Raw genomic sequence first — 55,775 nt, 5'->3', positions numbered from 1 at the left:
GAGGGCGGATCCTTCGAGACCGACGGCCAGGGCACCCTGCTGGTGACCGAGAGCTCGGTGGTCAACGACCGCCGCAACCCCGGCAGGTCCAGGGACGAGATCGAGGCCGAGCTCAAGCGGGCCCTGGGCGTGACGAAGGTGATCTGGTTCGCCGGCGTCCGGGACCAGGACATCACCGACGCCCACGTCGACTGCCTGGTGCGGTTCGCCGCGCCGGGCGTCGTGCTGCTGGACCAGCCGTTCCCCGGTGCGCCCGAGGACGTCTGGTCGCGCTCGGCGGCCCAGGCGAAGGAGGTGCTGCGGGACGCCACCGACGCGAACGGCAAGCCCCTGCAGGTGATCGAGCTGCCTCAGCCCGACCCGGACCGGATCACCGGCCGCGGCGACGCCTTCGTCTCCTCGTACATCAACTTCTACGTCGCCAACAAGTCGCTGTTCCTGCCGCGCTTCGGGGACGGACCGGCCGACGACCGCGCCCGGCAGATCCTGCGCGAGCACTTCCCGGGGCGGGACATCGTCCCGCTCAAGATCGACAACATCGCCTCCGGCGGCGGTGGGATCCACTGCTCCACCCACGACCAGCCCGGCACCCCGGCGGCCGGCTGATCCCGGGGTGGAGGGGGCACTGCAGGCATGCGGACAAAGAGCTGTACCGGCGTACCGATGAGCCGATGAGCCGATGAACGGGCATGCGGACGGGGCAGGCACCTCGGTGCCTGCCCCGGTCTGCCCGGTCCGCCCGGTCGGCCGGCCCGGCGTGGGGCCGACCGCCGGGCTCAGGCGGTGCCGCTGTGCCCGGGCAGCGACCGGTGGCCCTGGGACCGGTCGGCCTGCGGCCCGGCGGCCTGCGGCCCGGGGGACGTTCGCTCGGGCGCGGCCACCGCCGGGCACGGCGCCTCGGCCGCGGTACCGCCCTCGGCCGCGGTGCCGCTCTCGGCCGCGGTGCCGCTCTCGGGCGTGGGGTCGTCCTCGCGCAGGGCGGCCGTCTCGGCCTTCAGGATCCGCAGGGATCTGCCCAGGCCGCGCGCCATGTCGGGCAGCTTCTTCGAGCCGAACAGCAGGATGACCACGGCCACCACGAGCAGGATGTGCCAGGGGTCGAGTCCGTTGCGGAGCATGGGGGTGCTTTCGTGCGGTCGGCAGGTCGGCGGGGTTCGCCCGGCGCTGCCGTGGGGTGTCGGCGCCCGCCGGATCGGCCGGGCGCGGGGTGTTCCGTCGCCGTCAGGCCGCCGCGACCGTCGCCCACACGGCCTTTCCGCCGGCGCCGAAGGGGGAGACCCCCCAGGCGTCGGCCAGGGCCTCCACCAGGGCGAGGCCACGTCCGCTCGTCCGCTCGGAGCATTCGGGCAGTCGTTCCACGCGTGCGGGGGAGTGGTCGGCGACGGCGATCAGGAGGCGTCCGGCCCGCAATTCCATGATCACGGAGGCGGTGTCGCCGTGGACCAGGGCGTTGGTCAGCAGTTCCGAGAGCAGCAGGCAGGGTGTGTCCGGGTCGAGGTGGACGGCGACGAGCGCGTCGCGCAGCAGCCGTCGCACCGTCCCGACCCCGTCCGGTGTCGCGGTCGGGCGGATGTCGAACCGGAACCCGGGCGGAGCGCCGACGGGCGGGGTCAGCAAGTGCGGAAGCATCGGAGGGGTTCTCCCGGTGTCCTGGAGTTCGGCGCCCTGCGGGAGGGCATCGGCCCGTGGCTCGCACCGAGGTGGTCACGGGGGTGCCCATGGACCCGGAGCGACCTGGCTCGACCCGGCCCGTTGCGATGCGCCGGGTCGACCCGGCCGGCTGTGCAGTACCGGGCAGTGGGCCTGTCTTGATGCAGCCACACTGTCGCATTGACTGAAAATTCAGTCAAGAGTTGCGACCGGCAACGGCCCGAACTCCGCCCGAGGGTGAGGGTGAGGGTGAGGGTGAGGGGGCCCGGGGGCGGTGGAGGCCCCTGCCGCACGGCAGGGGCCTCCACCGCCGTGCGGTGAACCGGCGCCGCGTCCGGCGCGGGCGACCCTCAGGCCGGTCGCAGCTCGGCTGCGATCGCGTCCCGCAGCAGCCGGCGGGCGTGGTCCAAGGGGAGCGACCCGCTGAGCCAGCGGACGCTGAGGCCCTCCAGCAGGGCGGTCAGTCGCTCCGCCGAGGCCGCGTGCGCCGGTGCGGTGCCCGCCGGGTGTGCCCGCCCCAGCAGCTCGGCGATCTCGTGGACCCAGGTGTGGGTGGCCCTGGCCAGCTCCTCGCGCAGCTCCGGGTCGAAGACCGCGCTGGCCCTCAACTCGCCCCAGGCGGTGCTGTTCTCCCGTACCTCGGCGGTGTCCTGGAGCTCCAGCAGCAGGACTTGCTCCAGCTCGACCCGGGGGCTCTCGGGGAGTGTGCCGGGGTCGCGTTCCGCGGTGTAGCGGTCGGCCCGGTCGCTGATGAACTCCAGCGTCTGGCGCAGGATGCCCGCCCGGTCGGTGAAGTGGTAGTAGATCAGCGAGGTCGACACCCCCGCCTCGGCTGCCAGTTCGCCCACGCGCAGGCCGCGCACGCCACGGCGGGTGATGACCCGGGTGGCGGCTCTGAGTATTTCGGTTCGACGGTCGGACACGAGCGGTCACTCTACCCGGCGCTCGGCCGCTTCGGGGCATTTCCTGATCAGATCATCAGGATTGCCCTGGTGCTGTCCGTTCGGCGACTCTCCCTGCTCAGTACGGCCGGGCCGGGGCGCCCCGGGCTTCGGCTGCGGGTCCAGAGCGGTGCCGGTGGTCCCGCTCGGGCCGAAGCGTGGGCTCTCGGGACTCGCGGGTATTGACTGAATTTTCAGTTGGGGGCAGGATGCGGGGCATACCCCACCTCCCAGCACCCTCCAGGGAGTCTTCTTGAACACGTCAGCACTTCCGTCCCGGCGCCGGCTGCTCCAGTTCGGCGCGGCGGCGCTGCCCCTGGCGGCCCTCGGCGCGACCCTTCCCGTCACCGCCCGCGCCGCCGTCAGCCCGTCGGGCGCCGCCCTGCGGATGCCCGCCGAGGAGGAGCGGCACCAGCGCACCTTCATGGCCTGGCCGGCACTCTCGTCCGTCTGGCAGGACCAACTCCCGGCGGTCCGCAGGGACATCGCCAGGCTCGCCTACGAGATCTCGCGCTACGAGCCGGTCGTCCTGCTCGCCCGGCCCTCCCAGGCCGCCGACGCCCGGTACGCCTGCGGCCGGGGCGGCTACTACGGCATCGAGGTCCTGGAGATCCCGAACGACGACCTGTGGATCCGGGACTTCGGCCCGACCTTCGTGGTCGCCCCCGGCGCCGTCGCCGGGGTGGACACCAACTTCAACGGCTGGGGCAAGAGCGGTACGCCGTACTACCAGCCCTACGCCAACGACGCCGCCGCGGCAGCGACGCTGCTGGAGCAGTACGGCGTCGAGCGGATCCGGGCCCCGTTCACGGGCGAGGGCGGCTCGCTGGAGACCGACGGCCAGGGCACCCTGCTCGCCACCGAGAGTTCGCTGGTGAACGCCAACCGCAACCCGGGCATGAGCCGGGACCAGGTCGAGCAGGCGCTCAAGTCGGCCCTTGGGATCGACAAGGTCGTCTGGATCCCCGGGCTGGCCGGTGCGGACATCACCGACGCGCACGTCGACTACCTGGCCCGGTTCACCGCGCCCGGCAAGGTGCTCCTGGACCGCCCCGCAGCCGGTGCCGACCCGAAGTGGGTGGCGGTCCACGAGCAGGCCAAGGAGATCCTGCGGACCGCGACCGACGCCCGGGGCCGCCGGCTGGCGGTCACCGAACTGCCCTGTCCCGACCCCAAGGCGATCCGGGGCAAGGGCAAGGAGTTCCTGGCCGGCTACACCAACTTCTACGTGGCCAACGGCGCCGTCTTCGTGCCGCAGTTCGGCGACGCCCACGCGGACGGGGTCGCCTACGCGATCCTGCAGGCGACGTACCCCGGACGCGACGTCGTCCAGCTCGACATCGACGGCATCGCGAGCGGCGGCGGCGGGATCCACTGCGCCACGCAGTCGCAGCCGGCCGTGCCGCCCGCCTACTGACCGGGAGCCCCGCTCCCCGGGTCGGCCGCCCTCGTGCGGACGGCGGCCGACCGTCCCGGGCGTCCCGGTCCGAGAAACGACCGGAGCCCCGGGCCGGCCTCACCCCTCCACCCTGACTGAAAATTCACCTAGGAGAGCACCATGACGTTTCGCATGCCGGCCGAGTGGACCGAGCACGACGGCTGCCTGATGGCCTGGCCCACCAGGGTCGAGCTGTGGGGCGACACCTTCGAGGAGGTCAAGCGCGAGTACGCGCAGGTCGCCCGGGCGATCGCCGAGTTCGAGCCGGTGACCATGGTCGCCCGCCCGGGGCAGGGCGAGGAGGCCCGCGCCCTGTGCGGCGACGAGGTCGAGGTCGTCGAACTGCCCCTGGACGACTCCTGGTTCCGCGACTCCGGCCCGATCTTCGTCCTCGGCCTGGAGGGCGAGCGCGCCGGCGTCGACTTCCGCTTCAACGCCTGGGGCGAGAAGCACCACCCCTACGACACCGACGACAGGATCGCCGCCGCCCTGCTGGAGCGCCTCGGCGTCGAGCGGATCGACTCCCGGATGATCCTCGAAGGCGGCGCGATCACCGTCGACGGCGAGGGCACCCTGATCACCACCGAGCAGTGCCTGCTCAACCCGAACCGCAACCCCGGCATGAGCAAGGCCGAGATCGAGGCCGAACTGGTCGCCAAGCTCGGCGTCAGCACCGTGATCTGGCTGCCGTACGGCGGTCTGCTGGACACCGAGACGGACGGCCACGTGGACGGTGTCTGCGCCTTCGTCGCGCCGGGCAAGGTCGTCGTCCAGCTGCCCGCCGACCCCGCGCACCCCGACTTCGAGCGGATGCGTGCCAACCGGGCCGTACTGGAGGCCGCCGTCGACGCCCGGGGCCGCAAGCTGGAGGTCATCGACCTGCCGCAGAGCGCATTCGTCCAGGTCAACGGCAAGGAGACCGAGGTGGGCTACCTCAACTTCTACATCGCCAACGGTGGAGTGGTCGTCCCGGTGGCGGACGTCCCCGAGGACGAGGGCGCGCTGGCCGTGCTCGCCGCCGCCCTGCCCGGCCGCAAGGTCGTGGGTGTCCGCTCCCGCGTGATCGCCTACGGCGGCGGCGGCGTCCACTGCATCACCCAGCAGGTGCCGGCGGCCCGGCGCACCGTGTGACCGGTGTGCCCGTAGCCGCCCCCGGGACACCGCGGCGGCGCCCCCACAGCTCCGCAGCCCGCTGACAGATCTCCTCGCCACCCCCGTGAGCACGGAAGAGAGAACACCGATGGCAGACCCCCAGCACGGGTCCAGATCCCGTTCGTCCCACCGCCGGCCGGCCCTGCCCGTCGCGGCCCTCGCGGCCCTCGCCCTGGTCGCGGCCTGCGCCGGGCCGCCGAAGAGCGGTGACACCGGCGGCGGCTCGTCCTATCAGCTCTCCCAGGACACGCCCGCCGCCAAGGGTGACGTCGACTCCTTCACCTGGGCGCTGTACGCCGAGCCCCCCACGCTCGACTACATCGCCGCGTTCGACTACCCGCAGAACACCATCCTCTCCAACGTCTGCGAGAGCCTGATGCGGTGGACCCCGCAGCTCACGCTGGCCCCGGGCCTCGCGGAGAAGGCGTCCAACCCCGACCCCACCACCTGGGTCTACGACCTGCGCCCGGGCGTGCACTTCCACGACGGCAGCGTGCTGACCGCCGACGACGTGGTCTACAGCCTCGGCCGGCAGCTCAACCCCGACAACGCCGCCGCCTGGGCCCAGCAGTTCCAGAACGTCAGCACGGTCACCAGGACCGGCCCGCTCCAGGTCACCGTGAAGCTCGTCCAGCCGGACTCGCAGTTCAACCAGTACATGGCGACCGCCGCCGGCGTGGTGGCCGCCAAGGCCGGCATCGAGGCCGCGGGCAAGGACTACGGCACCACCGGCAGCCTGGACTGCACCGGCCCGTTCGAGCTCGGCGCCTGGAACAAGGGCCAGTCCCTGGAACTGCGCCGCTTCGACAGCTACTGGGGTACCAAGGCGAAGGCGGCCAAGGCCGAGTTCCGCTTCCTCACCGACCCCTCGGCCCGGGTCAACGCCATGATCACCGGCGAGGCCGACGGCGGCTACCTGATCCCCACCGAGAGCTACGAGCGGCTGCGGAGCAGCGGCGCCGGCACCCTCTGGTTCGGCGAGGGCCTGAGCACCGTCAACGTCAACGTCACCAACATGAGCGGCGTGCTCGGCGACGTCCGGGTCCGCCAGGCGCTCTCCCTCGCGCTGGACCGCTCCGGTTTCGTCAAGGCCGGCCTCGGCGGCGCGGGCACCGTCACCGGCTCCCTCACCACCCGCGCCGCCTGGGCGGCCGCCCCCGCGGAGAGCCGGAAGGAGGCCTTCGAGGGCCTCACCCCCACCACCCCCGACCTCGCCCGGGCCAAGGCCCTGATCAAGGAGGCGGGCGCGGCCGGCAAGACCGTCACGGTCGCCACCAGCCCGATCGGCCAGGACGTCTCGCTGCTGGCCACCGCCGTGCAGGCGGCCGGCACCGGCATCGGCCTGGACGTCCGGCTGAAGACCATCGCGCCGAACGCCTTCACCTCGCTCTTCACCTCGGCCGAGGCACGCGAGGGCATCGACATGTTCCCCGAGACGTACTACGACTCGATCACCGACCCGCTGGACCTGCTGGCCAACTTCAAGACCGGGGCCTTCCAGAACTACGCGGGATTCAGCGACCCCGCCTACGACGACCTGGTCAAGAAGGCCACCACCACCGCCGACCCCGCCCAGCGGTTCGCGATCGAGGCGCAGCTCCAGAAGATCGCCTCCGACCAGCTGCTGTGGATACCGGTCGCGGAGTGGCCGACCGCCGTGTTCCTGAACAAGAGGATCACCGGCGCGCCCACCACCATCTCGTACATGTACTACCCGTGGGCGGCCGACGTGGGAGCGGCCCGGTGAGCTTCCTGAGATTCGCCGCACGCCGGCTGGCCGAGATGGCCGCCACGCTGTTCGGCGCCTCGTTCGTGATCTTCGGCGCGATGTACCTGGCGCCGGGCAACCCGGCCAGCTTCCTGCTCTCCGGCCGCTCGGCCTCACCGGAGGCGCTGAAGGCGATCAACGCCCAGTACCACCTGGACGACCCGTTCGTGCTCCAGTACCTGCGGTGGACCGGCCAGATCCTGCACGGCGACTTCGGCCGCTCGATCACCTACCGCACCGACGTGTCCCGGCTGCTCGCGGACCGCCTGCCCAGCACCCTGCTGCTGGTCGGGATGGCCCTCGTGCTGGTCGTCGCGCTCGGCCTGCTGCTGGGCTGGATCGGCGCGGTGCGCGGCGGCGCCGCCGACTCCACCATCCTGGTCAGCACCACCTTCGCGCTCGGCACGCCGTCCTTCGTCGCGGCCGTCCTGCTGCAGGGCCTGTTCGCGGTGAAGCTCGGCTGGTTCCCCACCGGCGGCACCGGCGACGGCCTCGGCCAGATGATCTGGCACCTGACCCTGCCCGCCGTCGCCCTGGCGCTCTACCTGATCGGCATGCTCGCCCGGGTCACCCGCGCCGCGATGCTGGAGGTCCTCGGCCAGGAGCACGTCACCGTGGCCCGCAGCCGCGGGGTTTCCGACCACAAGGTGATCCGCCGGCACGTGTTCCGCAACGCGCTCGGCACCGTCCTCACCACCGGCGGGCTGATCGTCTCCACCCTGCTGGTCTGCACCGTTCTGGTGGAGTCCGCGTTCAGCGTCGGCGGCATCGGGCAGCTCCTCGAACTGTCCACCACCACCAAGGACTTCCCCACCGTGCAGGCCATCTCCCTGATCATGGTCGGCCTGTTCATGACGGTGAACCTGGTCGTCGACCTGCTGCACCCGCTGGTCGACCCCAGGGTCACCCTCGGGCCGAGGAGGTCCGCCGCATGACCGCGACCCTGCTGCGCCGGCCCGGCCTGGCCCGGATCCGCACCAGCCGCGCACCGCTGCACCGGCTCTGCCTGGGCTTCGTCGCCCTGGTGGTCCTCGCCGCGCTGCTCGCCCCCTGGCTGGCACCGTACGACCCCAACGCCGTCGACCTGGGCAACGCCCTCGCCGGGCCGTCGGCGGACCACCTGCTCGGTGTCGACGCCTCCGGCCGCGACACCCTGTCCCGCCTGCTGCTCGGAGCCCGCACCTCGCTGCTCGGACCGCTCGGCGTGGTCGCCTTCTCCACCCTGGCCGGCGTCGCCGTCGGGGTGGCGGCCGCCTGGCGCGGCGGCTGGCTGGACTCCGTCCTGTCCCGCAGCACCGAGCTGGTCTTCGCGTTCCCCGGCATGCTGCTGGCGATCCTGATCGTCTCGGTCCACGGCGAGGGCCTGCTCGCCCCGGTGATCGCCCTCGCCATCGCCTACCTGCCCTACGTCAGCCGCCTCACCCGCTCCCTGGTGCTCGCCGAGCGCCGCCGTCCGTACGTGGAGGCGTACCAGGTGCAGGGCCATTCCGGCCTGCAGATCTGCCTGCGGCACGTCGTCCCGGGCATCGCCCCCGTCGTCCTCGCCCAGTCCACCGTCAACTTCGGCTACGCCCTCATCGACCTGGCCGGCCTCTCCTTCCTCGGGCTCGGCGTACCCGCGCTGACGCCCGACTGGGGCCGGATGGTCTTCGACGGCCAGTCCGCCGTCCAGCACGGCTACCCCCTGTCGGCGATCCTGCCCTGCGCCGCCATCGTGCTGACCGTGGTCGCCTTCAACGTCGTCGGCGAGCGCTGGGCCGACCAGGTCGCCAGGAGGGACCGATGACCACCCTCGACATCCAGGCCTACCGCCTGAGCCTGCCGAACACCGCCAGACCCGTGCTCGCCGGCGTCGACCTCACCGTCGAGGCCCGCGAGACGGTCGCCCTGGTCGGCGAGTCCGGCTCCGGCAAGAGCCTCACCTCGCGCAGCGTCCTCGGGCTGCTCCCGGCCGGCGCCCGCACCGAGGGCACCGTCCGGGTCAACGGCGAGGACGTCCTGACCATGGCCCCCGAGCAGCTCCGCCGCCTGCGGACCAGCAGCGCGGCCATGATCTTCCAGGACCCGCGGGCCGCCATCAACCCGCTCCGCCGGATCGGGGACTTCCTCACCGAGAGCGTGCGGCTGAACGCCGGCGCCGCCCCGGCCGCGGCCACCGCCCGGGCCGCGGAGATGCTGGAGGCCGTCGGCCTCACCGCCGCCGCCCTGCGGCAGTACCCGGGCGAACTGTCCGGCGGCATGCTGCAACGCGTCATGATCGCCGCCGCCCTGATGGGAGACCCGGCGCTGATCCTGGCCGACGAGCCCACCACGGCCCTGGACGTCACCACCCAGGCCGAGGTCGTCGCCCTGCTCGGGGACCTCCGGACCCGCTTCGGCACCGGCCTGCTCTTCGTCACCCACGACCTCGGGCTCGCCGCCGCCATCAGCGACCGGGTCTACGTGATGTACGCCGGACGGATCGCCGAGACCGGCCCGGCCGAGGCCCTGTTCGACCGCCCGCGCCACCCCTACACGGCCGCGCTGCTCGACTCGACGCCACGGCTGGAGGCTCCCGCGGGCCGGCTCGCGGCCATCGAGGGCCGGCCGCCGAGCCTCCAGGAGGAGCTGGTGGGCTGCCCGTTCGCTCCCCGCTGCCCGCTGGCGACCTTCCTCTGCAGCCAGCAGGCACCGGCGCTGCTGCCGGTGGCCGGCGAGCCGGCCCGCCGGGTGGCCTGCCACCACAGCGACCGGACGGGGGAGGGGAGCGTCCATGCGTGAGGCACCTATGGAAGCCGGCCCCGGGCCGGGGACGGGCACCGCGACCAGCCCGAAGGGGGAGCCGTCGATGAGGAAGACCGTTCTGGAGGTGCTCGGCCTGCACCGGGCCTACGGGAGCGTCCAGGCGGTGGACGACGTCTCGTTCACCCTCGCCGAGGGCGGATCGCTGGGCATCGTCGGGGAGTCCGGCTCGGGCAAGACCACCACCGCGCGGATCGTCGTGGGCCTGGAGAGCGCCGACTCGGGCCGGGTCCTGGTGCACCGCAGGGACCGCACCGAGCACCGGCGAGGCCGGGTGCACCGGCTGGCCCGGGCCCGCGAGGTGCAGATGGTCTTCCAGGACCCGTACCTCTCGCTGGACCCGCGCACCCCCGTCGGCGCCGTGCTGCGGGAGACGCTGCGGCTGCACTTCCCGGACGGCGATCACGACCGGCGGATCGCCGAGCTGCTGGAGCAGGTGGGCCTCGGCACCAGGGAGGCCGCCGCGCTGCCCCGGCAGCTCTCCGGCGGGCAGCGCCAGCGGGTCGCGATCGCCCGGGCGCTGGCGGTCGAGCCGGCCGTGCTGGTCCTGGACGAGGCGGTGGCGGCGCTGGACGTGTCCGTCCAGGCGCAGATCCTCAACCTGCTGGCGGACATCCGGGCCGAGACCGGCATCGGCTACCTGTTCATCACCCACGACCTCGGGGTGGTGCGGTGCGTCACCGACGAGGTGATCGTGATGCGCCGGGGGAAGATCGTCGAGTCCGGCCCGACCGCCGAGGTGCTGGCCCGCCCCCGGCACCCCTACACCCGGCTCCTGCTGGACTCCGTTCCCAGGCCCGGCTGGGATCCGCGGGGCATCGCCGAGGCCCGCCGCGCGCTGTAGCGCGGGCCACCGAACCGGGTCCGGGCCGTCGGCGCCCCCACGGCGGCGTCCCGGACCCGATCCGTCCCGGACATCCGGCCCGGCGGACGGGCTCCGGGCCGGTCGCCCGTACGGTGGCGCACGGCCCCCAGGCCGGTGACCGGCGTCGTTATCATCGGTTACCACCCGGTTTCGGGTGATGTTCCCGGCGTCAGGGGATCCGCATGACAAGCCGCGCCCTGTCCCGCCGGACGCTGCTGCGCTCCGGTGCGGTGCTGGCCGCCGTGGCCCTGCTGGACGGCTGCGGTTCCGATCCCTCGGCCGGCCCGCCGGCCGGGGCGACGCCCAGCACGGGCGGCGGCGCGAGCGCCGAACCCGGCGCCGCCCCGCTCGCGATGCCGGCCGAGTGGCAGCCGCACACCCGGACCTTCATGGCCTGGCCCGCCCTGGAGGAGGTCTGGGGCGACCAGCTGGCCGCCGTCCGGCGCGACATCGCGGGCGTGGCCCGGGCCGTGGCCGGGTTCGAGCCGGTCGTCCTGATGGCCCGCCCGGACCAGAGCGCGGAGGCCAGGCGGCTCTGCGGCGACAGCGTCGAGGTCCTCGACCTCCAGGTGGACGACCTCTGGGCCCGGGACACCGGCCCCACGTTCGTCACCGGTCCGCCCGGCCTGGCCGGCGTGGACTTCAACTTCAACGGCTGGGGCGGCAAGCAGACCCACGACAACGACGGCCGGGTCGCCGCCGCCCTGCTCGACCACTACGGGATCCGCCGGATCCAGGCACCGGTCACCGCGGAGGGCGGCGCCGTCGAGGTCGACGGCGAGGGCACCCTGTTGGCCACCGAGAGCTCGCTGGTCAACCCGAACCGCAACCCGGGCCGGACCCGGGACCAGATCCAGGCGGCGCTCCAGGAGTTGCTCGGGGTGCAGCGGGTGATCTGGTTCCAGGGCGTGGCCGGGAAGGACATCACCGACTGCCACATCGACGCGCTGGCGCGGTTCGCCGAGCCGGGAGTGGTGGTGCTCCACCGGCCCGGCCCGGACGCGCCGCCGGACATCTGGTCGACCGCCTCCGACCAGGCCCTGCAAGTACTGAGGACCGCCACCGACGCCAAGGGCCGGAGCCTGCGGATCGTCGAGCTGACCGAACCGGACCTCACGAAGATCGACGGCGGCGGGGACGACTTCCTCGCCACCTACCTCAACTACTACGTCGTCAACGGCGGGGTGATCATGCCCCGGTTCGGCGACCGCGACGCCGACGCCCGGGCCGCCGCCGTCCTGGCGGAGCTGCATCCGGACCGCCAGGTCGTCCAGGTCGACATCAACGCCGTCGCCGCGGGCGGCGGCGGTATCCACTGCTCCACCCAGCAGCAGCCGCAGGCCGCCGCTCCGCCGGCCGGGGCGTCCTGACGGCGGTTGCCGGCCGGGGCCGTCCCGGCGGGCAGGGCGCGGCGCCGCGGGGTCAGCGCCCGGCGCCCGTCGAGGCCAGCCCGAGCACGACCGCGCGCACCACGGCCTGCGCGTCGACCTCCTCGTCCAGCGACTGGATCGCGGCCAGTCCGTCCACCGCGGCGGCGGCCGCCTCGCCCAGGTTGCGCGCGTCCAGTCCGTCCCCCCGTTCGTCCGCCAGTATCTGGTAGAGGGTGACGAAGCAGGCGCGCCAGCGGCGGTACTCGCCCGCCAGGCCGGCCCGGACCCGGTCGTCGTTGAGCGCGAACCAGTGCAGCGCCGAGTGCAGGCGGGACAGGTCGGCGCCCTCGGGCTCGGTCAGCAGGCCGATCACCCGCTCGGCCCGCTCGGCGAACGTGCCGGGGGAGCCGACCGCCTCCTCCAGGGGGGTGATCCACTCCGGCCGGATGTCCTCGACCACGGCCAGGATCAGATCCGTCCGGTCCTGGAAGTGGTAGTGGCACATGCCGTGGGTGACCCCGCCGGCGGCGGCGACGTTGCGGGTGGTGAACGGGATGCTGCCGTCGCCCGCGAGCAGGGTCCGGGCCGCCGCGATCAGGCGGGCCCGGGTCTGCTCGCCTTTCGCGGACGCGCGGGTCCGGCCGGTGGGCCGCTCTGCCGGGACGGGCCGGGACGGGGTGTCGCTGGATCGTGTAGCCACCCGCGAACTGTAACGAGTCGGCCGTCCGCAGCGGATCCCGCGCGGTCGATCCGGCCGTGCATCGGGGCCGCCGGCCCGGTCGTCGCGCCCCTGTCCGGGGCGGCGGGTGCGGCGGTGGTGTACGGACGGGCCTTCGCGGGCGCCCGGCCCGCCGGGTGGCCGGTGGTCCTGCGGGTCGCCCGCCCCGGCCTGAGCTGGGCCGATGCCCCGTCGGGGTCGGCCGGGCGCGGTCCGGGGAAAGACGTCGGAGAAGTATTGACCGAGCGCTTGGTCAGTTATAGCTTTCCCATCCATCGGCGGACGACCCGCCGGTGGCAGACATGGAGGCCGAGAGATGAACGAGCAGATCCCCACGGAGGACCGGCCCGGCAGACCGCAGACGCCGGTGCTGGGCAGGCGGCGGGTGCTGGCGGCGGCTGGGCTCACCGCGGTCGGTGTCGTGTGGGCGGCCAACAGCGGCACCTCCCAGGTGGCGCAGGCGGCCGACACCCCCGGCTGCGGCACCCCCTCTCCCAGCCCGACCCCCACCGCCACGGGCGGTACCGGTACCTTCCGGGTCCCGATCGACACCGTTCGGCACACCCGGACCTGGATGGCCTGGCCCGACAGCACGGCGATCTGGAACGGCAGCCGCCGCGGCGGCACCTCGCTGGCCGGCATCCAGGCCAACATCGCACTGATCGCCAACACGATCGCCAAGTACGAGCCGGTGATCATGTGCGCCAATCCGGTCGGCGCCGCGGCCGCGAAGAAGGCCTGCACCGCCGCCAACGTGACGGTCATCAGCACGATCCCGGTCGACGACTGCTGGATGCGGGACTCGGGCCCGGTGTTCCGCACCAACGGGACCGGCGGCCTGGACGCCGTCGGCCTGAACTTCGACGGCTGGGGCAACAAGCAGACCCACGCCAAGGACGCCCAGGTCGCCGCGCTCGTCGCGGCCTACGCCGGGGTCCCCTTCACCGCCGTCCCGGGGTTCGTGGCCGAGGGCGGGGCGATCGAGGCGGACGGCGCCGGGACCCTGATGGCCACCCGCAGCAGCATCCTGGACCCGGCCCGCAACGGCGCCATGACGCAGGCCCAGGCCGAGGCCGCGATGCTCGCCGCGTACGGCGCGACCAAGGTGATCTGGTTCGACGGTTACATCGACTCCGGCGACATCACCCGTGACCACGTCGACGCGACCAGCCGCTTCGTCGAGGTCGGCAAGGGCCTGGTCCAGCAGCCGAACGTCAAGGACGCGCACGACGGCTGGTACAACGACGAGATCAACCAGTACAACGTGCTGTCCACCGCCTCGGACGCGAGCGGGGGCGCGGTGCGGGTCACGAAGATCGGCGGTCCGGACTACAACGTGATCCGGTCGACCAATGCGAACTTCGTCGGCTCCTACGCCAACTACTACGTCTGCAACGGCGCGGTGATCTCCGCCCAGTTCGGTGACAGCAAGGCCGACGCGGCGGCCAAGGCCACTCTGCAGAGCCTCTTCCCGGGGCGGGTGATCGAGCAGCTGAACATCGACTCGGTCGGCGCCGGCGGGGGCGGGATCCACTGCGTCACCCAGCCGCAGCCTGTCCCGTAGGGCCGCCGGGGCCGGGCCGGCGTTCCGGGCGGCACGGCCCGCAACGGTCGTGCTGTGCGGTGCCGGAGGATCCTGACCGTCCGGCCGGGCAGTTCCGTCCGTATTATTGACCGAGCGCTCGGTCAATAATACGGTCCTCCCCAGTCGGTCGGACAGGTCCGCCCGACGGGTGACGGGAGGCCAGACATGAACGAGCACGACCCCCAGCACGGCTCATCCGGCAGCACACCCACGCACGCGCTCGGCAGGAGGAACTTCCTCGCCGCGGCCGGGCTCACGCTGGCCGGCGCCGCCGGCGCCACCGCGCTCGGCGGCGCCACCGCGCACGCGGCCGGCGGTGCCCCGCGACCGGCGGGCGCCGCGGCGGCGGCCTACGCCGTCCCGCTCGACACCGTCCGGCACACCCGGACCTGGATGGCCTGGCCCGACAGCTCCGCCATCTGGGGCCGCCAACTCGCGGGCGTCCAGGCGAACATCGCCCTGATCGCCAGGACGATCGCCAAGTACGAGCCGGTCGTCATGTGCGCGAACTCCGCCAGCGTCTCCAAGGCGCGGTCCGCCTGCGGATCCGCCGTCACCGTCATCGGCACCATCCCGGTCGACGACTGCTGGATGCGGGACTCCGGACCGGTGTTCCGCACCAACGGCGCCGGCGGGCTGGACGCCGTCGGCCTCAACTTCAACGGCTGGGGCAACCGGCAGACCCACGCCAAGGACGCCCTGGTCGCCGCGAGGGTCGCGGCCTACGCCGGAGTGCCGTTCACCGCCGCCGGGTTCGTCGGTGAGGGCGGCGCCGTCGAGACGGACGGCGACGGCCTGCTGATGGCCACCCGGAGCAGCCTCGTCGACTCCCGGCGCAACGGCAGCAGGACCCAGGCCCAGATCGAGGCGGCGATGTGCGCCGCCTACGGCGCCACCAAGGTGGTCTGGTTCCCGGGGGTCAGCGGCCAGGACATCACCGGCGACCACGTCGACGCGACGTCCAGGTTCCTCGCCGACGCCACCGCGCTGGTCCAGGCGCCCCTCGCGTCCGACACCGACGTCTGGTCCAACGACCAGCGCCAGCAGTACCAGGCCCTCTCCACCGCCACCGACCCCCAGGGCAACCCGATGTCGCTGTCCCGGATCCAGGGGCCCGACTACAACCTCATCCGCTCGGCCGACCCGAACTTCGTCGGCTCCTACGCCAACTACTACCTCTGCAACGGCGCGGTCGTCTCCGCCCAGTTCGGTGACAACCGGGCCGACGCGGCGGCCCGCGCGACGCTCGCCAGGGTCTTCCCCGGCCGGGTCGTCGAGCAGCTCGACATCGACAGCCTCGGCGCCGGGGGCGGCGGGATCCACTGCGTGACCCAGCAGCAGCCCGTGCCGTAGGCCCCGCGGTGACCGGCGGGCCCGCCCGGTGCGACGGGCCCGCCGGTCACCCGCCGCCGGCCGTCCCGCCGGCCGTCCGGCGGGGCGGCTGCGGCGGCAGTGGCGGTGCCTTCGCGGGAACGCGCTGATCAGGAGGGTCCCCGTACTCGTCGAAAGTGGCCGAAAGGTACCATGTGAACGTTGCCTAACCCGAAAGATGAACTTGTGACTGTCAATGAAGACGTGTTCACGGACTGGAAGAACCGCGAGGAGATCGCGGAGGCGATGATTCCGATCATCGGCCGGCTGCACCGGGAGCGGGACGTCACCGTCCTCCTGCACAGCCGTTCTCTGGTGAACAGGTCGGTGGTGAGCATCCTCAAGACCCACCGCTTCGCCCGCCAGATAGCCGGTGAGGAACTCTCGGTCACCGAGACCATGCCCTTCCTGCAGGCGCTCACCGCCCTCGACCTCGGCCCCTCCCAGATCGACGTCGGCATGCTCGCCGCCATGTACAAGACCGACGACCGGGGCCTCTCGGTGGCGGAGTTCACCGCCGGCGCCGTCATCGGCGCCACGGGCGCGAACAAGCTGGAGCGCCGCGAGTCCCGCGACGTCGTGCTGTACGGCTTCGGCCGGATCGGCCGCCTGCTCGCCCGCCTGCTGATCGAGAAGGCCGGCTCCGGCAACGGCCTGCGGCTGCGCGCCATCGTGGTGCGCAACAGCGGTGGCGAGGACCTCGTCAAGCGCGCCTCGCTGCTGCGCCGGGACTCCATCCACGGCCAGTTCCACGGCACCATCACCGTCGACGAGGCGAATGACAAGATCATCGCCAACGGTCACGAGATCAAGGTGATCTACTCCAACGACCCGACGTCGGTGGACTACACGGCGTACGGCATCAACGACGCCATCCTGATCGACAACACCGGCCGGTGGCGTGACCGCGAGGGCCTGTCGAACCACCTCCGCCCCGGCATCGCCAAGGTCGTGCTGACCGCGCCGGGCAAGGGCGACGTCCCGAACATCGTCCACGGCGTCAATCACGACACCATCAAGCCGGACGAGCGGATCCTGTCCTGCGCGTCCTGCACCACCAACGCGATCGTCCCGCCGCTGAAGGCGATGGCGGACGAGTACGGCGTGCTGCGCGGCCACGTGGAGACCGTCCACTCGTACACCAACGACCAGAACCTGCTGGACAACTACCACGGGTCGGACCGTCGCGGCCGCTCGGCGGCGCTCAACATGGTCATCACCGAGACGGGTGCCGCCTCCGCCGTCGCGAAGGCGCTGCCCGACCTCGAGGCGACCATCACCGGCAGCTCGATCCGCGTGCCGGTGCCGGACGTCTCGATCGCGATCCTCAACCTGCAGCTCGCCCGCGAGACCAACCGCGCGGAGGTGCTCGACTACCTCCGCAACGTGTCGCTGACCTCGCCGCTCAAGCGCCAGATCGACTTCATCAGCGCGCCCGACGCGGTCTCCAGCGACTTCATCGGCTCGCGCCACGCCTCCATCGTCGATGCCGGCGCCACCAAGGTCGAGGGCGACAACGCGATCCTCTACCTGTGGTACGACAACGAGTTCGGCTACTCGTGCCAGGTCATCCGGGTCGTCCAGTACGTCTCCGGCGTGGAGTACCCGACCTACCCGGCGCCGGCGGTCTGATCCGTCGCGCCTCCCCGCCCGCCGGTGCGTCCGGCGGGCGGGGGAGCCAGGGCGGTGGGTGGCGCAACCGGTTCCGGCCGGTCGCCACCCACCGCCCTGTCTGCTTTCCGGCGGGCGGGGGTGGAGCCCACCGAGCCCGTTTCGGGTCGTGGGCCGGGGCGGGGATCTCAGGGGGCTGGAACGTTCGGACGCGAGCCGCCCGGGCACCGGACGGACTCGACGGCCTGGGGCGCGTTCCTCGCCGTCGTGCCTTCGGTCCGGCTCCCGGGCCGGCGGTTCCGGGGGCGCCGGCCGCTCCCGCCCCGGGGTGAAGCCGGCGGATCGGCGTCGGCGGCCCGGGTGACGGCGGATCAGATTCGTTCGGCGGCAACGGCATCGGGAGTCGCGAGCGGTGGCGCCGTAGTCCCGGCCGAGGTAGGGTACTACTTCATTATGAAGGACGTACATAATTCCGAGGGCCTGGCCCACGACCTGGACGGCTCGCTCTACGACCTCGGCGTCCGGGCGTCCATGCGGGTGTTCGCGGCCGGTGACGACACCGGTGCGCTGGAGGCGGCCGCCGCCTTGCGGGCGGCCTCACAGGCGATCGACCGGCTGCGTGCGCAGGGGGCCGGCGGGCGCGGGCTCAGCGCCGGGGCGCTCGACGTGCTCGCGCGGCTGAGCGCGGCCGGCGAGGAGGAGCAGCTGAGCGCGGCCGGCGAGGAAAAGGGGCTCAGTATCGGCGAGTTGGCCCGTGCGGCCGGTGTGAGCTCCCGCAACGTCACCGGCCTGGTCGACACCCTGGAGCGGGACGGCCTGGCGCGGCGGGTCCAGGACCGGCACGACCGCCGCTCGGTCCGGGTCCGGATCACCGTGGCGGGCCAGGACTGGCTGGCGGCGTTCCGGCAGCCCACCCAGCGCGCGATGTCCGCCGTCTTCCAGGGCTTCACCGAGGCCGACCTGGCCCGCCTCCGGCACCTGTGCCTGCGCCTGGTCGAGAACCAGCACCGGATCGAGGAGTACCTGGGCGCCGGCCGACCCGACCGGCCGGCCCCCTGAACCGTCCGGTCAACCGCCCTGCCGGGCACCCGACTTGGGCACCACCCGCCGACCCGCCCCACCGATCCCGGAGGACCGCATGACCACCGACCCGACCACCCGGGACGTCGTCAGGACGTACCACGAAGCCCGGTTCCGCGGGGACGTCGCGACGGCCGCCGCCCAGATCGGCGAGGGCTTCCTGTTCCGCAGCCCGTTCATCACCTCCGAGAGCGCGAGCGGCCATCTCGACGGCCTGGACGGGCTGCTGGCGGCCGTCACCGGCGTCGACCTGGTCGGGGAGCTGTACGGTGCGACCGAGGCCGTCCTGGTGTACGACGTCCGGACGGTGCCGGCCCTGGGGATCACCCAGCGCACGGCAGAACACTTCCGGCTCCACGAGGGCCGGATCACCGCGATCACGCTGATCTTCGACTCCGCCCCCTGGCAGGCGGTGATGGCCGCCGCCGGGCCGGCCCGCGACGACGCCCCCTCCGGGCGGTGACCCGAGGTCCGTCCGGCCCGACAGGTCGCTGCCGCGGCGCCGGTGGTCGGGGCTCCGGCGTGGGGCGGCACCCCGGTCAGAGCACGGTGATGGCGAAGACCCAGAGGTGCGGCGGCTCCGGCAGGATCGCGTAGTGCGCGATCGCGGCCGGGGTGGTGACGACCCGTACCGTGTCGTCCAGGTCGTACCGGTCGGCCTGCGGCCACGACCACGGATCCGCGGTCGCCTGCTCCAAGGCGGCCCGCAGGTCCTTGCCGTCGTCCGCGGCCAGCTCGCGCACGGCCAGGCCGACCTCCCGGGCGAACCGGGCCTCGTACGGTCCCCGGCTCACCGGGCCGGCACCTCGTCCGCCGGCTGCGGAGCCGTCGTCCGGGGCGCGCCCGCTGGGCTCGTCGCGGGGCCACCGGCCGGCCTGGCCCGGCCCGGGGCCGGACGGTTCACGGGGTCGCCGGGGCCCGGGCCGGTCGCGGTCGCTGCCGCGCGGGCCGCCGAGGTGGACCGCTCGGGCAGCTCGGGCAGATCGGCCAAGGTGGACATGGTGACCACCATACCGAGGCCCGCCCCGCGCCGTCGGCGCTCCGGGCACTCCGCCGCGCTGTGGCGCGCCCCGCGCGGAGCCGGTCAGGGGCCCGGCGGCCCGCCGGTGCTCCCGGGCCGGCGAGGGGACGGGAGCGGGCCGATCGCCTGGTCGCCACCTGCGACGATCCGGGCTCGTCACCCGGGACGGTGGCGAGGGGGCGCGCTGGGAGGCGTGGCGGATCCGGCCGCGGACCCGCGGACCTCACGGCCGCGGACGGCGGGCCGGCGCGGTCAGCCGCACGGTGACCTCGCTGCGGTTCCGCGCCTTCGGGCCGGCGTCGGCCTCACATTCCGGTGCACTGTCCTGTCGTAACGGGTGGAGGCCCGGAGCGATCGAGGGAGACGGCGGATCATGCGGCACCCGCCTGCCTCGTGCCCACCTGCCCGCCCCCGCTCGCAGCGGGCCCGCATCGACCGCGAAGGGCTCGCGGTACCCGGAAAGGACTGACATCCATGTCGGAACGTTTGCAGCCCAATCAGTTGGTGATCGACGCACTCCGGTCCGCCGGCGGAGCGGTCGGCGGTGACTTCGAGGGAGCGCGCCTGCTGCTGACCACCGTCGGTGCCCGCAGCAGGCAGCCGCGCACGATGCCCGTGACCTACCTGCCGGAGGGGGAGCGCCTTGTGGTCTTCGCCGCCAACGGCGGCAGGCCGAGTCACCCCGGCTGGTACCACAACCTGCTGGCCGACCCGGTCGCCCGCGTCGAGGTGGGCAGCGAGACGTACGAGGTGACGGCGACCGAGGTCGAGGGCGTGGAGCGGGAGCGGCTCTGGGCCCGGCAGTTGGAACACACGCCGTACTTCGCCGGATTCCAGGAGCGGGCAGGGCGTCGGATACCCGTCGTCGCCCTGACGCGCGCAGCGCGGCTCTGACTCCGGCCTGTTCGTCCCGCCACCTGAGTCCCCACCTGCGTCCCGGTTCGGGCGTCCCGCGTGGCCGGGCCGAGGTCGTGGCCTCGGCCCGGCCGGCGGCCTGCCAGACTGGGGATCATGACCCCTGATCGTCGCAGCCTCGGGCTGCCTGCCTTCTCCGAGCCCGCAGCCGACATTCCCGTGCCCGCCCGGTCGGGCGGACCCCGGCCACCGTCGGTCGAGCAGGGTGCCGACTTCCGCCAGCCGCCCGGCGAGACCGTGACCGAGCCCGCCCCGGCCCGGCGCCCGGCCGCCGCCGAGGGCCTGACCTTCTCCCACCCCGACCGGCCGATCTGACCGGTTCCGGCTCCGCCCCACGACTCCGACCTGCGAGTGCTCCTGGCGCCGCTGCCGGCCGGCACTCGATCATCGGGTCCGATCCGCGAGCCCGAGATGCTCGGCGGTGCGAGGCCGGGCACCCGGCCCGCACCGGGACCTCCGCTGTCGCGGGCGTCCCGCCTCGGCGCGATCCCTCCCGACCAACCCCGCGCTGAGGCCGCGGTCGTGCTGCCGCTCACGCCCGACCCCGGCCCGGCGGCGGCCTTCCTAGGATGTCGCAGGGGCGTCCGGCGGGTCGCTGACGCGGTATCCGACGCCCGGGGTGGTGGTGATCACCGGGGGATCACCAAGCTTGCGGCGGAGTCGGCCGACGGTGACGGCCACCGGCGGCGAAGAGATCGCCCGGCTCAGGGCCGACGTTGAAGCGCTGGTCGGCGCCCTGCAGCAGCCGATGACGGAGGACCGGATGCTGCAGCAGGCGCCGTCCAAGGGGCTTGGCGTAGTCCAGATACTGCCGGAGCCGAGGAACAGCCGCGCCACGCACCCAGTACCGCCCGACCCCACGTAATCGTCTCCCTGGATCCGCTCCTGGTACGTCAACCGGCAGCGCCCGCCCATCGCGGACGGACTCACGCCAGCCGTCCCCGCAGCAAGCCATGGGGACCGCAGCACACAAGGACGCACGGCCGTTCCGAGCATGCGCCGGGCGTACATACGAGCTCCACAGTTGGTGCCTATGCCTCCGTGCGCCTCTGGGTGGGGGCGTGGCACTGAGCCGATGATGGCTCACGGTTCAGACCGCCGGTACCTGGCGGCGTCTCACAGAGCCGGGCCCGGGAAGGCCCCGCCTCCCGCGCGCCAGGTCTGCCGCTTGGCGGGTCCGGGCGCCTTTTGGAAGGACGTCCATGTTACGCAGGTCCACCGCCCTGCTCCGCCTGCTGATACCGGCGGCGCTGCTCGCTGCAGGCGTCATCGTGCCGCTTTCGGCAGGCACCGCCTCCGCTGCGAGCCCCATCTGTCTGAGGGGCAACCTTCAGTTCGACTACCAGTCTGCGGAAGCGGGCACCGCGAAGCCGACTCTGACCCGGGCCGCCCACAACGCCTCGGTCGAGCTCTGGGGCCGGGAGACGCCGGACGACACCGAGCACAAGCTGAACACCGACACCCAACTGACCGGTGCGGCCGACGGCTCGTTCAACAGCTGCTACACCCCGGTCACCACCCCCGTGATGTACCAGATGTTCTTCCGTTTCGCCACTCGCAACAACCAGGTGTGGAAGGTCGCCAACTCCAGCGGCACGGTCTACACCTACGACACGCCGACGCTGTTCAACGTATCGTCGAGCGGCTCTATCGGGATCGTCAAACCGGCGACCGACGCCCGCGCCTGGCACGCCTTCGACACCGTCAACCTGCTCTGGTCGCGCCGGGCCAACTCGACGACTCCGTGCTGGACGACCGCCGAGGCGAACGCCGCGACCTGCACCACGCTGACGCTGCGCTGGCAGAGCGGGTCCGTCGACGGTCCGTACTACGACCTGTCGAACACTGTGCACCCGTCGGACGCCGACCCGGACTCCGAGCGCACCGTGCTGCACGAAGTGGGCCACTTCTTCCAGAACCGCCTGTACAACAGCACGTTCCCGACCGTCACCAACTGCAACCCGCACTTCATCCAGCGGGTGTCGTCCGCCACCTGCGCCTGGACCGAGGGCTTCGGCGATTCAGTGGCCGCTTACCTGCTGGGCGACCAGCGCTACGTGTTCCCGGACGGCTCGTCCTCCTCGTTCACCGCCGGCGCGTTCTGGCAGACCGGAGACCAGGTGCAGGGCAACGTGGACGGCGCGCTGCTCCAGCTGTGGAACCAGGTGGACGGCAGTTGGGACCGCACCATCACCGGCCTGGCCTCCCACACGCCCGCAACCTTCGCCGACTGGTTCAAGAACGTCCGCCCCACGGCCGTGCGGCCGCTGTCCACCACCGGCGCCGCGCTGACCGCGCTCGACACACACCTGATCAACTACGGCCCCACGATCGTCGACGACAACGCCTACCACGCGCTCAGCAACGGCGGTGGCGTCGCCCTCCAGCGCACCGGGGGCTGCGGCGTTTCCCTCTCGACGGTGGCCCAGTTCGCAGCCCTGGACACCTCCCAGGCCGCACAGCGCTGGAAGTTCACCTCCAACGGCGATGGCACCGTGCGTATCTACGACAATTGCCTCGTCCCGCTCTACCTGACCGCACCGGCCACCGCCGGCGGCCAGGCCACCCTGCAGGCCGTCTACCTCGGCGCCCCCAACCAGCGCTGGACGGTCACGCAGAACGCCGTCGGCACCTACACCCTGACCAACGCGGCCGCTGGCCTCGTCCTGGCCAGCAACGCGACCTCCGGCCAGGCGGTCACCGCCGACACCGCTTCTGCCAGCTCACCCAGCCAGGACTGGGCGTCGGTCTTCTCCGTCTCCTGACATCGGCGCAACCGGCCCTGAACTTTTCTGATCCGTGTGCTCAGGATCCGGACCGCAGTCAGCCCCCCACACAGGCAGGAAGCCGTCGCCCCGTCGGTCACGGTGAGCGCTGGTTCGCGAAGCACCGGCCGGGTGATTCTCCATCGGTCCGGGCATAGAAGCAGGGGCTCCTGCACAGTTCCTGGGCGTCGAGCCCGAGAGCAGCAGGAGCCCCTGCTGCCGCCGCAGCCTTCCGTGCAGGAGACGAGCGCATCCAACAACGGCTTTCAAGGCAAGCTCAGTCCAACACGCTGAACTTGACAGAGAACGAGTCCGCGACGACGGCGCGCAGGCTGACGACCTGGGTCGGCGGGAGGTCGCGCAGCAGGGTCGACTTGCCCGAGCCACTCGCCCCGATCATGACGACCAGATCGCCGGGTTCGACCGGTGCGAGGACGGAGGGCTTGGTGGAGAGCATGGGTGATCCCTTCGGTGGGTGGGTCCGGTTGGGCGCCGGCGGGGGAGGGGTCCGGCCGGGTGACCGCGCCGCGCGCCACGGCGCACTGCCGTCCCGGCCTCGATGGCCGGGAGGGCAGTGCGCGGCGGGTGGCGGCGTCAGGGTCAGGTCCAGGCCTCGGTGGGGTCGTCGCTGATCTGGGCGGGCGGGGTGGTGGCAGCGTCCGCGTCGTTGGTGAGGAAGTCGGTGGTGGGCCTTGCGGTGGTGCGGGTGGCAAACGCTGCGATGACGCGCTCGGTGTCGGGCAGGTCGGTGCCGAGCTGGGTGCGGGCGGCCGTGTGCAGGTCGGCGAGGGTGGCGTGGAAGCCGTGGTCGGCGACGGCGAGGTCGGCTGCTGCCAGTGCGAGCAGGTCGAGCCGGTCCGGTCCGGTGGCGGCGACCGCGGTGAGCTGGGCGAAGGCGGCGGCCCACTGCCTGTCGGAGCGGTCCCTGACCGGGCTCGGGATCAGGGCGGAGGCGCCGACGCGGCCCCGGCCGGCGATCCAGTACCGGACCGGTACCTCGATGGCCTCGGCGAAGAGGATCTCTCGGCGGGTTGACTCGCCGAGGTAGAGGCGCTCGTCGGTGACCACCAGGACTTCGTCGGCGACGGAGATCTTCGCGAGGTGCAGGGCGTCGAGGCGGGCCTTGAGGGCGTGGGCGGCGTTCGAGTCCTCCCACAGCGGGTGCGGGTCGCGCATGTTGATGCCGGGCGCCAGCACCATTCGACCGGCGGCGGTCTCGTGCAGGGCGGCGTCGGCCATGGCCTGCCACATGCGGGTGCTCCCGCAGATGGTGACCGTCGGCGGGAGCAGGTCTCCGGTGTCGGGCGTGTACGGCAACGGGTCCTCCGGGCGTGAAGTGGTGTGCGGCCGGGCGGCCGCGCCACACACCACGGTGCCCGCCGCCCCGGCCTGGATGGCCGGAAGGGCTGGCGGTGGTGGGCAGCGTCAAGGCCCGGGTCGGCGTCTGGGTGCGGCCAGTTGCTCCACGGCAGCGCCCGCCAGCGCGGGGGGCCTCGGTACGGGCCCGGTCGAGGACGTCGTGGCCGGCTGCGCCGCGCAGGGAGTAGGAGGCGCGGGCGGCTTCGCCCGCGGCGCTGGCGAGGTCGGGTGCGAGGATGGAAAGGGTGGCCAAGGGGCCGGTGATCTCGCCCGCGTACACCGACTCGTCGGCGCCGGTGAGGCGCAGCCGCTCGCGGGCCCGCGTGGCGCGTCGGTGGTCGGCGAGAGCGGTCACCAGCGCGGTGCCCCCCGATCAGCTTGCGGCGTCGGTCCAGCTCGGTGCGCTCGGCGCGGGCGGCCTGGTGCTGGAGCGCAGTGACGGTCAGGGTGCCGATGAGCGTGCCGACGACGCCGACCAGGGCGATGCCGAGTTCGGCGGCCATCACGTACCACCCTGGTGCGGGACCGTGGGGCGGAGGCCGGTGAGTGCTCGGGGCGCCGGGACCAGCGCACATAGTCGACGGCGCTCGCGGCGTAGAGCGCCGGTCGTCGATCGGGCGAGGGCCCGGCGACCGCTCCGGTCAGGCCGGCAGCAGCGGCTCGATCCGGGCCACAGCTCGTCGTCCACGATCCACGGCTTGTTGCCCACGCCACCACGAACGGACGAATCGTCACATCGGTAACGCCCACCAGCAGCGATTCACAAGATCGTGTTACAAGTTCTATCACGGGTCTGTTCCGGGTGGGGGCGATGGCCTTTGACGGCCACGGCGGCCCACCATGCTGCCGCCGGACGTCACCTGTCGGCCGCTCTGTCGGAGCGTCCAGGCGCACGAGCCTCCGAGACGGCGGCCTCCGGTGCCGGGTCGTCGACTCGCCAAGGCACCCGACAACTGCGACGTCCCCGCCATCCTGAAGGCCGCTCGCCGTCCATCCCAAGGGCCCCTTGCCTGAGCGCGAACTCGGCCTCATCCGTTTAGTAATCCTCGCAGGACCCGCGAGCGGAGTGCCGGCCGACGGACGGACCGGTGACATGACGGCAGCGTTCTCGGAGCGCCACGGCGCAAGCAGGTCGACGGGTGACAAGAGCACTGTCCCTTGCGGCGGGGATTCCACCTGACGGCGCGCCAGCCATCCGGGTCCACGGAATCCGACCGACGCATGGTGCTATTAGTCAGCATGCAGAGAACCGCTGGTGCGGGACGCGGATCGGGTTGTTTCCGCCACGCTCGCGGTCCTCCCCTGCCCACGACAGCCGGTCTCGAACGGCCGGCCGACGGCGCGATGAGATCGCAGCACAGCTGCTGCGGCTCCCGGTTCATCACATCCCCAAGAAGGGTTCTTCCTCCCATGGCACCAGACACAGGCCCGTCCCCCGCCCGCATGGACGCAGTCCCCAGGGCCTGGAGGAGGTCGGCGCTGGCTCTGCTCCCCGGGCTGGCCGTACTGGCGAGCACCGTCGTCGCCTCGGGTCACGCCCATGCCGCCGAGGCCCCGGTGGGCCTCGGCACGGACGGGAGTTACGCCGTCCTGGGCGGGTCCACCGTCACCAACACGGGCCCCAGCGTGATCAACGGCAACCTCGGGCTGAGCCCCGGCTCGTCCGTCACCGGGTTCCCGCCCGGCATCGTCAACGGTGCCCAGCACGTGGCGGACGGGCCTGCCCTTCAGGCCCAGTCGGACCTGGTCATCGCCTACAACGATGCTGCAGGCCGCGCTCCCACGGCCAGCGTCGCCGGCGATCTGGTCGGGCGGACGCTCACCGCCGGCGTCTACAACTCCTCCGGCCCGCTGGGCCTGACCGGGACCGTCACCCTCGACGCCCAGGGCGACCCCAGCGCCGTGTTCATCTTCCAGATCGCCTCGACCCTCATCACCGGTTCGGCGAGTGCCGTGTCGCTCCTCAACGGCGCGCAGGCGTGCAACGTCTTCTGGCAGGTGGGCAGCTCCACCACCTTGGGGACGAACTCCTCCTTCAAGGGCAACATCCTGGCCCTGACCTCGATCGCGGCCCAGACCGGCGCCGTGATCGAGGGTCGCACCCTGGCCCGCAACGGCGCCGTCACGCTGGACACCAACACGATCACCAGGGCGAACTGCACCACCACGGTCCCCTCCCCCAGTGCGTCGGCCTCGGCCTCCCCCATTGCATCGGCCTCTCCCGGCGCCCCCAGAGGAGGAGGGACCCCCGGGGGACCCGGCGGCAACGGTGGTCCCGGCGGCAACGGCGGCGGCATTCCCGGAGTTCCGGGCAACGGAGGTCCGGCGGCAGGCGGCGGCAACGGACATGGCGGCCCGCACGGCAGTGTCAACACCGGCGGGGGCGGCAGCCAGCTCCCCGACACCACCAAGGTCATCGCCGGTTCCGTGCTGCTGACGGCGGTAGCCTCCTGGTTCGGTATCCGCGCCGCGCGCCGCCGCCGTACCGGCGATGCCACGTCCTGACCTCCGGGCCGCACGGCGGGCCGCCCGCATGAGGCGCCGCCGGCTCGTGGCCGCCACCGTCGCCGCAACCCTCGCCACCGGCGTGTGGCTGCTCCACCAGGGTCTGCAGACCGCGGGCCCGCCGCCCGCGCCGGTCACGACCACCGGCACCCCGGCTTCCCCCGCCTCCGGCGACGGGGGAAGCCGGGGTCAGGGCGGTCCCCCGCCGCTCACCGCCTCGGAGCCCGTCCGGATCAAGATCCCCGCGATCCGCGTCGACGCGCCCGTCAGTGCTGTGGGTCTCGACCGCGACCAGCGTCTCAGCACGCCCCCGACCGGGAACAAGAACCTGGCCGGCTGGTACCGCGACGGACCCAGCCCCGGAGCAGCCGGCAACGCCATCACCATCGGCCACGCCGACACGGACAAGGGGCCGGCGGTCTTCTACCGCCTCGGCCTCCTACGCCCCGGCGACAAGATCGAGGTCACCCGTCGCGACAGGACGACAGCGGTCTTCACCATCGACGCCGTCAAGGTCTTCCCGAAGAACGCCTTCCCCGACGCCACCGTCTACGGCCCCACCGCTCGCCCGGAGCTACGCGTCATCACCTGCGGCGGTGCCTACGACAAACACACCGGCTACCGCTCGAACACCGTCGTCTTCTCCCATCTCACCGCCACCCGCTGATCCGTCAGCGTTGCTGCAGGAGGCAGGCATTCCTCACTTCCACCGCACCCTCTGTCGTGCCAGTACGGAGGCGCCGAGAACATCTCCGATCTGACGAGGCCGCGCAGTTCGCCGTCGGTGCCGTCGCCACTTCCGCGCCAAGCAGTGCCCTGGGTGACGGTGAAACCGACCTGCCCGCGCTGGGCGCGGTCATCGACGGTGCCTGCCCTCGCCTCCGTCGGGGGAGGGTCGTGAATCAAGCTCGCTGACGGATCACCAGATCGGGGCGGTTCCTGACGGGTCGGTTTCGTCGGAGTCGGAAACTGCCGATGCCTTACTGATCGTTTCAGAATGAGTTCGGTTGGGGGGCTTGGCAGTTGAGGTGTTTGGACGACAGAGTGCTGTGCTGTGTCGGACGAACTTGTACCTGTTGACTTGTGGGAACGGGTGGCGCCGTTGCTGCCGCCGCGTCCACCTCGGCGCCATCGGTATCCCGGGCGGCTGCCGTCCGACGACCGTGCCGCGCTTCGCGGCATCGTGTACGTGCTGTGCAAGGGCGTGAGCTGGCGGGACGTGCCCGCGGAACGGACCGGCTGCAGTGGGGTGACGGCCTGGCGGCGGCTGCGGGACTGGACCGAGGCCGGTGTGTGGCCGCGCCTGCACGAGGTTCTCCTCGCCGAGTTGCGAGTGGCAGGTCTACTGGAGATGGACGACGCTGCGATCGACGGTTCCCACGTCAGGGCGCTCAAAGGGGGGATCACACCGGACCTTCGCCGGTCGATCGGGGCCGGCCGGGCAGCAAGCACCATCTGATCGTCGACCGGCACGGCACCCCGCTCGCCGTCACGCTGACCGGCGGAAACCGCCACGACGTCACCCAGCTCCTGCCGCTCCTGGACGCGATCCCACCCGTCCGAGGTCTGCGCGGACGACCACGCCGACGGCCCCGAAGGCTCTTCGCCGACCGTGGCTACGACTTCGACAAGTACCGCAGACTCCTCCGCCGCCGCGGCATCGCCCCGAGGATCGCTCGCCGCGGCGTCACCCACGGCTCCGGGCTCGGGAAGATCCGCTGGGTAGTGGAGCGAACGTTCGCCTGGCTCCACCAGTTCAAACGCCTGCGGATCCGCTACGAGATACGCACCGACCTCCACCACAGCCTGCTCCAACTCGCCTGCAGCATCATCTGCCTACGACGACTCCGAACCTCATTCTGAAACGATCAATTACGACCTGGTGCGTGATTGCGGTGGCGATGTGATGGCCCGAGGGGCTGCTGTTGGTCAGGTGGTGGCGGTGCGGTCGGAGACGAGGCCGGCGACGGCGAGGTAGGTGGCGGGAAGGGTCTCTCGGCGGTGGGTCCAGCGAGCCAAGCCCTTCCAGCGCTTGTGATCGGCGAGGGCGTGCTCGACGGGGATGCGCTGGGAGGAGTGTTCGTGGCGTGCCCGCTCGCGGGCTGCGTGGACTTCCGGTGCGGCGATCTTGTTGGGCTTCCTTGGTGGCGTGACGGCTTTGCCAGGATGGTCGCGTCGCAGGCCCAGGTAGCCGTCATCGAGCAGTACTTGGACATTGGGGAATTGCCGGAAGAGGTCGTCGATGCCCTCGCTTCGTATGGCGGTGGTGTCGTGCATGCGTCCTGGGCGGAGGTTGCCGGCCCACAGGGTGCGGCCCTGTGCGTCGGCGACGACGGTGGTCTTCATCGTGTTCTGCTTCTTCTTGCCGGACACGAAGGCCCGCCGTCCGCCGCGGTGGGAGGCCGGGCGGCGGACCTGGACCTCAGTGGCGTCCAGCCGCAGGACAACGCCCTCGGCCTGGGCATAGGCGAAGACGTCTGCCAGGGTCCGCAGCCGGATCCCGGGGCGGTCGGGAACCGCGAAGCCGCGGGCGGCGAGCAGGCCGCGCACCTCGCTGATCGACCGGCTGATCGTGGAGCGATCGACACCGAACAGCAGGCCCAGGACGGCGTGCGGCAGATCGTGACGCAGATGGATGAGCGTGGCACTCACCCGATCGACGAACACGAGCCGGTGCCTGGCACCCGCCCCGGCAGCTCGTTGCCGCGTCCCGCCGCGGGCCGCGTCACGCCGGCCCTCGACCACGGCCTGCCACGGAGCAGCCAGTTCGACAACCAGATCCGCCAGATGCCGCCGCGAGATACCGGTCAGCACCCGATGGCCCAGGACCGCACGGCTCACCTTGATCGTCACACCGTCAGATCATGCCGCCCACAACGCTGCTGGTCACATCGCCACCGCAATCACGCACCAGGTCGTTAGGCATGGGTCCGAGGAGGAAAACGGGTGTCGGCGTACTCACGAATGCGTCGGATGTGGTGGCGCCGGTCGCCGCGGGCGCCGTCGGGTGTCGTGGGGCAGAGTGTCGATCCCCTCGCGCAGCACCTTGGCGATCCAGTTCGCGACATCGGCCGGCATCCGGACGGTGCGCCGCGCCCTTACGGAGGGCGGCGCCGGCGCTCCTCTCCCGCGGCGAGTCCGACTTGCCTGCGCTCGTTCACGGACCAGGGTTGTGGCGCCGGTGGGTAGGCCCGGGCGGGACAGGCCTTCCGTCCCGGTGGCCCTGGGGTGCCGGCCGGAGGGCGGCGAACGGGTGACCGGGGCGTTGCGGTCGCGAGGGGACTGCGGCCACGATCACCAGCATGGGCACGGAGCGGCCGGCTGGACCTGACGAGCACTACCTGACCATGACCGCTGAGGCCTACGGGTGGGAGACGCTCTGGGGTAGGGAGGGGCTTGCCATGTGCTGCGGGTCGGACGATGGAGTCCCCACGTCCGGGCGCAGGTCACTCCGGGCGGCTTCTCACCTGGACAGGGGTGTGGCCTCGGGAGGGGCCCGAGCCGAGGCGTGTGGCCTCGGCAGGATCTGGGGCGAGCTGTCCGGTGCGCGACCGACGGTGGTAAGCCATTCACAAAGTCATCACGCGGGGTGGCGTAGCACTTACGGAGGTAGCCCATCCGGGAGCTCAGCCAGGCGTGCGGCACGCGCCGTGAAACGCTGGGACCTGATCCGCCGCCGGCGCCGGGACCCGCAGATACTGATCGAGGAAATGATCGCGCCGACCTGGGCAGGGCCCGGGACGTTCGCCTTGGCCTGCTTCACCCGGCGCAGCCATGGACCGCTGTCGCGAGCTTCGCCAGTGACTCGCGGCCAACTGCCGCACCCGGGCGCACGCGTAGTCCGCGCAGGCAGGAACCCAGCCTCCTGCGCTGACCGGCTGAGCATCGTCTGCATCAGCGCGGCCGCCGCTCGCGGACGTCCTGGAGGACTTCGCCGAGCATGCGCAGCCGCCGGAGTCGAACGCGGACGTCTGGACAACCACCGGTGGCCCGCATGACGGTGGCAACGCATCGTCCAGGTGCCAGCGGACCTTGCGGACTGGCGCAGCCGGCAGCCTGGCGCCGAACTTCAGGCCCTCGCCGAAGGCGCCAGCGCCTGCAACCAGGCCCTGCCAACACTGCTGCCGGTCCGGGGTCGGCGCCCAGCGAGTGGTGGGACCGAGGCGGGCAACCGGTCGGCGAACACAGGCGCTCCCGGGGCGGGTCATTCGTTGTAGTATGTCATCCATACGACGACAAGCCACCCCAGTCAGCGAAAGAGTGACGACATGGATATCCAGGACACCGGCGCGGCCGGGGTGGGGCCAGCCTCGTTCCTGGCCGCCGCCGCCGCGCTGGGCATGATGGACGCCGCCGCCCGCACCGCCCGCCACGCGCCCCCGGACGACGCAGGCCAGAGCGATCCGCAGCAGGCCCTCTCCGCGCTCTTGATGCTGCGCCACCTGCGCGAGGAGCTCGCTGACTGGGAGACCGGCCTGATCGAGACCGCCCGCGACGCCGGTGCCACCTGGGCCGACCTCGCCGAACCGATGGGCGTCCAGAGTCGCCAGGCCGCCGAACGCCGCTACCTGCGCCTGCGTCCCAACGCTGACGCCGGCACCGACGCGGGCAGCACCGGCGAGCAGCGCGTCCAGGCCACGCGCGACCAGCGCGCCGCCGACCGCGCGGTGGCCACCTGGGCCCGCGACAACGCCGCCGACCTGCGCCGCCTCGCCGGACAGATCGGCGCCCTGGACTGCCTCGGCCCCCAAGCGGCCCCTGCCATAGATCGCCTCCTGGATGCACTGGGCCACCACGACCCCGCCCGTCTGCTCGCCCCGCTCGCCGAGACCCGGCCCCTCCTGGAGGCGGACCACCCGAAGATCACCGACCGCCTCGATCAGCTCACCACCCGAGCCGACCAACTGCGCGCCGACAGCGACCGGCAGCGCCGCACACCGCCAGTCGGCACGTGACGCCCCGGGGCGCGCCGCCGCCGGTCCGCGGCCCGCACGCTGTGGACCGGTTTGCCGCCATAAGCCTGCGCGCGGCATCTGCCCCGCTACGTGGGGCGCGAGTTGACGCCCGACGGCTACCGGCGTGCAGACCGCCCGTATCTTCCGAACCGTGACGGCCGCGCCGTCCCCGACCCCACCCGCCTCCCATGACTCCAGCCGACCTGCAGCAGCTGCTCATCGAGCGTGCCCCGGGCATACCGGGCATTACCGGTGCCGGCAAGCGTGACGACGACAGCCCCTACGGACTGACCGTAACCCTGGCGGGCGGCGGACAGGTGTGGTGGACCATCACCGGCGCCAGCGGCCCCGCGTCCACCATCACCACCGGCGACGGTGACGGCGACGGGAGCGTGGAGGTGCCGGAGCTGACGGGCTCGTCGGTCCCGGTCGCCCTCGTCGAGCAGGCCCTGGTCGCCGCCGCCACCGCGGCAGACGACCCGGCTGGAGGGATCGTGCGCGTCGACCGGTACAGCACGCGCCCGGACCCGCCCGCGGTCCGCTACGGCGCGACGCTGGAGTGCCGCGACGGCTGGAAGCTCTTCCTGTCCTGCTACGGCACCGCCCGCCCCGGCCACACCCGCCCCGAACAGCCCTACCAGCCCCTCAGCCACATCTGAGCACCCCCCGGGGGGCCGGCCACGCAACGCGCCGGCCGGCCCCGGCAGCTTGACCCGATCCGAGCCCTTTCCACCACTCGAAGGAGAAGCCTCCCGTGGCCAGTCCGACCCAGACGCTGGAGTTCCAGGCGGAGACCCGCCAGCTGCTGCAGCTGGTGATCCACTCGATCTACTCGAACAAGGACATCTTCCTGCGCGAGCTGATCTCCAACGCCTCCGACGCCCTCGACAAGCTCCGCCTGGAATCCCTCACCGACTCCACCCTCGGGGCCCCCGACCCGCAGATCATCCTGGAGGTCGACAAGGGCGCCCGCACCCTGACGGTGCGGGACAACGGCATCGGCATGACCCGCGACGACGTCGTCGACCTGATCGGCACCATCGCGAAGTCCGGCACCGCCGGCCTGCTGGCGAAGATCAAGGAGGCGAAGGACGCGGACGCCGCCCAGCACCTGATCGGGCAGTTCGGCGTCGGCTTCTACTCGGCGTTCATGGTCGCCGACAAGGTCACCCTGCACACGCGTCGCGCCGGCACCGAACAGGGGACGGTGTGGGAGTCGGACGGCGAGGGCACCTACACCATCTCGTCGGCCGACGGCCTGCCGGTGGGCACCTCGGTCAGCCTGCACCTCAAGGCCGAGGACAGTGAGGACGGGCTGGGCGACTACCTGGCCCAGTGGAAGATCCGACAGATCGTCAAGCAGTACTCGGATTTCATCCGCTGGCCCATCCGGATGGCCACCGAGCCCGTCAGTACCACTGCCGACGACAGCGCCGACGCCGACGGTGAGGCTGCGGGCGAGCTGGAGACGCTGAACTCGATGAAGGCGCTGTGGGCCCGCCCTCGCAGCGAGGTGACCGAGACCGAGTACAACGAGTTCTACCAGCAGATCAGCCATGACTGGCAGGCCCCGGCCGAGACGATCCACATGCGCGCCGAGGGCACCTTCGAGTACGAGGCGCTGCTGTTCATCCCCACCCACGCCCCGTTCGACCTGTTCTCCCGGGACACCAAGCGGGGCGTGCAGCTGTACGTCAAGCGGGTGTTCATCATGGACGACTGCGACGCGCTGATGCCGAACTACCTGCGCTTCGTCAAGGGCGTGGTGGACGCCCACGACCTGTCGCTGAACGTCTCCCGCGAGATCCTGCAGCACGACCGCCAGATCACCGCCGTGCGCCGGCGCCTCGTCAAGAAGGTCCTCGGCGCCCTCAAGGACATGCAGACCAAGAAGGGCGAGACCTACGCGAAGGTGTGGGACCAGTTCGGCCGGGTCCTCAAGGAGGGCCTGATCGAGGACCGCGACAACACCGACGCGCTGCTGGAACTGGTCAGTGCCGCCTCGACCAATGATGCGGAGAAACCGACCACGCTGCGCGAGTACGTCGCGCGGATGAAGGACGGCCAGGACACCATCTACTACCTGACGGGCGAGAACCGGACGATGGTGGAGAACTCCCCGCACATGGAGGCCTTCACCGCCAAGGGCTACGAGGTCCTGATCCTCACCGACCCCGTCGACGAGGTCTGGACCGACCAGATCCCCGCCTTCGACGGCCACCGCTTCCAGTCCATCGCCAAGGGCCAGGTCGACCTCGACAACGACGCCGACGCCGAAGGCAGTGACGAGGCGAAGGCCGAGAAGGCCCAGCGCGAAGAGGACTTCGCCCCCCTCCTCACCTGGCTCCAGACCAACCTGGCCGAGCACGTCAAGCAGGTCCGACTCTCCACCCGCCTGACCACCTCCGCGGCGTGCCTGGTCGGCGACGCCCACGACCTCACCCCCACCCTGGAGAAGATGTACCGGGCCATGGGTCAGGAACTCCCCCCGGTCAAGCGCATCCTCGAACTCAACCCCACCCACCCCCTTATCACCGCCCTGCACCAGGCCCACCAGGCAGGAGTCGACAACCCGGCGCTCGCCGACGTCGCCGAACTCGTCCACGGCAGCGCCCTGCTCGCCGAAGGCGGCGACCTGTCCGACCCGGCCCGCTTCACGCGCCTGTTGACCGACCGCCTCACCCACGCCCTGTAACCCCCGCCGGGGTGCGGCCCGCCGTACAACCGACCAGCCCGGCCGGCCGCACCCCTCACCGCGCTCGGCCATCCCCGCCAGGCGCACGCCGCAGGGAAGGGGCCTGGGGCGCTGCACCCGAGCCGCATCGAACCCGAGCGTTCCCGCCGGAGCCGACCCTGGGCCCGGCGGGACGCGTGCGCAGCGCCCGGCTCGGCATCCGCAGAAAGCCAGCGACCGCCCTGCTGGCCGACATGCTCCACGCCGCCTCCCAGCACGGCGTCACCCTCGACACCTTCGACTGGGTCGCCGACCTGCCCGGAAACTGCTACGCCGCCGTCGTCTCCCCTCTGCACGCGCGAACCACCGAGTGGGCCACGGCCAGCTGAACTCGACGAGTCGGGCCACGCCTCACCGTCCCCTTTCACCGACGCTTCGCGCGGGCTGCTGCGGCGCCGGCTCCCCCCTGAAACGGGAGAACACGCAGCGGCCCAGGAGGGTGGGCGAGGTCGGCCCAGGTGGCGCCGCCGTCGCGGGCGCGCTCCACCAGGCCCGCTTCCCAGCCGGCGGGATCGATGCGCAGTTCGCGCAGCAGCACCAGGGCGGACAGGGCCGGCTCGGGGCCCTCGTCCGGTGCACCGGTGCCGGACCGGGTGGTCGGGCGGGTGTTCCGGGCGGTGCGGACGGCGTCGTCGATGGCGGCGAGCGCGGCGGCCGCGGCGAGGAAGGACGCCGGTCCCGTAGGCGGGCCGCCGCTGGTGGCGGGTGCGTCGGGCCGCTTTCCCTTAGATGTCACTCCTTTGGCGACTCAGGGGTTTGTCATCGGATGGATGACATGCTAGAACGGTCTGCAGGTGAAGCGCACTGGCTCCCATTGATCAGTGGAGGTGTTTCGCGATGCTGATGCGCACTGACCCGTTCCGCGAGCTGGACCGGCTGACCCAGCAGTTCCTGGGCACGAACGGCACCTGGTCGCGGCCGACCCCGATGCCGCTGGACGCCTGCCGGGTGGGCGACGAGTACGTGATCTGCTTCGACCTGCCCGGGGTGGACCCGGACGCGATCGAGGTCGACGTCGAGCGGAACATGCTGACCGTCAAGGCCGAACGCCGCCCCCGCCACCAGGGCGACGAGGTGAAGTGGGAGCTGTCCGAGCGCCCACTCGGCGTCTTCTCCCGCCAGGTCATGCTCTCCGACACCCTCGACCCCGCAGGGATCAGCGCCGACTACGACACCGGCGTGCTCACGCTGAAGATCCCGATCGCGGAGAAGGCCAAACCCCGCAAGGTCGAGATCAGCCACAGCGCCAGCCGCAAGCAGATCCAGGCCTGACCCCTCCCCGGACCGCCGTCCCGCACCGCCAACCCCCGGGCCCTGCGGGACGGCCCCCGGCCGGCTCCACCGCCCGGCCCCGACCGACCCGGCACACCACGCCGTACGGGCCGGGCCGACAGCGGGAGACCACCATGCGCGACGACCACGGGCAGGAATCCTTCGCGCTGCGGGCGTGCGGCGAGATCGACCTCGACACCCGCCCCCGCCGCTGCGCCGAGCTGTGACTGCCGCGCTCGGGGCACATCGGGAGGCGGTGCTCGATGTGTCGAAGGTGACATTCATGGACTGCTCGGGCCCGGGTGCTCTGGTTCGGGCCCGCAACCAGGCCGACCGGTGCGGCAGCCACCTGGTCCTGCGCGGAGCCGGCTGCCACGTGGTCCGGCTGGGCAGCTCACCGGTCCGCACCGGCGCCTGGTCGTCGAGCCCTGAACGGGCGTCGACGGCGTTCGCGCTGATGCCCTGGAACGGAGGGAGAGGAACCGTGGCATTTCGATGGGAGGCGTTCCTGGATGAGGTCCGGGAACGTGGCGAATACGACACACCCCGGGAGGCCGAGCGGGCGGCGCGCGTCGTCCTGGCCCTGCTCGGCGCCCACCTGGTCGGCAACGTGCGCGCCGAACTGGCCGCCCGGCTGCCCGAGACCCTCGCCCTGATCCTGCTCAACCCGCTGCAGGCCGCCGAGCCGCTCAGCCCCGAGCGGTTCACGCGCGCGACCGCGGCCTGGATCGAGGGCGCCACCGAGACCACCGCCCTGTGGGACATCGGCGCGGTCCTCAGCACCGTGGCCGACGCCGCCGGCGACGATCTCACCGAGCGCGTTCTGCTCCAGCTGCCGCCCGGCTACGACCTCCTGTTCGGCCGGCCCCGGCCCGGCCACCGCCCTTGAACACCGCCCGCGCCGCCGCACCCGCGACCGGCCCCGTCCCCCTGGAAGGCCACCGCCATGACCCGGTACCGCCTCCTTCTCCAGCAGGTCCGCACCCTGGGCCGCTACACCTGCGACGAGGAGGCCGAACGCGTCCTCGCCGCAGTCCTGGCCACCCTCGGCAGCCAGCTCACCGGCGAGCAACGCTGCGTCTTCGCCGCAGCCCTGCCCGAGCGCGCCCGCACCGTCTTCGCCTCGCAGATCCCGCTGCCCCACCCGGTCCCCGCCCCCGCCTTCGTCGAAGCCGTCGCCCGCGCCCTGAACACCAGCCTCACCGCCGCCCGCTGGGATGCCTCCTCCGTCTTGGCCGCCCTCGCCGACCTCGCCGGCGACCACCTCACCGACCGCCTCCTCGCCGACCTGCCGCGCGGCTACGCGCTGCTGTTCGGCCGCGCCGACCTCACGATCGCGGCTTGACCCGGGACGGCACTACCGGCGCCGGCCACCCGCCACCCAGCGTGGCAGGGCGGCGGGCGCCGGGCCGCCAATCCGGCCGGCGTCGGCCACCGGAACGCAGGCCGACCACGCACGACCGCCACCCCCGGGTACCGGTTCGAATCCGGCGCCGCGCCGGTGCACCCGCGACATCCACTTCGGCCAGGTGTGACCGGTCCAGCCCTGCCGAGTACCGGCTGGAACCGGAACCATGCTGGAGTTCGCCTCCTGGCGGGCATCAGCTCCCTCGCCCCGGCCAAGCAGGGCGAGCGCGCTGCGCACCACGACGCCAAGCGCAGGATCGGCCTGGACATCTGGCCGGGCAGGTCCGCGAGCGCGGCTCGGCAGGAGTCACCCCTGCCCGTGGGCGCCGGCGGGGCGGGCGGTGTCGAGGGAATCGCGCAGGGCGTACAGGTCGGCGATGGAGGCCAGTTCGGCGAAGCGGGCCAGCAGTCGGCGGATGGTCCGGTCGTCGCCTTCGCGGACAGCCTCGGTGATCGCCTCCACGAGGGCGGCCTGCCCGTCCCGGGCGGTCTCCGGTGCTCCGGGCACCAGGGTCTCTACTCTCGCCCCCTGCGCGCTACTGCTTGTTCGTCGGCAGTGCGCGGCGGCGCTGACCGAGACCACACTGACGTTCAGCGCGCCACCGCTGGAGATCCCGGCAAGAACATCTCCGTGAGCGACTGGGCGTTCTCTCTGGAGTTCTACGACCGCATCGTGCCGGACCGGTCGGCGAAGAAGCTATCCAGCCGCAGCCTCTACTTCGTCTTGCAGAAGGAGGAGGCACGGCGCCTCCACCTGGACAGTGGTCGTAGCCGGTCCGGCGCCCGCCTCGGATACCGTGTTCCTCTACGGGGTGCCATAACGGATGTGACGCCCCCCACCGGAGGTAGTCAGCGTATGAGTTCAAAGCGCAGCAAGAATCCAGCCCTGCCCGTACTTGACGACGCATTCCGACTCGCGTCGGTCAAAGACGCCGAAGAGTCCACCCGCGACTTGGCCGCGCGGCTGGCCACCACCGAGCTGCGCCGCGTTTCCCACCCGGGCCGGGTCACCTGGGAGCCCACCGATCAGGCCGAGCCCGTACCGGTCCCGCCGACTGTGGTCGACGGTGACGGGGACCTGTGGCTGCGGGACCGGGGCACTGGCACCTGGACCATGCCCGAGTTCAACCCGCAGGAGTTCCCGGCCCGCTGTGGCGAGGTTCTGACGTGGAACCAGCTCGCCTGCGAGTACGGCCCGCTGACCGCACTGGCCGACGACCGCCGCATCGGCGGCGGCCGGCGCTGACCGCGCAGCCCTCCGGGACGACCGCGCCCCTGAAGCGCCCGTTGCGGGTAGCTGGGAGCTCCAGCTCACCGCCGAGCTCGACAATGGCGGCGAGCAGGTGAGCGTGGTGGTGGCGTGCGATGGCCTCGAGCAGCGTGGTGCGGCCCTGGCGCCACCCGACGCCCTCGGTGTGGCCGGCGTCGGTGGCCCAGCCGGGTAGCGGTCGGCCTTCGGTTGCCGTGGTGAGCGCGCGGCCCAGCTCGCCGATCGACTGCTGCCAGCCGGCCAACTGCCCGAGCAGGCCGCGCAGCAGCTCGTCGACGGCGGCCGCCGGGCCGGAGCCGAACGCCCGTCCTTCGGCGGCGGCCTCGGCGAGGACGTCTTCGTCCAGGTCCTTGAGGGCCTCGCGCCACGGAGCGGCCGCAGCGTCGAAAGCGGCCAGGGCAGCGTGCAGCTCGGCGCCGATTGCGGCGGGCGACCACGGCAACGGGGTGCGGGGCGGACGGACGGAGGCGGACAGGGCGAGCCCGGCACCTGGGGCGAGCCCGCGTCGGGCGGTGCTGCTCACCCGGCGGCCGGGCAGGCCGAGCGGTCGTCGGCCGTGGTGGTGCCGCCACCGTTCGCGCCGCCCAGGTCCTCGACCACGCGCAGGATCAGCTCGGTGGCGATGCGGTACAGGTCCTCCCACTGGTCAAGGTCCAGGCCGAGCGCGGGGTCGTCGGCCACCCGCAGCAGAGCGGCGGCCACGACGCCGGACCCGGCGGCGGCGAGCGCGTTGTGCAGGGCCTGTGCGCACGCCTGCTCGTCGCGGTCACCCTGGTAGTGCAGGGCGATCTCGAAGGACTCGGCCGCACTGTCGAAGACCCGCCGGGCGGGCGGCGACCACGCACATGTCGGAGGTGGCCAGCCCGCCGTCCGTTCGCGGCCGAGGAGCTGTGGGCCGGGCGCACCGCCCGGGTGGTCGCGATGACCGGCCTCAAGGAGGAACAGATGATGCGGGCACTCGCCTGGCAGGACGGCCATGGTCACGGCCATCCGTCCGGCCACGCCCGGGTGTGAGCGCCCAGAGCGCGGGCGTGGTCCTGGTGGTCGACCGGTGGCGGCCGGGGCGAGGCTGGTGCCCGCCGTGTTGGACCGGGTGCATCGGCCCGATCTGTGATGCCGTCCACGCCGGCCGACGTGCGGCTGCGCGGTCGTGTGCGCCGGCTGTCGGGGCCCGCACGGGCCGCACCGCATTTACGGGAGCCCGGCCCCGCAGCCGCCTGTTGCACCAGTGTCAGCGTGCCCTCGACGACCAGTCATGTGGCCGCCAGGAAAACGGCCGTGTAGTGCGCGCCGAAGGCGGCGACGGTGAGGGCGTGGAAGACCTCGTGAAAGCCGAACCAGTAGGGTGACGGGTCTGGACGTTTGAGTCCGTAGACGACACCTCCCGCGGTGTAGAGCAGACCGCCGACGATGACGAGGACGACGACCGCGGTGCCGCCGGTGCGTGCGAAGTCGGGCAGGTAGAGGACGGCTGCCCAGCCCAGGGCGATGTAGCACGGGGTGTACAGCCACCGGGGAGCCCCCATCCACAGCGTGCGGAAGGCGATGCCTGCCAGGGCGCCCGCCCACACCACGGTCAGCAGCACCGTCTGGCGCCGCGCGGGCAGCAGCAGCACCGCCAGCGGGGTGTAGGTGCCGGCGATGATCAGGAAGATGTTCGCGTGGTCGAGCCGCCGCAGGACCGCCTCCCCGCGCCGGCCCCATGTTCCCCGGTGGTAGACGGCGCTGGTACCGAACAGCAGCCAGGCCGACAGTGCGAACACCGAGCAGGCCGCCACCGCCCCGGCCGGGCGCGCAAGGGCGATCAGGACGATGCCGCCGGCCAGTGAGAGGGGGAAGATGCCGGCGTGCAGCCAGCCGCGCATCCTCGGTTTCAGTGGTGCCGCCGCGCACTGCGCGCCGCCGGCCGGGTCGGTGGCTGTCAGCCGGGCAGTCGTGCCGGCGGGCGCATGAACTGCGGCGGTGTGGAGGGAGCCGGACGTGGTGCCGGGGCCGGGCCGGGACTTTCCTCCGTCTCCCGGCGGCTGGGTGTCTTCGGCGATCATGCGCTCATTTTAGGAAAGGCGGATGACGTGCGGCCGACGCGCGCACCTCATCCCCACAACGATCAGTCCCGACCAGGGCGAGGGCGTCGACGGTGGTCGGCACCGGCCGGTGGGGGAGCCGAGGCCCGGTTCTCAGCGATGCTGCCACAGGCGGTGAAGTTCAGCGATGGCGCCTTCGAGGTGGTCGGCGAGGGCGAGGTCGTCGCTGGGCAGGGTTCGTTCCAGCCTTTGCGCGACGGCGCGGTGCAGCTGTAGTGACTCGCTGTGCCCGTCGGTGAGGAGGACCGACAGGAGCGGCTCCCCAGCGGCCGTCAACTGGTCCACCAGGGCGAGCACCTGGATCTTCTGCGCCTGGCTGAGCGCGGGGAGCAGCTTGTGCCCGGTTCTCTCGTGCAGGGCGCTCCACGAGATGGTCCGCTGCTCGCGGGCGGTCTTTCTCAGCGCGCCGCGGACGGTGTTGGCGACCCCTGCCATGGGGCTGTTCTTCGCGGCGTCCCACCATGCCTGTGGGCTGGGACCGGGGGCCAGGGGCGCCGGCACCGGCTGGCCCGCCGGGGAGGCATCGGACGGCCCGATCGGTCGCCGGGGTTCTTCGCCGGGGGGCCGGGGAGCGGCTGGGAGGGGTTTCCCTGCGCGTGCCGGCATGTTGCTCCCGGATGAGGGCCGAGAGGCCTTCAGCTTCGCGGGGCCGTCCACATCTGCGGGTGTGTCATCGGCGCCCGCCCTGCCGGGAGTGGCAGGCTGGGTACGACGCTTCTCCATCCTTGACCTCTTCATGCTCCACACGGTGACTTGTGATCATTGTGCACACTGGCCGCCGGGCCGTCTCTCCCGCCCTCGGCTCGCAGGTGCACCGCGATCGCCTGACGGCGCACGACCGTCAAGACTTCTGCCGTACCGTCATCCGAGCAGCAGATCCGAGGGCGACGCACCACACGCCCGCTTTCCGCCCCGCCGTCGGGACGCGGAGCCTGGTAGAGTCTGGCGAGTTGCAGTTGTGGTCCCATGAACTTTGGTATGCGCCTGCTGGTTTGTGACGGCTGGGCGCATTTTCGTTTTCCCGGGTCTTCCCCTGGGCGGGCCGTCATCGCCGCGACTCGGATCTGCGCACGCTGCCGGATCCGGAACAGTCCCTCGAAGGAGACGGTTTCTTTATGGCTCATGGCATCGTGAAGTGGTTCAACGCGGAAAAGGGCTTCGGCTTCATCGAGCAGGACGGCGGCGGCCCGGACGTCTTCGCCCACTACTCGAACATCAACGCCAATGGCTTCCGCGAGCTGCTCGAGGGCCAGAAGGTCGAGTTCGACGTCACGCAGGGCCAGAAGGGCCCGCAGGCCGAGAACATCCGTCCGCTGTAGTTTCACCGGGCACCCGCCGGGCAGCGAGTGGCCCGCACTGCGTACACGCCCGGTGCGGGCCACTCGCCCTTGCCACGGCACATTCCTCCGGCCGCTCAGGCCCGGGCTCCGACCCGGTACGCGCCGAGCGCACGTCTCCCAGCCACCGTCCGCATCCGGCTCCGGCACGCTGGGCGCTGCGCTCCGAGCCACTGCACTCGCGCCGGACGCCGACTCCCGCGCCGCGCGAGTCCTTCCCGCCGACCCGTATGTCACATTCCCGGCCCGTCATCTGCAATCTCCCGCGCCCCGCGCCGCGGAGATTCCCCAAGACGTGCCGCCCGAGAAGGGTTCATCGCATTCCCACTACCGACCGCTACCCGCACCACGTCGCCGTCTCGAGGCCGCTGCCCGCAAGCACTCCCGGACGGTCCCCCGCCGGCCGCACCCCCACGACGCGCCTGCTGCCGATGCCACCTCAATCAACCTCCGCACCAAACGGGTTCGCCCAGAGCGCCTCGCATGCGCTCACCCGCCGCGCCTATGCCTTCCGGCTTCGGCTCGCCCTGGTGGTGGGCGGCATGTCGATCGACCGCCGGGCACCGAGCCGCAGAAGCACCGCATCGTTGACGCCGCCGCCGGACATGGTGCTCCAGCCGCTCTGAGGCAGGCAAGGACCCGCGCCTCTCCCTCTCTCGCCGTGGAGTCGCGCACGGCAGGGCACCGGCCGCCCGAGCCTGCCGGCCAATACCCGCCCGGCATGGCCAGCCGTGCGACCCCGGCCGCTCACGCCCCCCGAAGCCCGACCCGCCCGACCAAGGGACGTTCAATGCCGTTCAAGATCACGCACGCGACCGCCCCGACGCCGGGCGGCGTCAGCGAGGCCGCTGTCGTCACCGGGCCGACGTTCGCCTTCGTCCTGGACGGCGCCACCGCGACCGGAGCCATGACGGGCTGCGTCCACGATGTCACCTGGTACGTCGAGCAGTTGGCGGGTCTCCTCTGCGCGCAGCTGCTCACACAGGGCCCGGCCGGCCTGCGGGAGATCCTGCGTACCGCCCTGACCGCGCTGGTCGGGAAGCACGGCCAGACCTGTGACATGACGAACGCGGACAGTCCCTCTGCGACCGTCGCGATGGTCCGTGAGCGCAGCGGCAGCCTGGACGTCCTGGTGCTCGGCCACTCGCCCGTTGCGCTGCACCGGACCAACGGAGCGGTCGAGGTGATCGTCGATGACCGGGCGGCCTTTCTGGACTCGTATACGGAGGAAGCCGTACGCGGCCACCGTAACTGCGCTGCCGCCGGCGGGTTCTGGGTGGCCGGTGCGAAACCCGAGGCCGCCGAGCAGGCGTTGACGGCCAGTATCCCGTTGTCGCAGATCCACCGGCTCGCCGTCCTGTCCGAGGGCGCTGCCCGCCTTCCGGAGCGGTACGGCTGGAGTTGGCCGCGTTTCATGGCCGAGCTGTCCGACTCCGGACCCGGCCGGATCATCGCCGTGACACGCGAAGTCGAGACCGGCACCGCGGCCGGGGCATTCCGAGGCATGACCCACGACACCGCCGCCATCGTTCTGTGCCGACCGTCCTAGACTGCGCACGCGAAACAGACTAGCGTCGAGACCAGATCCTGAGCAGTCGCCGCAACCCCGGAGATGGACACAGACGGACATGGGCGCGCGTTCCTGGGTGAGAGGTTCCCCGAGCTGCGGAAGGTTGCCGAGGTGGCCTGATGGGCCAGGAGAAGGGAGTGATCTTGCTCCGCTCGGACGGAGACCATCGTTGTGGTGGCCGGGTGGAGGGGACGGTCACGCACTCGGCGCGACTGCGGTCGTTGAGGCTGCTGTGCAGCCTTCATACGTCGTACCGGCTCTCGATCTACTCGAAGACCGCAGTCCGGCCGCTGTCCGGCCGAGCCGATCCGGTCGCTGGCCAAGTCCCTTTTGAAGGCGGCGAAGAAGGACCGGGCAAGGGCGTTGTCCGATGCGGCCGACCTGCAGCCGAGATGACCGGGCCCTTCGGGCACCGCTGGTGGGAGGCGGTGGGCAGGGCGTCGACGACGAGCCCGGTCCGCAGGTGGTCGCCGGTGGCCCACCCGACGACCAAGCGGCAGGGAGGTCGATGACGGGGCCGGATGGCAGGAGTGCCCGTCAAAGCTGATCAGGCGTACGCCACGCCCCGCCCTGCCCCGCTCAACGCTCGGCGACTCCCTGGTGCGGGGACGTACGATGCCACGCCGGAAGGCTATGGGGCCTGCCGTAGCTGTCAGGTGTCGGAGTAGCTGAGGTCGCCGATGGTCCAGCTGCTGATGTCTTCGATGGCGATGCGGTACATGCCGCCGGTGTGGGGCAGTGCGAAGTCGCCCTGAAGGATCTTCGCCCGGTGGAGGTGCAGGTGGGTCGGCCGTGCGGGCGGGCCGTCGCGGGGCGGGGCGAAGAGGCCGGCGAACGGCTTCAGGTGCTCCGAGGCCTGGAGGACCTCCGCCACCCGCTCCCACCACAGGGTCACCGGGGCAAGTCTGCCGGTGATCACCGCTCCGGGGACCACCACGGTCAGGGACATCTGGTTGCTGTGCTCGGACTCGACCATCGCCGCGATGTCGACGAGCAGCCCGTCAGGGTTCGACATGCCCACCAGAATAGGACATTGCCTCCGGGACCCACAGGCCTGGGCAGCGGTCATGGCGGCCACGGACCTCGCGCCGGCCGCGCGGCCGGGGGCTACGCGGCGGCGACCTGACGTGCCGGTCGGCTGCGCCGCGGTGCAGGGCAGGTGGGAGCAGCCGTGAGGGCCGGGGCGGCGCCCGGATCGTGCGGGCCGGCGGTGACGAGCAGGTCGACTCCGAGAGGGGTGACGGTGAAGCCCGCAGCGCCGAGGATCTCCGACAGGGCCAGTATGAGCGCGCTGCGGATGCCGCGGAACTCGGTGCGCCCGCCGGCGTCGGCGGGATGCGGGCAGGCGTGGAGGGTGGGTCCGATCAGGTCCTGGCCCGGACTCCATGTCAGCACCAGGCCGGTTCCCGGACGCTGCCGGGCGGAGAGCCCGGCGGCATGGGGCGGTGCCGGCTCGAACCCTCGGAGGGAGAGCACGGCACAGACGGACTCAAACAGATGTTTGTCATCCACGCGCGGAGTCTATCGCCTGCCCAGCCCGCTGCCGGCAGTCAACGGCGGATCGTCACATGTCTTTCCGGCCATTGCAGGTGAGACTCCGGAGCCGGATCGGCGGATGCCCGTTCGACCTGGCCGGGGCGTGCGTCCCCTGGACGGCGCACTGGCGCGTCGGTCCAGGGGCGCACCGTGTGCACTGCAGTGTTCCCGGCTGGGAACCGCGTGCGTCCTGGGTCAAAGTCTGAACATCGCGGCATAGGGCTGGGTGATACGTTCCCGCCGCGATCCGAAGTCGACGAGCACCGCGATGTCGCCGTCACCTTCGACCCCGATGGCCCGGCCGAGACCGTACTGGTCGTGGGTGACGCGGTCGCCGACGGCGAAGTGCTTGCGCGGCGCTTCGAGCCGGACCTTGAAGGGGCTGGTGGGCAGGACGCGGCGGACTGCTGCAGATTTCGTCATTCCCTGCAGTATGCGCCGAAAATCGCGGGATCGGGCCTTGTTCGGCGCACTCGATTTCGGAGCTGCGGCAGGAATTTCGCGCAAGCCGTCCGCAACGGTCTCGGATCGCGCCGGTGGGCGTGGTGCGTCGCTTTCGCGGGTATGCCGCGGGGAGGGCGGGCGCTCGGGTCCCGCGCGACTCTCCGCTCCCGGGGAGGACCGGCGGTCGGCACCGAAAGGGCAGGCGCGCACGCCCAACCAGGCTCCTCGCCAGCCGTGTTGGCGGTCCGGTCGCTTCGCGGCCGGGGCCCCGCGGAAGGGGGTTCCGCTGAGCCGGGGGCGAAATATCTACCTGTGGCGGGCCTGGGCCTGCTAGAGTCTCGTTAGTTGCAGTAGTGGTTCCCATGAACTTTGTGTGCGCCTGCTGATGTTTCGCAGGCGCCTTTTTGTTTCCCGGCTCTTCCCCGGGTGGGTGCTCATCGCGGCGACTCGGAGCCCGCACTGTGTGTGCTTCGGACAGCCCCTTGAAGGAGATTTTTTTATGGCTAATGGCACTGTGAAGTGGTTCAACGCGGAAAAGGGCTTCGGCTTCATCGAGCAGGAGGGTGGCGGCCCCGACGTCTTCGCCCACTACTCGAACATCAATGCCAACGGCTTCCGTGAGCTGCTCGAGGGCCAGAAGGTCGAGTTCGACGTCACGCAGGGCCAGAAGGGCCCGCAGGCCGAGAACATTCGTCCGCTGTAGTTTTTCTGCCACGGCACCCGCCTGGTAGCGAGGGGCCCGCACCGCGTACATGATGCCCGGTGCGGGCCCCTCGGCATTGCGCCACGCGCAGTCCCCGGCCGTTCAGGCCCCCTGGCTCCGCCACCGGCGGCCGTCCCCACGCGAGACGCACAGCGCCGCGTCCGGATCGGCGCCCTGCCGTGACACCCACGGTTCGAGGCTCTCCGCTCCCGCCCCGCGGTGAGCGCGGACCTGAGGTGACGTGCCGCACGGTTTCACCGTCCACGCCCCGCTCCATACTTTCGGCCCGTTCCCTCGCGATCTCCTGCCGGCGCCCCGCGCTGCGGAGCCGCCTCGCGACGTGCCGCCCAGGAAGGTTTCCCATGAACCGCTCCAGTCGCTCCGCGTACCAGAACGCCAACTCCCGCTCCTTGGCCTCCTCCCGCTCCGGCGGCAGCTCCTTCTACGGTGACCGGCCCTCCGGCGGCGGCCGGCACTCGTCCGGACGGACCAGCCGTCAGGGCGTCAATGTACAGGGGGAGTTCGCGATGCCGGTGAGTACCACTCCGGCGCTGCCGGCCGTCGAAGCGTTCGACGAGCTGGAGATGCCCAAGGCGCTGCTGTCGGTGCTGACCCGCCAGGGCGTCACCACGCCGTTCCCGATCCAGGCCGCCACGCTGCCGAACTCGCTCGCCGGCCGCAATGTCCTCGGACGAGGCCGCACCGGTTCCGGCAAGACCATCGCGTTCGGTCTGGCCGTGCTGGCCCGCACCGCCGGACAGCGCGCCGAACCCCGCCGCCCGCTCGCCCTGGTCCTGGTCCCCACCCGTGAGCTCGCCCAGCAGGTCACCGACGCCCTCACCCCCTACGCCCACGCGGTGCGGCTGCGCATGGCGACGGTGGTCGGCGGGATGTCGATCGGCCGCCAGGCCCACGCCCTGAACCAGGGGGCGGAGGTCGTGGTCGCCACCCCCGGCCGGCTCAAGGACCTGATCCAGCGCGGCGACTGCCAGCTCGACGGGGTCGGCATCACGGTGCTCGACGAGGCCGACCAGATGGCCGACATGGGCTTCCTGCCGCAGGTCACCGAACTGCTCGACCAGGTGGCCGAGGGCTGCCAGACGATGCTGTTCTCCGCGACCCTGGACCGCAACGTCGACCGCCTGGTGCGCCGTTTCCTCAAGGATCCGGTCACCCACTCGGTCGACCCGTCCGCCGGGGCGGTCAGCACCATGGAGCACCACGTGCTCCACGTGCAGAACTTCGACAAGAACGCCACGATCGCCCACATCGCCTCCCGCGACGGCGGTGTGATCATGTTCATCGACACCAAGCACGGCGCCGACCGCCTGGTCGAGGACCTGCTCGCCAACGGGGTGAAGGCCGCGGCCCTGCACGGTGGCAAGTCCCAGCCGCAGCGCACCCGCACTCTGGAGCAGTTCCGCACCGGCCAGGTGACGGCGCTGATCGCGACCAACGTCGCCGCCCGCGGGATCCACGTCGACGGGCTCGACCTGGTCGTCAACCTCGACCCGCCGAACGACCACAAGGACTACCTGCACCGCGGCGGGCGCACCGCCCGGGCGGGCGAGTCCGGCACCGTCGTCACCCTGGTCCTGCCCAACCAGCGCCGCGAGATGGCCCGGATGATGACCACCGCCGCCATCACCCCCGTCACCACCAGGGTCAGCGCCGGCGACGAGGACCTGGCCCGCATCACCGGTGCCCGGGTGCCCACCGGCATCCCCACCGTGATCGCGGCCCCCGTCGTCGAACGCCCGCGCCGCAGCCCGTCCACGAGCCGCAACCGCCGCAGCCGCCCCGCCTACGCCGGCGGTGACACCGGCACGGCCGGCGTAGGCCGCGTCGGCCAGGGCTCCTCCGGCCGTCGCCGGGCACCCAGGCGCGTCGCCCTCGCCGCCTAGAACCCAGGCGTGGGCCCGGACCGCCGCCGCGGTCCGGGCTCACTGGGCCCGCCGTCGTCAGTGCCCTGACCACCGCCGGCCCCGGCGGAAGCGCCCCCAAGGAGTCCGCCCGTGACCCTCACCCTCGAACGCACCGCCATCACCACGGTCCGCGACCTGATGACGCACGCCGAATTTCAGATCAGCGACGACGTCATGCTCGACGTGGCGATCCACATCCTGCACGGCACCGGGGCCGACCACCTCCTGCTTCGCGACGACGATGGCCGCTGCGCAGGCCTCCTGACCCGGCGGCAGCTCGCGCCGTTCCAGGCCCACTCCCGGAGCACCGCACGGACGCCGGTACGCGACATCGTCCTCGACCGGGCCCCGTTCGCCACCCCTGACATGCCCGCCGCCACCGCGGCAGTCGCCATGCGCGCCCGGGGCCTGGCCGTGTGGCCGGTCGTCGACCACGACGGCCACACCGTCGGCCTGCTCGCCCTCTGAGACCGCCCGCCGGCGCGCGTCCGCGTCCGCGTCCATCGGCCGAACGGCGACGGCGTTCATGCCCATGACGCCACCCAGCCCGGCACCCACCGGCCCACGCGCCGCGCCCCCTTCCCACCGGTTCCGAGCCCGCCAACACGCGCGCAGCGAGCGAACTGCTCGGGCCGTGGACGGCGCTCACCGCCACTTCGCACCAGGCCCCGTAGTAGTAGAGGCCGGGGATCCGCCTCTGCCGCCAGCGGCAGCCACAGGCTCCAGTGGGACGGCAGCGCTTCGCTGAACCGTAAGAAGTGTCGGCGACGGGTGCGGCTACCTGCCGCTCCGCAGTCGGCGTCGGAACCTGCGCTGCGAACGTTACTGCGGGGGGCCTTGCACGCTCCCTGAACAACGCCAAGGCCGGCATTCGCGGTTGTCGGTCGAGGTGGTGGGAGCGTGGGATCGGCCCGGTCACGGGGGGAGTCCGGTCCGGCCCACGCCGCGGGGCACGCGTCATGACCCGGGCTGAACGCTAGCGGATGAACAACACGCCGGGTGTGAACTCCAGCGGGGCGGCGAGCCGCCGTAGCAGGCGACGCCAGGGCCGGTCCGCGCCAGTGAGGCACGGTGTCGACCAGCAGTGCCGGTGGAGAACGGTCGGCCGCCTCTGAGCGCCGCGGGGGTGCTCGGGTCCGGGGCGGCCTGCGGTGTGCGGCTGATTGCACCGCGGGCCGGTCTCGTCGGCCTGGTGTATTGGTCAGGTGTGGGCTGCGGGTTCCTGGCCGTGCTCGGTGCGGCGGAGCTGTTCGTTGAGGCGCAGGGCTTCTTCGAGCTGGTCTTCGCGGATGATGATGCGGCAGGCGGCGTCGATGGGGGTGCCCTGGTCGATGAGGTCGCGGGCGCGCATGGCGATCCGTAGCTGGTAGCGGGAGAAGCGGCGGTGTCCGTCGTCCGAGCGCAGCGGGGTGATGAGGCCCTGGTCGCCGAGGGCGCGTAGGAAGCCGGGGGTGGTGCCGGTCATCTCGGCGGCGCGGCCCATGGTGTAAGCGGGGTGGTCGTCGTCGAGGGAGTCGGGGGTGTGCGGTCGGATGGTTGCCGTGGTCACTGCACCTCTTCTTGTTGTGTCGGGGGACGCGCTGAGGGGCCCCGGGCCATAGCGGCTCCCGGGGCCCCGACACCATCTACCGGCTCTGGGGCCGGGTTCCTTATGTCCGCACCGCCGCGGGGGAGGGTGCGTGCGGGGATCGCGTATGCGTGACCGGAAACCACCGTCCTTGCCTTGGGGTCTACGGAGTCCGCCCGGGATGATTCCTCACGGGCCGGGCGATCCTGATGGCGCGCTGTCCCTCCATCCATCCTCTGTACTGGCCGGTTACTGCGAACTGCGGGTACTTCCAACTGGCTTGTACTGCAACCTGCTTGGTACTGCTCACACGGGTACTGCGGTACTGCGAACTGCTTGGTCGTGCCAACTACCTGGTACTGTCGTGGCGGTCCCTGATGGTCCCGCCGGATCCGGCAGTCAGCCCCGTCGCCCGTCGTGCTCGACCTGCTCGGCTTGGAACCCCACCGCTGGACTCCCGGCACGCGCGCCCGCAGTCTGGGCGCCTTCACCGGGATACCGCGAACTGCGACTGCCGGTACCGCTCGACTCAGCTTCACCTACGGGTACCGCTCCTGCTGAACCGCGGTACCGCTGGTCGGTGGCCCCTGATGCCTGCGGGCCGCCCGGCCCGGCCACCGGCCCTGTCGCCTTACTGCATCAAACCTGACTTCAGGGCTCTGCAACCGTGCCAACCTGCGAACTTCCGTACTACTGCCCGCCAGTTCGTGTCTGGCGGGTACCGCTCGACTGCTGTCTACGAGAGAAACACTAGCCACGGTGCGCGCGGCAATGTCTACTCCAGCGGGCACAGATTTTTCAATTCCGGCTAGGGAGGTAATCTGCGCCCCGCAACGGGTGGAGCGGCCGGTCGCCGCAGCCGCACCAGGAGGGCCAGGCCGCGCGGCGGCGCGCACTCCCGACCCCCATGCCCAGGCGTCACTGGCTGCGGCCATCGCCGAAGCCGTGTGAGACCGGGACGAGCGGGTCCTGCGCCGGCTGCTGGCACGTTTCGCCGAGCAGGCAGCCATCACGGACCTTCCCGCCCTGCGCGACGCCCTCGATGCCACCGGTCAGCACGGCGGCCGCCTCCCGGATGCCCGACAGGCCCGGCCCGCAGTACGGCCGGGTCACAAGGCGCGGGCGGCGGCATCGCAGGTCAGGTAGACATATCCGGCCCAGCGCGGCGGACACCAGCCCTGCCCCTGCCGCTGCGGTCTCCACCGGTCTGCCATGGTCGCGGTGTCTATTTTGCACACGGTCAGCGCCCCCGGGTTGCCGGGGGCGTCCGGAGCCGAGGGAGCGGCGTGGACCCGGCGCACCGAAATGGCATCGACCGGATCGCCGCCCCCTCCCGGGGGAGCGCGTCCAGCGGGTCGACCAGCTCCAACAGCACCACGATGCCCATGGGCCAACCGTGCGCCCTCCCTGCCGCGAACGCGCCCGCCCCAGGGTGCGGGCGCGGGACGGCCGACGGCGGGCCACGCCGGCCGCCCTCTTGTGGCCCGTCCGCGCGGGCCCGGACCAGTGGGGGTTACGCCCGGGCCCGCGCCGAGAGGCTGTGCCGCGCCCGGCGGCGTCGGACAGGCGACGCCCCGGGGGAGCGCGGCGGTCTGCCAGCGCGGCAGCCTCGAGCGGCAGCCCGGCAGCCCGGCAGGGGGGCGACCGGGGTGACACGCCAAGGGTTGGGGTGCGACCTGGACGGGGACTGGCGTCCCGGCCGCACCGCGCGCTCAGGTCGTGATGGCCTCGCGCTCGGCCTTGGCCGTGATGGTGATCTTGCGGGGGCGGGCCTTCTCGCTGACCGGCACGCGCACGCTCAGCACGCCCTGGTCGTAGTCGGCTTCGATCCGGTCGGTGTCCAGCGCGTCGCCCAGGAACACCTGGCGGGAGAAGCGCCCCAGTACCCGCTCGTCCGCCAGCACCTCCGCGCCCTCCGGCAGCTGGGACGGGCGTCCGGCCCGCACGGTCAGGACGTTGCGTTCCACATCCAGGTCGATGGTCTCCGGGTCGATGCCCGGCAGGTCCAGGCGCAGCACGAACACCTCGCCGTCGCGGTAGGCGACCAGCGGCATGCCCGCCGGCTGGGACGCGGTGCCGACCAGCTGCTGGGTAAGCCGGTCGAGGTCGCGCAGTCCGCGCAGGGAGTCGGTGCGCATCAGCAAGGGGATCAGCTCCTCACAGTCGTGAACGGTCACGGGTGCCCACGGCGGCATGGCGCCGGGCCTTCCGGCCGCGTTCCCGCCTGGCACCTCGACGAGAAATTTATAGTGCCGCCAAAGCTTTCTTGACAAGATGGCGCTCAACTTTGGCGAGCCTGTAAGGCGCCACCTTGAGGGTGCAGGCTGAGGGGCAAGGGGCTCTCTGGTGCGGATGCCGTCGCATGTCGGGAGCTCGCCGCTGTGACCGGCCCCAAGAATCAACTTTGGTGCGGCCTGGCGGGACCGCGTTCAGTGGACCGCTGAACAGGCTGACTCGATGCAGACCCCTGTATTCCAGGCGTGCCTGCCGATGCTGCTCCACCACGATGGCGAAGCAGTCCGCCTCGATGTCCGGATCATGCTCTTTGTTCTGTTTCGCGGGGCGCGTCTGCCTACGATGGGGGGCAGGACGCCCGCTGAGGCTTGCCGGAAGCCGGCCTGCTGGGCCCGGCCGTGCCAGGAGGTCGCCGAAGGGGGCGTCGTCGGCGCGCCGAGCGGACGGCGAGGAACACCATGGCCGCGACGAGGAGTAGGACGCCGATGGCAAGGAGGTAGAGCATGCCGATTACGACGATGCCGAGCACGATCGCCACGATGATGACCAGGAACACCATCGTCGGATGGCGGCGCACCGCCAGGACGGCCGCGTCGCGCCCGGCCCGCAGCTCGGCCAGGCGCTCGCGCTGTTCTGGCTCCCACCTGTCACGGACGTCCGTCCGGTCCAGGTCGGGGAACTGCTCCCGGCACAGGGCCTCGCCCTCGGCTACCGCCGGATCGCCCGACACGACGAACAACCACGGCCACTACCTGGCCTTCTGCGACCTCGCCGCCGTCCGGGCGCTGGCGCAGGGCTGCTGGGCTGCGACCGACACCACGCTGTTTCACGCCACCGGGCCGACGCCGGAGCCGGCGGACGCGGGGTAGGGCGGCAGGCTTCCGGCCGGGCCCGGTGGCGGCGCCCCACCGCCCGGTGGCCGGCCGGGTGTCAGGCTCCGGCGGTGCGACGCAGTCGTAGGCTGGAAGGTCACCCGGTCGGAGCTGATCGCCAAGGGGGTGTTGTCGTTGGCACGTGCCCGTGACCCGCAGACGCTCACCGACATTGTGGAGCCGGTGGCCGGCGGGATGATGCCGGGGCCGGTGGTCCGCAGGGTGCTGACGGTGGTGGCTTGCCATTCCCGCGACGCGGAGGACTGCCGGCTGCTCCTGCAGGCTCTGGGCCTGATATCCGATGAGGTGGAGGGCCCGGTGGGTGAGGGGGCGGCGAGCCGATGCTGCGTGGGGTGCGGTCGCCTCTTCGACCATCCTGGTGTCCGGTGCCGGGACCGGTTCTGCTCCGCCCGCTGCTACCGCACCGCCACTCCGACGGCCGGATGACACCGCTGCCGGCCGCGAGTTGGTGCCCCCGGCCGTGACCCGTGGTGTGGTCGGGTCGTTGGAGGATGGGTAGGCCGTACCACGGCGCACACTGATCCCGTCCTGCATGTGTCGCCTGCCCCTCCTCGGCGCACCTGCGAGACGGTGTCGACCCGGTGCCGGGCGGGGCCTTCTCGGCGCCGCGGGTCAGGGGTTGGGGTTGTGGTGCAGGGTGGGCGGGGGGAGGTTGAAGAAGTAGGCGAGGGTGAGGGATGCGGCGCCGGGGTGACGGGGCCGGCTGTCTTAGCGCGCCCAGCTGCAGTACCGGAAGGGGTTCCACGCGGTCTGGTTGCCGCACTCGGCGCAGGCCATCACGGGGTGCTGCTCCCGGCCGTCTCGAGTGTCCTGGTGCATCGCTCCCACCTGCCCGGACTTCGCGTGCCGATCGCCCGGCGTCAGGCTCATGGCCGGCTCGACGCCGGCGACACGGGCGCCTTGCGGCGGCGTCGCCGGTCCGGCCGGGCGATCGTCGTCCGTCCGGACCGGGTGCTGTGGCCCGCCAGCGCTGGCCCGGCCGGGGCGGGCGGTTGGGGGTTCAGTCGCGTGGGAGGGCTTCGTAGTTGGCGAGGGCGAGGGCGAGGCCGAGGCCGAAGAAGGTGGGGGCCCATTCGCCGATGTAGATGCCCCAGCGGTCGGCGCGCTCCAGGCCCTGGTTCTTCTCGACCTTCATGGAGGTGGCCCAGGTGATGACGGACAGGCCGATGGAGGCGAAGGCGGCGGCGTAGGCGTGTTCGCTGCGGATCCCGGAGTCGTGAAGCTTCTTGACGATCAACGTCTTCTCCCGTGCTCGTGTGCGGCGGGGCGCGGTTGGGCGTCCCAGGGCCGAGCCTGCGGCCGTGCGGCGCCGCGCGCATGCCTGGTGCGGTTCGCGGGTGAGTACGGTCGGTGACCGCCGCCTGGGCGCCTTGGCACCCGCGCACCGGCGTGGCGCCGCCGGCACCCGGGGTGTGCTTTTCACGGTCCGCCCGACGACCGCCGACGCGCTGGACCATGGCCGCCGCGGTCGTCGACGACAAGGCGATACAAGGGAGAGCGCGTGCAGCCCACCACGGAACCGGCCTTCACCAACAACGTGCACACCGCCGCCACCGGCCCAGTCATCGAGGCCACCGGCGAACTCGACCTCGACGGTGCCCCCGTCCTGCACGCCGCACTGCGCCGCGCACTGACTACCGGCCCGCCGGGACCCGACCTGGTGATCGACCTCGCCGGCGTCACCTTCTGCGACTCCTCCGGCCTCAACGCCCTGCTGCGCACCCGCATCGAGACCGGCCGGGCGAGCCTGACCCTCCACCTGGCCCGCCCCGCTCCCGCGGTGGCGAAGCTGCTGAAGATCACCGGCGTCGACAGGGTGTTCCCCGTCGACCGGAACGAGGCTCCCGTTCCCTGCCCCCGAACCGGCTGACCCCGGCGCCATCCGGTGTCGCCGCGACGCTACCGGCCTACGTCCGGTGAGGCGCCGCCGGTGCTGGGGGTGGACCTGGCGGGTGGCACGTTCTGCAACTCCGTCGGCCTCCTCGTGAAGGCCTTCCTTCGCGGGGTGCGGCATAGGCGTGCGGTGGGCAGCAGCATGGTTGACCGGCTTGGTCGAGAGCACCCGATATGAGCCGTCACGTCACCCGGCAAGGCAGCCACCGAGAGGGTGCCGGCCCCTGGCGGATGAGGGCGGCACCCACGCAGAACTGGGAAGGGGCGGTCTGCAGCCGTGCGGGTGATGGTCACTGATCGTGTCCGGGGTGGGGCTGCCGGGTTGCCGGGGCGGGATTCGGGGGGCGGAATCGGTATAGCCCGACATATGGGTCGGTGGCCGGGGCAGGCGCTTGTCCGGCCGATGAAGCGATTCGAAGGTGAGTTGAGCGATGAGCAAGGTGCAGGAATCGATCGACGTGGACGTGCCGGTCACCGCCGCGTACAACCAGTGGACGCAGTTCGAGGAATTCCCGATGTTCATGGACGGCGTCGAGGAGATCACCCAGATCGACGACCGGCACAACCACTGGAAGACGAAGATCGCCGGGGTGTCCCGCGAGTTCGACACCGAGATCGTCGACCAGGTCCCCGACGACCACGTCGCCTGGCGCACCACCAGCGGCGACGTGAAGCAGACCGGCATGGTCCGCTTCGAGCCGATCGACGCCACCCACACCCGGGTCATGATGGAGATGGACTTCCAGCCCGAAGGCATGGCCGAGAAGGCCGCCGACATGGTCGGGATGCTGGACCGGCAGGTGAAGGGCGACCTCAAGCGGTTCAAGCACTTCATGGAGAAGCGCGGCACCGAGAGCGGCGGCTACCGCGGCCGGCTCTGACCCTGCGCACGCCACGCGGTCCCGCCTGCCATCGGCGGGCGGGACCGCACCTCGCGCCCGGCCCGGCGGTCCTGTCGCAGCGGGCCAGGGTCGGGCAAGTGAGCCGCGGCCGTACCGGCCAGGCAGTCCTGTGGAGGCCGAGGCACATGGGTGGACTTGCGGCCTGGCGGGCCG

The 55,775-nt window shown here is 72.0% G+C and carries 57 protein-coding genes and 2 pseudogenes (1 of these 59 only partly in view); 36 read left to right on the top strand and 23 right to left on the bottom strand.

The features are described from left to right. On the top strand, positions 1-606 hold the 3' portion of the coding sequence (locus tag J2S46_RS02710) for an agmatine deiminase family protein (protein WP_229912930.1). 558 nt of this gene lie to the left of the window's left edge; only the last 606 of its 1,164 coding nucleotides appear in the window; its start codon lies beyond the left edge, outside the window; it ends in the stop codon at positions 604-606. 170 nt (positions 607-776) lie between these two features. On the opposite strand, the gene tatA is transcribed toward J2S46_RS02710, so the two are convergent. The 3 genes from tatA to J2S46_RS02695 all read right to left on the bottom strand — a co-directional run bounded on the left by tatA (position 777) and on the right by J2S46_RS02695 (position 2,573). Beyond that, positions 777-1,118 carry a Sec-independent protein translocase subunit TatA gene (gene tatA, locus J2S46_RS02705; RefSeq protein ID WP_191291434.1) on the bottom strand — a complete coding sequence of 114 codons (342 nt, stop codon included), beginning with the start codon at positions 1,116-1,118 and terminating at the stop codon, positions 777-779. A gap of 103 nt (positions 1,119-1,221) precedes the next feature. Then, positions 1,222-1,617 (bottom strand): ATP-binding protein, encoded by a 396-nt coding sequence (locus J2S46_RS02700; RefSeq protein WP_307348498.1) that lies wholly within the window; start codon positions 1,615-1,617, stop codon positions 1,222-1,224. Between the two features lie 383 nt (positions 1,618-2,000). Next, a complete protein-coding gene (locus tag J2S46_RS02695; protein WP_191291436.1) occupies positions 2,001-2,573 on the bottom strand; it encodes a TetR/AcrR family transcriptional regulator in 573 nt (190 codons plus the stop codon). A 271-nt stretch (positions 2,574-2,844) separates the two neighbouring features. Between J2S46_RS02695 and J2S46_RS02690 the strand changes: the two genes are divergently transcribed. The 8 genes from J2S46_RS02690 to J2S46_RS02655 all read left to right on the top strand — a co-directional run bounded on the left by J2S46_RS02690 (position 2,845) and on the right by J2S46_RS02655 (position 11,965). Further along, entirely contained in the window at positions 2,845-4,008 is a 1,164-nt protein-coding gene (locus tag J2S46_RS02690) for an agmatine deiminase family protein (RefSeq protein WP_191291437.1), read from the top strand. Between the two features lie 141 nt (positions 4,009-4,149). Next, entirely contained in the window at positions 4,150-5,160 is a 1,011-nt protein-coding gene (locus tag J2S46_RS02685) for an agmatine deiminase family protein (protein WP_229912931.1), read from the top strand. A gap of 109 nt (positions 5,161-5,269) precedes the next feature. Then, positions 5,270-6,928 (top strand): ABC transporter substrate-binding protein, encoded by a 1,659-nt coding sequence (locus tag J2S46_RS02680; RefSeq protein WP_191291438.1) that lies wholly within the window; start codon positions 5,270-5,272, stop codon positions 6,926-6,928. Further along, on the top strand, positions 6,925-7,884 hold the full coding sequence (locus J2S46_RS02675) for an ABC transporter permease (RefSeq protein WP_079197468.1): 960 nt from the start codon (positions 6,925-6,927) through the stop codon (positions 7,882-7,884). The genes J2S46_RS02680 and J2S46_RS02675 overlap by 4 nt, the downstream gene beginning before the upstream one ends. Next, complete coding sequence (locus J2S46_RS02670; RefSeq protein ID WP_191291439.1) at positions 7,881-8,735, top strand: ABC transporter permease; 855 nt, start codon at positions 7,881-7,883, stop codon at positions 8,733-8,735. Before J2S46_RS02675 ends, J2S46_RS02670 begins: the two co-directional genes overlap by 4 nt. Beyond that, on the top strand, positions 8,732-9,709 hold the full coding sequence (locus J2S46_RS02665) for an ABC transporter ATP-binding protein (RefSeq protein ID WP_191291440.1): 978 nt from the start codon (positions 8,732-8,734) through the stop codon (positions 9,707-9,709). Before J2S46_RS02670 ends, J2S46_RS02665 begins: the two co-directional genes overlap by 4 nt. 67 nt (positions 9,710-9,776) lie before the next feature. Next, positions 9,777-10,574 (top strand): ABC transporter ATP-binding protein, encoded by a 798-nt coding sequence (locus tag J2S46_RS02660; protein ID WP_191291441.1) that lies wholly within the window; start codon positions 9,777-9,779, stop codon positions 10,572-10,574. Positions 10,575-10,777: 203 nt separating this feature from the next. Then, complete coding sequence (locus J2S46_RS02655; RefSeq protein ID WP_191291442.1) at positions 10,778-11,965, top strand: agmatine deiminase family protein; 1,188 nt, start codon at positions 10,778-10,780, stop codon at positions 11,963-11,965. A gap of 52 nt (positions 11,966-12,017) precedes the next feature. Here J2S46_RS02655 and J2S46_RS02650 read toward each other — a convergent pair whose 3' ends face one another. Next, a complete protein-coding gene (locus J2S46_RS02650) occupies positions 12,018-12,665 on the bottom strand; it encodes a TetR/AcrR family transcriptional regulator (RefSeq protein ID WP_191291443.1) in 648 nt (215 codons plus the stop codon). 334 nt (positions 12,666-12,999) lie between these two features. Here J2S46_RS02650 and J2S46_RS02645 point away from each other — a divergent pair, with 334 nt between their 5' ends. From J2S46_RS02645 to J2S46_RS02625, 5 genes are all read left to right on the top strand, one after another. Next, the gene (locus tag J2S46_RS02645; RefSeq protein ID WP_191291444.1) at positions 13,000-14,247 is read left to right on the top strand and encodes an agmatine deiminase family protein; all 1,248 of its coding nucleotides are present in this window, start codon (positions 13,000-13,002) and stop codon (positions 14,245-14,247) included. Between the two features lie 186 nt (positions 14,248-14,433). Then, positions 14,434-15,621, top strand: coding sequence for an agmatine deiminase family protein (locus tag J2S46_RS02640; RefSeq protein WP_191291445.1), 1,188 nt, complete (start codon positions 14,434-14,436; stop codon positions 15,619-15,621). A 204-nt stretch (positions 15,622-15,825) separates the two neighbouring features. Then, complete coding sequence (locus J2S46_RS02635) at positions 15,826-17,271, top strand: glyceraldehyde-3-phosphate dehydrogenase (protein WP_191291446.1); 1,446 nt, start codon at positions 15,826-15,828, stop codon at positions 17,269-17,271. A 432-nt stretch (positions 17,272-17,703) separates the two neighbouring features. After that, positions 17,704-18,309 carry a MarR family winged helix-turn-helix transcriptional regulator gene (locus J2S46_RS02630; protein WP_191291447.1) on the top strand — a complete coding sequence of 202 codons (606 nt, stop codon included), beginning with the start codon at positions 17,704-17,706 and terminating at the stop codon, positions 18,307-18,309. Positions 18,310-18,388: 79 nt separating this feature from the next. Continuing rightward, positions 18,389-18,793 (top strand): nuclear transport factor 2 family protein, encoded by a 405-nt coding sequence (locus J2S46_RS02625; protein WP_191291448.1) that lies wholly within the window; start codon positions 18,389-18,391, stop codon positions 18,791-18,793. A gap of 76 nt (positions 18,794-18,869) precedes the next feature. Here J2S46_RS02625 and J2S46_RS02620 read toward each other — a convergent pair whose 3' ends face one another. Together J2S46_RS02620 and J2S46_RS02615 are read right to left on the bottom strand one after the other, a co-directional pair. Next, entirely contained in the window at positions 18,870-19,124 is a 255-nt protein-coding gene (locus J2S46_RS02620; protein ID WP_191291449.1) for a hypothetical protein, read from the bottom strand. Continuing rightward, positions 19,121-19,330 (bottom strand): hypothetical protein, encoded by a 210-nt coding sequence (locus J2S46_RS02615; protein WP_191291450.1) that lies wholly within the window; start codon positions 19,328-19,330, stop codon positions 19,121-19,123. The genes J2S46_RS02620 and J2S46_RS02615 overlap by 4 nt, the downstream gene beginning before the upstream one ends. Before the next feature lie 495 nt (positions 19,331-19,825). On the opposite strand from J2S46_RS02615, the gene J2S46_RS02610 reads away from it, so the two are divergent. Both J2S46_RS02610 and J2S46_RS02605 read left to right on the top strand, forming a co-directional pair. Next, positions 19,826-20,245 (top strand): nitroreductase/quinone reductase family protein, encoded by a 420-nt coding sequence (locus J2S46_RS02610; protein ID WP_191291451.1) that lies wholly within the window; start codon positions 19,826-19,828, stop codon positions 20,243-20,245. A 117-nt stretch (positions 20,246-20,362) separates the two neighbouring features. Further along, complete coding sequence (locus J2S46_RS02605) at positions 20,363-20,581, top strand: hypothetical protein (protein ID WP_191291452.1); 219 nt, start codon at positions 20,363-20,365, stop codon at positions 20,579-20,581. Positions 20,582-20,830: 249 nt separating this feature from the next. On the opposite strand, the pseudogene J2S46_RS02600 reads toward J2S46_RS02605, so the two are convergent. Further along, a pseudogene (locus tag J2S46_RS02600) lies at positions 20,831-20,947 on the bottom strand (helix-turn-helix domain-containing protein); the annotation flags it as partial. Positions 20,948-21,468: 521 nt separating this feature from the next. Here J2S46_RS02600 and J2S46_RS02595 point away from each other — a divergent pair. After that, positions 21,469-23,031 (top strand): RICIN domain-containing protein, encoded by a 1,563-nt coding sequence (locus tag J2S46_RS02595; RefSeq protein ID WP_191291453.1) that lies wholly within the window; start codon positions 21,469-21,471, stop codon positions 23,029-23,031. A gap of 277 nt (positions 23,032-23,308) precedes the next feature. On the opposite strand, the gene J2S46_RS02590 is transcribed toward J2S46_RS02595, so the two are convergent. After that, on the bottom strand, positions 23,309-23,488 hold the full coding sequence (locus J2S46_RS02590) for a hypothetical protein (RefSeq protein ID WP_191291454.1): 180 nt from the start codon (positions 23,486-23,488) through the stop codon (positions 23,309-23,311). 143 nt (positions 23,489-23,631) lie between these two features. Then, the gene (locus tag J2S46_RS02585) at positions 23,632-24,348 is read right to left on the bottom strand and encodes a hypothetical protein (protein ID WP_191291455.1); all 717 of its coding nucleotides are present in this window, start codon (positions 24,346-24,348) and stop codon (positions 23,632-23,634) included. Positions 24,349-25,800: 1,452 nt separating this feature from the next. On the opposite strand from J2S46_RS02585, the gene J2S46_RS02580 reads away from it, so the two are divergent. From J2S46_RS02580 to J2S46_RS02570, 3 genes are all read left to right on the top strand, one after another. Then, positions 25,801-26,895: an ice-binding family protein gene (locus tag J2S46_RS02580; protein WP_307348482.1), complete on the top strand. Its 1,095-nt coding sequence runs from the start codon at positions 25,801-25,803 to the stop codon at positions 26,893-26,895. 28 nt (positions 26,896-26,923) lie between these two features. Further along, complete coding sequence (locus J2S46_RS02575; protein WP_503129175.1) at positions 26,924-27,562, top strand: class F sortase; 639 nt, start codon at positions 26,924-26,926, stop codon at positions 27,560-27,562. A gap of 387 nt (positions 27,563-27,949) precedes the next feature. Beyond that, a protein-coding gene (locus J2S46_RS02570) for an IS5 family transposase (RefSeq protein WP_191291457.1) occupies positions 27,950-28,758 on the top strand; the annotation gives its coding sequence in 2 pieces (ribosomal slippage) (positions 27,950-28,289 and positions 28,289-28,758; 810 coding nt in all). A 66-nt stretch (positions 28,759-28,824) separates the two neighbouring features. On the opposite strand, the gene J2S46_RS02565 is transcribed toward J2S46_RS02570, so the two are convergent. Then, complete coding sequence (locus J2S46_RS02565; protein ID WP_191291458.1) at positions 28,825-29,748, bottom strand: transposase family protein; 924 nt, start codon at positions 29,746-29,748, stop codon at positions 28,825-28,827. A 1,415-nt stretch (positions 29,749-31,163) separates the two neighbouring features. On the opposite strand from J2S46_RS02565, the gene J2S46_RS02560 reads away from it, so the two are divergent. The 4 genes from J2S46_RS02560 (at position 31,164) to J2S46_RS02545 (ending at position 34,913) form a co-directional block, all read left to right on the top strand. Then, entirely contained in the window at positions 31,164-31,850 is a 687-nt protein-coding gene (locus J2S46_RS02560) for a type III effector protein (protein ID WP_191291459.1), read from the top strand. A gap of 188 nt (positions 31,851-32,038) precedes the next feature. After that, positions 32,039-32,509, top strand: coding sequence for a hypothetical protein (locus J2S46_RS02555; RefSeq protein ID WP_191291460.1), 471 nt, complete (start codon positions 32,039-32,041; stop codon positions 32,507-32,509). 95 nt (positions 32,510-32,604) lie between these two features. Continuing rightward, positions 32,605-34,545: a molecular chaperone HtpG gene (gene htpG / locus J2S46_RS02550; protein WP_191291461.1), complete on the top strand. Its 1,941-nt coding sequence runs from the start codon at positions 32,605-32,607 to the stop codon at positions 34,543-34,545. Positions 34,546-34,721: 176 nt separating this feature from the next. Further along, entirely contained in the window at positions 34,722-34,913 is a 192-nt protein-coding gene (locus J2S46_RS02545) for a hypothetical protein (protein ID WP_191291462.1), read from the top strand. A gap of 35 nt (positions 34,914-34,948) precedes the next feature. Here J2S46_RS02545 and J2S46_RS02540 read toward each other — a convergent pair whose 3' ends face one another. After that, positions 34,949-35,320, bottom strand: coding sequence for a hypothetical protein (locus tag J2S46_RS02540; protein WP_191291463.1), 372 nt, complete (start codon positions 35,318-35,320; stop codon positions 34,949-34,951). Positions 35,321-35,421: 101 nt separating this feature from the next. On the opposite strand from J2S46_RS02540, the gene J2S46_RS02535 reads away from it, so the two are divergent. From J2S46_RS02535 to J2S46_RS02525, 4 genes and pseudogenes are all read left to right on the top strand, one after another. After that, positions 35,422-35,856 (top strand): Hsp20/alpha crystallin family protein, encoded by a 435-nt coding sequence (locus J2S46_RS02535; protein WP_191291464.1) that lies wholly within the window; start codon positions 35,422-35,424, stop codon positions 35,854-35,856. A 223-nt stretch (positions 35,857-36,079) separates the two neighbouring features. Continuing rightward, positions 36,080-36,181, top strand: a pseudogene (locus tag J2S46_RS40770) (hypothetical protein); the annotation flags it as partial. A gap of 159 nt (positions 36,182-36,340) precedes the next feature. Next, on the top strand, positions 36,341-36,745 hold the full coding sequence (locus J2S46_RS02530) for a DUF2267 domain-containing protein (protein WP_229912934.1): 405 nt from the start codon (positions 36,341-36,343) through the stop codon (positions 36,743-36,745). 57 nt (positions 36,746-36,802) lie between these two features. After that, positions 36,803-37,201 (top strand): DUF2267 domain-containing protein, encoded by a 399-nt coding sequence (locus J2S46_RS02525; protein ID WP_191291466.1) that lies wholly within the window; start codon positions 36,803-36,805, stop codon positions 37,199-37,201. Between the two features lie 369 nt (positions 37,202-37,570). Here J2S46_RS02525 and J2S46_RS02520 read toward each other — a convergent pair whose 3' ends face one another. Then, positions 37,571-37,771, bottom strand: coding sequence for a hypothetical protein (locus J2S46_RS02520; RefSeq protein ID WP_191291467.1), 201 nt, complete (start codon positions 37,769-37,771; stop codon positions 37,571-37,573). Between the two features lie 123 nt (positions 37,772-37,894). Between J2S46_RS02520 and J2S46_RS02515 the strand changes: the two genes are divergently transcribed. Further along, complete coding sequence (locus tag J2S46_RS02515; RefSeq protein WP_229912935.1) at positions 37,895-38,509, top strand: alpha-crystallin domain-containing protein; 615 nt, start codon at positions 37,895-37,897, stop codon at positions 38,507-38,509. A 543-nt stretch (positions 38,510-39,052) separates the two neighbouring features. On the opposite strand, the gene J2S46_RS02510 is transcribed toward J2S46_RS02515, so the two are convergent. The 3 genes from J2S46_RS02510 to J2S46_RS02500 form a co-directional block, all read right to left on the bottom strand. Continuing rightward, positions 39,053-39,511, bottom strand: a complete 459-nt coding sequence (locus tag J2S46_RS02510; protein WP_191291468.1) for a hypothetical protein — start codon at positions 39,509-39,511, stop codon at positions 39,053-39,055. Positions 39,512-39,786: 275 nt separating this feature from the next. Further along, entirely contained in the window at positions 39,787-40,578 is a 792-nt protein-coding gene (gene trhA / locus J2S46_RS02505; RefSeq protein WP_191291469.1) for a PAQR family membrane homeostasis protein TrhA, read from the bottom strand. A 132-nt stretch (positions 40,579-40,710) separates the two neighbouring features. After that, entirely contained in the window at positions 40,711-41,052 is a 342-nt protein-coding gene (locus J2S46_RS02500) for a hypothetical protein (RefSeq protein ID WP_191291470.1), read from the bottom strand. Between the two features lie 680 nt (positions 41,053-41,732). On the opposite strand from J2S46_RS02500, the gene J2S46_RS02495 reads away from it, so the two are divergent. Further along, positions 41,733-41,936, top strand: a complete 204-nt coding sequence (locus tag J2S46_RS02495; protein WP_191291471.1) for a cold-shock protein — start codon at positions 41,733-41,735, stop codon at positions 41,934-41,936. Between the two features lie 808 nt (positions 41,937-42,744). After that, the gene (locus tag J2S46_RS02490) at positions 42,745-43,503 is read left to right on the top strand and encodes a hypothetical protein (RefSeq protein WP_191291473.1); all 759 of its coding nucleotides are present in this window, start codon (positions 42,745-42,747) and stop codon (positions 43,501-43,503) included. Positions 43,504-44,176: 673 nt separating this feature from the next. Here the strand turns inward: J2S46_RS02490 and J2S46_RS02485 are convergent. From J2S46_RS02485 to J2S46_RS02475, 3 genes are all read right to left on the bottom strand, one after another. Further along, positions 44,177-44,539: a GvpU-like protein gene (locus J2S46_RS02485; RefSeq protein ID WP_191291474.1), complete on the bottom strand. Its 363-nt coding sequence runs from the start codon at positions 44,537-44,539 to the stop codon at positions 44,177-44,179. A 92-nt stretch (positions 44,540-44,631) separates the two neighbouring features. Further along, on the bottom strand, positions 44,632-44,919 hold the full coding sequence (locus tag J2S46_RS02480) for a hypothetical protein (protein WP_191291475.1): 288 nt from the start codon (positions 44,917-44,919) through the stop codon (positions 44,632-44,634). A 336-nt stretch (positions 44,920-45,255) separates the two neighbouring features. Further along, positions 45,256-45,483: a hypothetical protein gene (locus J2S46_RS02475; RefSeq protein ID WP_191291476.1), complete on the bottom strand. Its 228-nt coding sequence runs from the start codon at positions 45,481-45,483 to the stop codon at positions 45,256-45,258. Positions 45,484-46,003: 520 nt separating this feature from the next. Between J2S46_RS02475 and J2S46_RS02470 the strand changes: the two genes are divergently transcribed. The 3 genes from J2S46_RS02470 to J2S46_RS02460 all read left to right on the top strand — a co-directional run bounded on the left by J2S46_RS02470 (position 46,004) and on the right by J2S46_RS02460 (position 48,600). Then, positions 46,004-46,207 carry a cold-shock protein gene (locus J2S46_RS02470; RefSeq protein ID WP_030918248.1) on the top strand — a complete coding sequence of 68 codons (204 nt, stop codon included), beginning with the start codon at positions 46,004-46,006 and terminating at the stop codon, positions 46,205-46,207. A 362-nt stretch (positions 46,208-46,569) separates the two neighbouring features. After that, entirely contained in the window at positions 46,570-48,111 is a 1,542-nt protein-coding gene (locus J2S46_RS02465; RefSeq protein WP_191294668.1) for a DEAD/DEAH box helicase, read from the top strand. Positions 48,112-48,222: 111 nt separating this feature from the next. After that, on the top strand, positions 48,223-48,600 hold the full coding sequence (locus J2S46_RS02460) for a CBS domain-containing protein (RefSeq protein ID WP_191294669.1): 378 nt from the start codon (positions 48,223-48,225) through the stop codon (positions 48,598-48,600). 733 nt (positions 48,601-49,333) lie between these two features. Here J2S46_RS02460 and J2S46_RS02455 read toward each other — a convergent pair. The 5 genes from J2S46_RS02455 to J2S46_RS02435 all read right to left on the bottom strand — a co-directional run bounded on the left by J2S46_RS02455 (position 49,334) and on the right by J2S46_RS02435 (position 54,064). Continuing rightward, on the bottom strand, positions 49,334-49,615 hold the full coding sequence (locus J2S46_RS02455; RefSeq protein ID WP_191294682.1) for a helix-turn-helix domain-containing protein: 282 nt from the start codon (positions 49,613-49,615) through the stop codon (positions 49,334-49,336). 1,002 nt (positions 49,616-50,617) lie between these two features. Further along, positions 50,618-50,872 (bottom strand): hypothetical protein, encoded by a 255-nt coding sequence (locus J2S46_RS02450; protein WP_191294670.1) that lies wholly within the window; start codon positions 50,870-50,872, stop codon positions 50,618-50,620. Between the two features lie 539 nt (positions 50,873-51,411). Then, the gene (locus J2S46_RS02445) at positions 51,412-51,837 is read right to left on the bottom strand and encodes an Hsp20/alpha crystallin family protein (RefSeq protein WP_191294671.1); all 426 of its coding nucleotides are present in this window, start codon (positions 51,835-51,837) and stop codon (positions 51,412-51,414) included. A 434-nt stretch (positions 51,838-52,271) separates the two neighbouring features. Beyond that, complete coding sequence (locus J2S46_RS02440) at positions 52,272-52,673, bottom strand: hypothetical protein (protein WP_191294687.1); 402 nt, start codon at positions 52,671-52,673, stop codon at positions 52,272-52,274. Positions 52,674-53,827: 1,154 nt separating this feature from the next. Further along, positions 53,828-54,064, bottom strand: coding sequence for a hypothetical protein (locus J2S46_RS02435; RefSeq protein WP_191294672.1), 237 nt, complete (start codon positions 54,062-54,064; stop codon positions 53,828-53,830). Between the two features lie 264 nt (positions 54,065-54,328). Here J2S46_RS02435 and J2S46_RS02430 point away from each other — a divergent pair, with 264 nt between their 5' ends. Continuing rightward, positions 54,329-54,697, top strand: a complete 369-nt coding sequence (locus J2S46_RS02430; protein ID WP_229913431.1) for an STAS domain-containing protein — start codon at positions 54,329-54,331, stop codon at positions 54,695-54,697. Positions 54,698-55,151: 454 nt separating this feature from the next. Then, positions 55,152-55,601 carry an SRPBCC family protein gene (locus J2S46_RS02425; RefSeq protein ID WP_191294673.1) on the top strand — a complete coding sequence of 150 codons (450 nt, stop codon included), beginning with the start codon at positions 55,152-55,154 and terminating at the stop codon, positions 55,599-55,601. The last annotated feature ends 174 nt before the right edge of the window (positions 55,602-55,775 follow it).

The organism is Kitasatospora herbaricolor (assembly GCF_030813695.1).
Lineage (GTDB): Bacteria > Actinomycetota > Actinomycetes > Streptomycetales > Streptomycetaceae > Kitasatospora > Kitasatospora herbaricolor.
The sequence above is the reverse complement of the archived record's forward strand: the minus strand, read 5'-3'. Positions and strand labels throughout refer to the sequence as shown.

What these genes read in the sequence shown, in the direction of transcription:
- J2S46_RS02445 (WP_191294671.1), bottom strand. Translation starts at nt 51,837, where the DNA reads ATGCGCACCGACTCCCTGCGCGGACTGCGCGACCTCGACCGGCTTACC.
- J2S46_RS02490 (WP_191291473.1), top strand. Translation starts at nt 42,745, where the DNA reads ATGCCGTTCAAGATCACGCACGCGACCGCCCCGACGCCGGGCGGCGTC.
- J2S46_RS02595 (WP_191291453.1), top strand. Translation starts at nt 21,469, where the DNA reads ATGTTACGCAGGTCCACCGCCCTGCTCCGCCTGCTGATACCGGCGGCG.
- J2S46_RS02465 (WP_191294668.1), top strand. Translation starts at nt 46,570, where the DNA reads ATGAACCGCTCCAGTCGCTCCGCGTACCAGAACGCCAACTCCCGCTCC.
- J2S46_RS02655 (WP_191291442.1), top strand. Translation starts at nt 10,778, where the DNA reads ATGACAAGCCGCGCCCTGTCCCGCCGGACGCTGCTGCGCTCCGGTGCG.
- J2S46_RS02610 (WP_191291451.1), top strand. Translation starts at nt 19,826, where the DNA reads ATGTCGGAACGTTTGCAGCCCAATCAGTTGGTGATCGACGCACTCCGG.
- J2S46_RS02640 (WP_191291445.1), top strand. Translation starts at nt 14,434, where the DNA reads ATGAACGAGCACGACCCCCAGCACGGCTCATCCGGCAGCACACCCACG.
- J2S46_RS02660 (WP_191291441.1), top strand. Translation starts at nt 9,777, where the DNA reads ATGAGGAAGACCGTTCTGGAGGTGCTCGGCCTGCACCGGGCCTACGGG.
- J2S46_RS02470 (WP_030918248.1), top strand. Translation starts at nt 46,004, where the DNA reads ATGGCTAATGGCACTGTGAAGTGGTTCAACGCGGAAAAGGGCTTCGGC.
- J2S46_RS02630 (WP_191291447.1), top strand. Translation starts at nt 17,704, where the DNA reads ATGAAGGACGTACATAATTCCGAGGGCCTGGCCCACGACCTGGACGGC.
- tatA (WP_191291434.1), bottom strand. Translation starts at nt 1,118, where the DNA reads ATGCTCCGCAACGGACTCGACCCCTGGCACATCCTGCTCGTGGTGGCC.
- J2S46_RS02615 (WP_191291450.1), bottom strand. Translation starts at nt 19,330, where the DNA reads ATGTCCACCTTGGCCGATCTGCCCGAGCTGCCCGAGCGGTCCACCTCG.
- J2S46_RS02575 (WP_503129175.1), top strand. Translation starts at nt 26,924, where the DNA reads ATGAGGCGCCGCCGGCTCGTGGCCGCCACCGTCGCCGCAACCCTCGCC.
- J2S46_RS02555 (WP_191291460.1), top strand. Translation starts at nt 32,039, where the DNA reads ATGACTCCAGCCGACCTGCAGCAGCTGCTCATCGAGCGTGCCCCGGGC.
- J2S46_RS02680 (WP_191291438.1), top strand. Translation starts at nt 5,270, where the DNA reads ATGGCAGACCCCCAGCACGGGTCCAGATCCCGTTCGTCCCACCGCCGG.
- J2S46_RS02510 (WP_191291468.1), bottom strand. Translation starts at nt 39,511, where the DNA reads ATGGCCGTCCTGCCAGGCGAGTGCCCGCATCATCTGTTCCTCCTTGAG.
- J2S46_RS02475 (WP_191291476.1), bottom strand. Translation starts at nt 45,483, where the DNA reads ATGACGAAATCTGCAGCAGTCCGCCGCGTCCTGCCCACCAGCCCCTTC.
- J2S46_RS02485 (WP_191291474.1), bottom strand. Translation starts at nt 44,539, where the DNA reads ATGTCGAACCCTGACGGGCTGCTCGTCGACATCGCGGCGATGGTCGAG.
- J2S46_RS02685 (WP_229912931.1), top strand. Translation starts at nt 4,150, where the DNA reads ATGACGTTTCGCATGCCGGCCGAGTGGACCGAGCACGACGGCTGCCTG.
- J2S46_RS02500 (WP_191291470.1), bottom strand. Translation starts at nt 41,052, where the DNA reads ATGGCAGGGGTCGCCAACACCGTCCGCGGCGCGCTGAGAAAGACCGCC.
- J2S46_RS02425 (WP_191294673.1), top strand. Translation starts at nt 55,152, where the DNA reads ATGAGCAAGGTGCAGGAATCGATCGACGTGGACGTGCCGGTCACCGCC.
- J2S46_RS02560 (WP_191291459.1), top strand. Translation starts at nt 31,164, where the DNA reads ATGGATATCCAGGACACCGGCGCGGCCGGGGTGGGGCCAGCCTCGTTC.
- J2S46_RS02580 (WP_307348482.1), top strand. Translation starts at nt 25,801, where the DNA reads ATGGCACCAGACACAGGCCCGTCCCCCGCCCGCATGGACGCAGTCCCC.
- trhA (WP_191291469.1), bottom strand. Translation starts at nt 40,578, where the DNA reads ATGATCGCCGAAGACACCCAGCCGCCGGGAGACGGAGGAAAGTCCCGG.
- J2S46_RS02645 (WP_191291444.1), top strand. Translation starts at nt 13,000, where the DNA reads ATGAACGAGCAGATCCCCACGGAGGACCGGCCCGGCAGACCGCAGACG.
- J2S46_RS02605 (WP_191291452.1), top strand. Translation starts at nt 20,363, where the DNA reads ATGACCCCTGATCGTCGCAGCCTCGGGCTGCCTGCCTTCTCCGAGCCC.
- J2S46_RS02625 (WP_191291448.1), top strand. Translation starts at nt 18,389, where the DNA reads ATGACCACCGACCCGACCACCCGGGACGTCGTCAGGACGTACCACGAA.
- J2S46_RS02535 (WP_191291464.1), top strand. Translation starts at nt 35,422, where the DNA reads ATGCTGATGCGCACTGACCCGTTCCGCGAGCTGGACCGGCTGACCCAG.
- J2S46_RS02590 (WP_191291454.1), bottom strand. Translation starts at nt 23,488, where the DNA reads ATGCTCTCCACCAAGCCCTCCGTCCTCGCACCGGTCGAACCCGGCGAT.
- J2S46_RS02665 (WP_191291440.1), top strand. Translation starts at nt 8,732, where the DNA reads ATGACCACCCTCGACATCCAGGCCTACCGCCTGAGCCTGCCGAACACC.
- J2S46_RS02495 (WP_191291471.1), top strand. Translation starts at nt 41,733, where the DNA reads ATGGCTCATGGCATCGTGAAGTGGTTCAACGCGGAAAAGGGCTTCGGC.
- J2S46_RS02455 (WP_191294682.1), bottom strand. Translation starts at nt 49,615, where the DNA reads ATGGGCCGCGCCGCCGAGATGACCGGCACCACCCCCGGCTTCCTACGC.
- J2S46_RS02670 (WP_191291439.1), top strand. Translation starts at nt 7,881, where the DNA reads ATGACCGCGACCCTGCTGCGCCGGCCCGGCCTGGCCCGGATCCGCACC.
- J2S46_RS02525 (WP_191291466.1), top strand. Translation starts at nt 36,803, where the DNA reads ATGACCCGGTACCGCCTCCTTCTCCAGCAGGTCCGCACCCTGGGCCGC.